Here is a 56,972-nt window from a genome sequence, read left to right on the forward strand (position 1 = left end):
CAAGCTGCAAGACGGCTTCAAGAAAACCCTGAGCGACCCTGGCGTGGTGGCCGCCTTCGCAAAGTACGACCAGCCCGTGATCTACATGGACAGCGAGGCCTACACCCAGTTCATCCTGGCCAGCTATGTGAAGGAAAAGCGGCTGATCGAAAAGCTGGGGCTGGGCATCAAGGGCTGAAGCGGGGTTTGCAGACCCCCGTCGGGGTCCGGGACGGCCGACCTACAACAAGCCTTACCCGTAGGTCGGTACTCGCAGAGTCCGACGTTTTTCAATGCACCGCCCCTGCATCCAAGAGCGCCAGTGATCATGTTGCAAACATCAGGAACTGCGCCCCCCGACCTACAAAAAACGGCAGCCGAGGCTGCCGTTTGTGCTTTTTTTCATCAGCAGATCAATAAGCCTGACCCAACTGCCCCAGGATGTGGGGGTTTTCCAGCGTCGAGGTGTCTTGTGTGATCGCTTCGCCTTTGGCCAGCGAGCGCAGCAGGCGGCGCATGATCTTGCCCGAGCGGGTCTTGGGCAGGTTCTCGCCAAAGCGGATGTCCTTGGGCTTGGCGATCGGGCCGATTTCCTTGGCAATGTGGTCGCGCAACTGCTTGGCAATGGCCTTGCCTTCTTCAGTGTTGGGCAGCGAGCGCTTGAGCACCACGAAGGCGCAAATCGCCTCACCCGTGGTGTCGTCAGGGCGGCCCACCACGGCGGCTTCGGCCACCAGCTCGGTGCAGCTGACCAACGCTGATTCGATTTCCATCGTGCCCATGCGGTGACCGGAGACGTTGAGCACGTCGTCGATGCGGCCGGTGATGGTGAAGTAACCGGTTTTCTCGTCGCGGATCGCGCCGTCGCCGGCCAGATAGTACTTGCCCTTGAAGTCTTCAGGGTAGTAGCTCTTCTTGAAGCGCTCGGGATCACCCCAGATGTTGCGGATCATGGAAGGCCATGGGCGCTTGACAACCAAAATGCCGCCCTGGCCATTGGGCATGTCTTTGCCGGTTTCGTCCACGATGGCTGCCTGTATGCCGGGGAACGGCAGCGTGCAGGAACCGGGCACCATGGGGGTCACGCCAGGCAGCGGGGTGATCATGTGGCCACCGGTTTCGGTTTGCCAGAAGGTGTCCACGATGGGGCAACAGCTGCCGCCCACGTGTTCGTAGTACCACTCCCAGGCGGCTGGGTTGATCGGCTCGCCGACCGAACCCAACAAGCGCAGGCTGCTCAAGTTGTAGCTCTTGGGGTGCACGGCGTCGTTGGCTTCTGCGGCCTTGATCAGCGAGCGGATGGCGGTGGGCGCGGTGTAGAAAATCGAAACTTTGTGGTCCTGGATCATCTTCCAGAATCGGCCTGCGTCTGGGTATGTGGGCACGCCTTCGAACACGATCTCGGTGCCGCCCAAAGCCAAGGGACCATAGGTGATGTACGTGTGGCCCGTGACCCAGCCGATGTCGGCCGTGCACCAGAACACGTCGTCGGCTTTCAAGTCGAAGGTCCACTTGGTGGTCAAGGCTGCGTGCAGCAAATAGCCGCCGGTGCTGTGTTGCACACCTTTGGGCTTGCCGGTGGAGCCGGAGGTGTAGAGCAAAAACAGGGGGTGCTCGGCACCGACCCACTCGGGCTCGCAGGTGGTGGCTTGGCTGTCAGCCAGCTCAGCCATCCACACGTCGCGCCCAGCGGTCATGGCGATATCAGCGCCCGAGCGCTTGACGACCAGCACATTCTTAATGGAGTCGCAGCCGCCCAAATTGATGGCTTCGTCCACGATGGACTTGAGGGGCAGCAGCTTGCCGCCGCGCACTTGGTTGTCGGCAGTGATCACGGCCACAGCGCCCGTGTCTTCGATGCGGTCGCGCAGCGACTGGGCCGAGAAACCACCGAACACCACCGAGTGGGTCGCGCCGATGCGGGCGCAGGCCTGCATGGCCGCCACGCCGTCGATGGACATGGAGATGTAGATGACCACGCGGTCACCTTTTTGGATGCCCAAGCTTTTGAGTGCGTTGGCGTATTGGCAGGTCTTGGCCAGCAGCTGGCTGTAGGTGACTTGGCTCACTTCTCCGCCATCGGCTTCAAAGATGATGGCGGTCTTGTCGCCCAGGCCTTTTTCGACGTTGCGGTCCAGGCAGTTGTAAGAGGCGTTCAGCGTGCCGTCTTCGAACCACTTGAAAAAAGGCGCGTTGGATTCGTCCAGCACCTGAGTGAAGGGCGTCTTCCAGGTGATCAGCTCCTTGGCCAGACGGCCCCAGTAGCCCTGGTAGTCGGCTTCGGCTTCTTGGCACAGCGCTTCGTAGGCGGGCATGCCCGAGATGTGGGCGTTTTTCACAAAATCGGCGCTGGGTTGGTAAACGTTGGAACTCATCAGATTTGTCTCCTCAATGACAGGACGTTGTTTGAAACTGGCACAAATGTCGGCTTTCGCTCTTACAAAGCACTGACTGACAGCAGTCTTGCACGCATGTTGGCAAGATACCGGATTGGACCGCCTAAAATCCAAATGATGTCACGAGAGGCCCTTGCCCTCAAAAAAACCAGGAAAAACATGTCCAAACCCACACCCCCAGCCAAATCCTCCCTGAGCCCCCTGAGCAGCTTCATTTTTGCCAGCCGTTGGCTGCAGTTGCCACTGTATTTGGGACTGATCGCCGCACAAGCCGTATACGTCTTCCATTTCTGGGTAGAGCTGGTGCACTTGCTGGAAGCCGCCTTTGGCAGCCAAACCGCACTGCAAGCCCTGGTCAGCAGCATTGGCTACAAAGCAGATGCACCCCTGACGGCCCTGAATGAAACGGTGATCATGTTGGTCGTGCTGGCCCTGATCGACGTGGTCATGATCTCGAACTTGCTGATCATGGTCATCGTGGGCGGCTACGAAACCTTTGTCTCGCGCCTGAACCTCGAAGGCCACCCCGACCAGCCCGAGTGGCTGAGCCATGTCAATGCCTCGGTGCTCAAAGTCAAGCTGGGTACGGCCATCATCGGCATCAGCTCGATTCACCTGCTCAAAACCTTCATCAACGCCGCCAACTACGACGAAAAAGTGCTGATGTGGCAAACCCTGATCCACATGGCTTTCTTGCTCAGCGCAATTGCGATTGCTTACGCAGATCGCCTGATGTCGCACCACGACAAGGCCCACTGAGCGCATAACAGAATCACTGTTTTTTGATTTTCACGGGATCACACCACCATGACCACACTGATCAAACAAGACGACCTGATCGAATCCGTCGCCGCCGCCCTGCAGTACATCAGCTACTACCACCCTGCCGACTTCATCTCGCACCTGGCCAGCGCCTACGAGCGCGAGCAAAGCCCCGCCGCCAAGGACGCGATTGCGCAGATCCTGACCAACAGCAAGATGAGCGCCTTCGGCCACCGTCCGATTTGCCAGGACACCGGCATCGTCAACGTGTTCCTTGAAGTCGGCATGGACGTGAAGTTTGATGGCTTCACCGGCAGTTTGGAAGACGCCATCAACGAAGGCGTGCGCCGTGGCTACAACCACCCCGACAACACGCTGCGTGCATCCGTTGTGTCTGACCCGCACTTCAACCGTAAAAACACCAAGGACAACACGCCTGCCGTGATCTTCACCAAGATCGTGCCCGGCCACCATGTGCACGTGACCGTAGCTGCCAAAGGCGGCGGCAGCGAAAACAAGTCCAAGATGATCATGCTCAACCCCGGCGACAGCATCGTCGACTGGGTGCTCAAAACCGTGCCCACCATGGGCGCGGGCTGGTGCCCGCCCGGCATGCTGGGCATCGGCATTGGCGGCACGGCCGAAAAAGCAGTGCTCTTGGCCAAGGAAAGCCTGATGGACGACCTGGACATGTACCAGCTGCTCGAAAAATCCAGCAAAGGCGAAAAGCTCGACCCCGTTGAAGAGATGCGTCTGGAGCTGTACCACAAGGTCAACGCTTTGGGCATTGGCGCGCAAGGCTTGGGGGGTCTCACCACCGTGCTGGACATCAAGATCAAGATGTACCCTACCCACGCGGCCAGCAAGCCCGTGGCCATGATCCCCAACTGCGCGGCCACGCGTCACGCGCACTTTGTGCTCGACGGCTCCGGCCCCAGCTACCTCGAAGCGCCTTCGCTCGACCTGTGGCCCAACGTGGGCTGGACGGCCGACACCGAAAAGAGCCAGCGCGTGGACCTGAACACCCTGACACCCGCGCAAGTCGCGGCCTGGAAACCCGGCCAGACCCTGCTGCTCAACGGCAAGATGCTCACCGGCCGCGACGCTGCGCACAAACGCATCCAGGACATGCTGGCCAAGGGCGAACCGCTGCCCGTGGACTTCAAGAACCGCGTGATCTATTACGTGGGCCCGGTGGACCCCGTGGGCGACGAGGCTGTGGGCCCCGCCGGTCCCACCACAGCCACCCGCATGGACGGTTTCACCGAGATGATGCTGGCCAACACCGGCCTGATCGCCATGATCGGCAAGGCTGAACGCGGCCCCGTCGCCATCGAAGCCATCAAAAAGCACAAGAGCGCTTATCTGATGGCCGTGGGCGGTGCCGCTTACCTCGTGTCCAAAGCCATCAAACACGCCCAGGTGGTGGGTTTTGCCGACATGGGCATGGAAGCCATCTACGAATTCGACGTGGTCGACATGCCCGTAACGGTAGCGGTGGACGCGGGCGGCACCAGCGCCCACATCACCGGCCCCGCCGAATGGCAAAAGCGCATCGCCACGGGCGAGTTCAAAGGCATCGGCGTCACAGCGGCCTGACGCCTTGCATGCGCCTGTCCCGTTACTGCGAGCGCAGCGTGGCCGTCCAGATCTGGATCACCACGCGGCGTTCCTGCGGGACACGGCGATGACATCTGAGCCCTCATGAACGAATCCCCCATCGGCGTTTTTGACAGCGGCATTGGTGGCCTGAGCGTGTTGCAGGCCCTCCAATCGGAGCTGCCTGCCGAGCATTTTGTGTATTGGGCCGACAGCGCCCATGCGCCCTATGGTGAAAAGGGCGATGTGTTTGTGCGCCAGCGCAGCCTGGCCATCGCCCGGCACTTGATAGAGAGGCACCGCATCAAAGCCCTGGTGGTGGCCTGCAACACGGCCACCGCAGCGGCCATTCATGAGTTGCGCAACCAGCATCCGCACTTGCCATTGATCGGGGTAGAGCCCGCTCTCAAGCCAGCCATCGCCATGAGCCGAACCCAGCGCATTGGCGTCATCGGCACACAGGGCACGCTGTCCAGCGACAAATTCCACCGGCTGCTGGTCAGCTTGCAAGACCAGGCCGAGTTTGTGGTTCAGCCCTGCCAAGGTTTGGCGCTGGCCATTGAGCAGAGCACACATGCCCCATCTGCACCGCAAGCGCATGAAAAAGTCAGGCAATTGCTGCAGGACTACACCCGTCAGATGGGCCGTTTTGGCACGGCCCCGGGCGACTTGGACACCCTGGTGCTGGGTTGCACGCACTATGTGTTTGCGCACCAGCCCTTGCGCGACTTGCTGGGGCCTGATGTGCAGCTGGTGTCCACCGGAGGGCCGGTTGCCCGCCAAACCCGAAGATTGCTCGAATTCGCAGGCCAATTGCGCAGCGGCCCAGCGCCGCTGTCGGCATCAGCACGCACACAGTTGCTGACCAATGGTGAACTCAGTGCACTGCAAGCGGCCGCACAGCGCTGGCTCCATTTGCCCCATTCGACCTGTCACAAGGCTGAACGGCAAATCTGATCAGGCCTGCCCCATGGCCATGCGACGGCCACGCTCGACGCTCACAGGTATGAGCAAAACCAGGCCCAAGACGAACAGCAAGGAAGTCGAGCCAATCGCCAGACGCTGATTGCCGCCGCTGAGCCAGGTGATGAGGCCGTAGCTCAAAGGCCCCAGGATGCTCGCAAGGCGGATGGCAAACGTCCACAGGCCAAAGAACTCACCCAAGCGCGCAGGCGGCACCATGAGCCCGGCCATGGCACGACCCGATGACTGGCTGGACCCCATGCACACCCCGGCAATCGCCGCTGCCCACCAGAACACCTCTTTGGTGCTCGACAAGGCAGCGATCACACAAGTCAAGATCCAGCCCACCAAGGTCAAGGCCAAGGCCAATTTGTGTCCGATGCGGTCTTGCGCATAGCCAAACACAAAGGCCCCCGCAAAAGCGGCGATGTTGAGCACAAAAATCAGCACCATCGTCTCTTGCGGCTGAAAGCCAATCACCTGTTCAGCATAAATGGCCGCCAGCGAAATGGCCACCGCCACCCCACCCTGGTAAGCCACCGCGCAGGCCATGAGCCGAATGAAATCCTTGTATGGGCGGGCATCACGGAAGGTTTGACGCAATCCCCGCAAGCTGTGCAACATGCCCACCACAGGGGCATGGGGTTGGGGCGGTGAATGCTCACGCATCAAAGCAAACGTGACACAGGATGCTGCCCCATAAACCAGCGCCGTGATCAGCATCGTGACGGGAACAAACTGGCTGCCTGTCTCACCACGCGCTTGCGCAGCCAGCACATAGGCCAGGCACACGCCCAGCGTCAACATGCCGCCGATATAACCCAGCGACCACCCCCAGCCACTGACGCGGCCCATGGCCTCGGGTTTGGCCAGTTCGGGCAAAAAGGAAGCGGTCAATGACTCGCCGTAAGAAAAAAACGTGTTGGACACCACCAAAATCAAAAGCCCCAGTGCCACTTGCCCAGGCCCCACCCAGGCCAGCGCTGCGGTGCTGATGACACAACCCAAGGTCACCCACATGAGCAGTCTTTTTTTGCCTGCGACACGGTCAGCCCAAGCGCCCAGGCCCGGCATGCTCAGCATCACGATCAGATAGGAAACACTCAGGCCAGAGGTCCAGGCCAGTGTGGCCCAAGCTGCCCCATCGGCCACGCCACCCACAAAATAGGCCGCAAACACGGCCGTGATGACCACCGTGGTGTAACCGGAATTGGCGAAGTCATACATGGCCCAGCCAAACACTTCACGAAGACGGACACCTGGGTTCAGTGCATCACGGGAAAACATCAAGGCCATGATTGCACCTTTTCAATGCAAGTGACGGGGACGGCGGCCACCGCCACCATGACCTGAGTTGCCATTGCCGCCCGAGCCTTTGGGCGGTTTGCCCAGTTCCAGCGAACTCACCAGGTTGTCAAAACGCTGGCTGAACAATTTGTCTATTTCAGCCACCACGCCAGACAACTCGGCGCCGTCAAAGTGACGTTCCATCAAGTTCACCACGTCGTGAATCAACAAATCCCGTTGGGCCTGCATGATGGCCCCCGGATCGGGGCCCACAAACAACATCACGAAATCATCGCGGGACTCTGCGCCACGGGCTTCGTCTTCGTCATCAAATTCGATGTCATAAAAAGTGACTTCGATTTGTGTGCCCGCCGAAGACAAATCATTGAGGTTCATGCACAAATCGTCCAACACCATGCGGAAGTCCTCGTCCCCGCGCACCGTCCAGCACATGTGCAGCCGCTGGGTGTTGGCGTCAAAGCGGATGCCTGGCTCTTCCTCATACAAGCTCAGGGCGCCTTCGCTCAAAGTGCGGGCACCTGTGTAATGCCAAAGAGGTTTGAGCGCTTCCTGAATGGACTTGGTGTCGGTGCCTGGCTTGATCGGCACATCACCATGCACGTGGATTTCGAACGGTGCGTTGTCGTGGTTCATGATGGTGCCTTATAACTGACTGCTGGTGCCCCGAGCCGGAATCGAACCGGCACGCCCCTTTTCAGGAAGCAACGGATTTTAAGTCCGGTGTGTCTACCAGTTTCACCACCGGGGCCAAGCCTCTATTGTGCCTTGATAAAGTCGCTTTTCCGGAATCAATCCAGCTGCAAATTCAGCATGGCCAGCACATAGAAGGCGATGACGCTGAAATAACCCACCGCCCAAAAAATCGAACGAAACAGCGCCTTATCGCTCAAATAGCACGCCACATAGGCCACGCGCGCAGCAATGAACGCGGCGGCCAGCATGTCGACCACAAACGGGTCCACGCCCGTGAGCAAAGCCAACACCACGCCGACGGCAAAAAAGGGAAAAGCCTCCAGGCTGTTGGCCTGAGCGGCATTGGCGCGGGCACGGAAACCTGTTTGCTGCGCCAACCATGCTCGGGGGTCGTGGTTGTCATAACTTTTGGCCCCCGCCTTGGCAATGCCTGCACAAATGACAGGCATCAAGCCCGCCACCAAAATCGCAGCATAAGAAATCAGCATTTTTTCACCTCACATCGGTTCGGGCTGCGGCCGTCTGACCATCAAACATTTGGCGACAAACCCCAAAAAAAAGCCACTGATCTTCGTCAGTGGCTTGGCAATCTGTCACAGCGCGCCGCTGCAACAGCCAGGATCAACCGCCCTTTTTGGAGCGCTTGCCGGGGTTTTTCTTGCTGCGAGTCGCCACACCACGCTCCAGACTGACGCGCTGGCCACGGCCAGGTGTGCGCAGGGTCACGCCAGGCAAGGCTGGCAGTGGGGGGGTGAATTTACGATCTGCTTCGGTGACGATTTTGTTGCCCATCGATGGCTCCAGATAAAAATGCAAAAGCGATATTAAGCCACAAGTTGAAGGTGGCACCCGGCACAAGCGCCCTGTCAGACCGAAAACTTCGGCGGGCGCTTTTCGATGAACGCATTCACCGCCTCGTGGTGGTCGTCGGTCATGTGGGCAATGGCTTGGTAACCAGCCGACAACTCCAGCAGCGATTCCAGCGAACTGCGCTCACCCTCGCGCAGCAAGCGCTTGGTCATGCGCAGCACCGCGCCCGGGTTGGCTGCGATCTTGCGGGCCAGAGCCAGCGCCTCGGGCATCAATTGATCGGGTGCCACCACCCGTGAGACCAGTCCGCAGGCCAGCGCCTGCTCGGCCGTCAGGGCCTCGCCCGTGAACGCCATCTCGGCCGCTTTGGACGCACCCACCGCGCGCGGCAGCAGCCAAGCGCCGCCGTCACCCGGAACGATGCCCACTTTCACAAAACTCTCGGCAAAGATGGCCTTGTCGGAGGCGATGCGGATGTCGCACATGCATGTCAAATCCAGCCCCGCGCCAATGGCCGGGCCATTGATGGCAGCGATCACGGGCACATCGAGGTTGTAAAGCGCCTTGGGCAGGCGCTGGATGCCGTTGCGGTATTCCTCGCGGATGACGTCGGGCATGAGTTGTTGCGTTTGGTAGCGCAGCATGTCCTTCACGTTACCGCCCGAGCTGAAGACCGGGCCTTCGGCCGTCAGGATCACCGCACGAATACTGGTGTCTTTGGTGATGTCGGCGCAGGCCTGCACAAACTCCTCGACCGCCGTGTTGCCCGTCAGGGCGTTGCGGGTCTCAGGCTGGCTCATGGTGAGGATGGCGATGCCGCCCTCACGGGTGATGTTGAGAAAAGCGTTCATGGGGTTTCCTGTCGAAAGAAATCAAAGCACCGTATCGGTGAGCGTGCGCACGAGGTCCAGGCTGAGCGGCTCGGGGCTGTCCAGCAAGGCCTGGCCCAGCACATCGTGCCAGTAAGACTCTGACCCGGCCGCTTGCCGCCAGGCATGCAGCCTGCGGGTGTAGAGCTGCAGGTCAAACTCGCGTGTGAACCCGATTGCACCGTGGATGGAGTGGCTCAGCCCCGCCACTTCGAGCGCCGCCTCGCTGGTGCGGGCCTTGGCCATCGCCACACGCAAACGGTCGGGCACTTGGCCCGCAGCCGACAGCCCCAACTGTGCGGCCATGCGCGCAGCAAACGCATGCTCGGACATGACGCTCAGCTGGTGCTGGATCGCCTGGAATTTACCAATCGGTTTGCCGAACTGCTGGCGGTCGTTGGCGTACTGCAGGGTGCGGCTGAAGACCGCCATCAGCGCCCCGGCCAGTTGGGCGGCATACAGGGCCGCTTGCAGTGTCACCAGGTCGTGCTTGCCGGGCACCGCCTGTGCGGCGTCCCAGGCCGCCTGGGGCCAGCTCATCTGCGCGTCCAGGCAAAACCCGGCCACTTGCATTTGGCTATCGGCCGCAGGCAAGAGACGGCAAGCACCGCCAAACGACACCAGCACCCAATCGGCTTGTGTGCCGCAACGCACCTGGGGGCAATGCAAACGGCCATCGCTGGCCGGTTGGCCGGTGCCAAACACCACCGAGCCCTTGGGTGCGGACACGCCCGCATGCGCCAGCAGGCCCCGCGCCAGCAAGGTCTCCCCCAAGGGCACGGGCACGGCAAAGCTGCCGCACAGCTCCAGCATTGCGTACACATCGGCCAAGGCCAGCCCTGCGCCCCCGGCAGATTCGGGCACCAGCGCATCAACAAAGCCCGAGTCTTCGAGCTGTTGCCACAAAGGGGCGGAGGCTTGCCCCGCTTCGATGGCGCGCACCACTGCAGGGGTGCAGTGGTCGGTGAGCAGGGCCTTGACGGCATCTGCAAAAAGATCGTCCATGGTGTTTCCTTTTCAGCGCAAGCCCAGGCCGCGCGCGATCATGCCGCGCAGTATGTCGCGTGTGCCGCCGCGCAGCGAGTAGCTGGGCGCGACCTGCGTGATGTAGTTAAGCGTGTTGAGCAACTCGGCGGGCACATCGGTGTCGGTGCGCGAGAACAGGTCGTCGGCAATCGCCGCCGGGATCAGCTGCTCCACGCCTGTGCCCAGGTCTTTGACCAGAGCAGCTTCCACCACCGGGCTTTCACCCCGCGTGAGTTTTTCGGTGATGGCCACCGACATGGCGCGCAGCGGTGCCAACTGGCTCAAGATCTTGCCCGCCAGGCGCTGGGCCTGCGGTGTGCGGCCTTGTGGCGTGCGCACATAGGCCAGCCACTCGTCAAACAAGGCGATGCTGGAGTACAGCCGCTCGGGCCCGCTGCGCTCAAAAGCCAGCTCGGCCGTGACCTGCTCCCAGCCGCCGCCTTCGTCGCCCACCAAGGCGTCGGGCCCCAGCTGAACATTCTCGAAAAAGACTTCGCAAAAATGGCTGTCGCCCGACTGGTCCACGATGGGCCGCACCGTGACGCCCGGCAAGGACAAGTCCACAATCATCTGCGACAAGCCCTTGTGGCGGTCGCTCGCCTCGCCAATGGTGCGCACCAGCGCGATCATGAAGTGGCAGTTGTGGGCGTTGGTGGTCCAAATTTTCTGGCCGTTCAGCAACCAGCCTGCTTCATGAGGCACGGCACGGGTGCGCACACTGGCCAGGTCCGAGCCCGAACCGGGCTCGCTCATGCCGATGCAAAAGAACGCCTCGCCACGGCAAATGGCGGGCAGGTAGCGCTGCTTTTGCGCTTCGGTGCCGTACTTGAGCAGCAAGGGGCCGCTTTGGCGGTCGGCGATCCAGTGCGAGCCCACGGGCGCGCCAAAGTTCAAGAATTCCTCGACCAGCACATAGCGCGCAAACGCGCTGCGTCCAGCGCCGCCATAGGCTGTGGGGAACGTGATGCCCAGCCAGCCCCTGCGGCCCAGCTCACGGCTGAACGCCGGGTCATAGCCCGACCAGGAGCGGGCGCGGACATGTGCGGGCACGCCACGCATGGCCTCCACAAGAAAGGCCCGCACCTCCTGGCGCAGCGCTTCGTCTTGCGCAGGAATGGCCGACGGGTTCAACGAATCAAGCTGGCTCATGCCAACACCCCTTTTTCAAACAAACTTGTCAGGGTCTCTTCGTCCAGCGCCAGCATATCGCCCAGCACCTCGCGGGTGTGCTGCCCCAAGAGCGGCGGCGCGAGGCGGTACTGCACAGGCGTGTCCGACATGCGGATCGGGCTGGCCACCAAGGCCACGTCGTCACGCGCAGCGTGGTCCATGTGGATCTGCATGCCGCGGGCCTGGACCTGCGGGTCTTCAAACACATCGGCCAAGGTGTTGATGGGGCCGCAGGGCACGCCTGCCGATTCGAGCAAGGCCACCCACTCGCGCGTGCTGCGGGTGACGGTGAGCGCACGCATCAGCTCGATCAGGGCCACGCGGTTTTGCACGCGTGCGGCGTTGGTCACAAAGCGCGCATCGCCTGCCCATTCGGGTCGGCCAGCGGTTTTGCAAAAGCGGGCAAACTGCCCATCGTTGCCCATGGCCAAAATCATGTGGCCGTCGGCCGTCGGAAAGTCCTGGTAGGGCACCGTGTTCGGGTGGGCGTTGCCCATGCGCCGGGGAGCCACGCCGCTGTGCAGGTAGTTCATCGACTGGTTGGCGAGACACGCCACACCCACGTCGAGCAATGCCAAGTCAATGTGCTGACCGCGGCCGGTCACCTCGCGGGCCTGCAAGGCCGCCAGGATGCTGGTGCTGGCGTACAGACCCGTCAGGATGTCGGTGAGCGCCACACCCACCTTCATGGGGCCAGCGCCCGCCGTGCCGTCGGGCTGGCCCGTGATGCTCATGAGCCCACCCATGCCCTGGATCAAAAAGTCATAGCCTGCGCGCTGGGCATAAGGCCCCGTCTGGCCAAAGCCCGTGACCGAGCAGTACACCAGCCGGGGGTGGATGGCGTGCAGCGTGTCGTAATCCAAGCCGTACTGCTGCAGGCTGCCCACTTTGAAGTTCTCGATCAGCACATCGCATTGCAGTGCCAAGTCACGCACCAGCTGCTGGCCTTCGGCACTGCTCAAGTCGACGGCAATCGACTTCTTGTTGCGGTTGGTGCACAGGTAGTAAGCCGCATCGCGCGTGGGTTCACCCTGTGCGTCTTTCAGGTACGGCGGGCCCCAAGTGCGGGTGTCGTCACCCGTTTCGGGGCGCTCGACCTTGATGATCTCCGCACCCAAGTCGCCCAAGGTTTGCGCGGCCCACGGACCCGCCAGTACACGCGAGAGGTCGAGCACGCGGATGTGCGAGAGCGCGCCGCGTGGAGGGGTGTCTGCGCTGGCAGCCGTCATTGCTGCTCCACCTTGGCGCTGGTGGCAATGCGTTTCCAGAGCTTGATCTCGGCCGCCTGGAAGGCGCGCATTTCTTCGGGGCCACCGCTCATCACCTCAGCACCCAAGCGCTCATAAAACTCACGGGTTTCGGGCAGCCGCTCGATGGCGGTGAGCAAGCTCGCGAGTTTGTCGGTTTCGGCCTTGGGCGTCTTGACCGACACCATGGCCCCTACCCAGGTGTAAGCCGTGAAGCCCGGCAAACCTGCTTCTGTGGCTGTGGGCACGGCGGGCAGTGTGGACGAGCGCTGCTCTGACGCAAAAGCCAGTGCGCGCAGCTTGCCCGCCTTGACCATCTCTTGCGCGCTCGTCATCTCGGCAAAGGCAAACTGCACCGTGCCTGCGGTCACCGCCGACACCACTTCGCTGGCGCCCTTGAAAGGCACATGCATCGCCTGGATGCGGGTCGCATCGTTGAAGGCCTCGGCCATCAACTGGTAACCGGCCGAGCCCGCCCCGTAATTGAGTTGGCCGGGTTTGGCCTTGGCGGCTGCAACCAGATCGGCGACGGTCTTGTACTCCGACTGACCGGGCACGATCAACAAAGCGGCCGCGCGCATCATCATGGTCAGCGGCGCGAAGTCGGCCACCGGGTCATAGGGCAAAGACTTGAAGAGCGCGGCGTTCACCGCCAGCGTGGAATTGCTGCCCACAAAGACGGTGTAGCCGTCGGCCGGTGCGCTTTGCACTGCACGCACAGCGATGAAGCCGTTGGCACCTGGCTTGTTGTCCACCACCACGGTTTGGCCCGTCATCTCGGTCAGCTTTTTGGCGAAGTAACGCGCCGAGGTGTCGGTGCCGCTGCCCGGCGGGAACGGCACCACAAAGCGCAAAGGCTTCGATGGGAAAGCCGCCGCTTGTGGTGCAGGTGCAGCGGTCTGGGCTTGCACCGAAGTTGCGCCCAGGGTTGCGGCCAGCAGGGCGGTGGTGGTGAGTATTTGAATGATTTGTCGGCGTTCGGTCATGGCTTGTCTCCTGTCGTTTGGCTTTATCGGGTGTTATTCGAGCGTCACGCCCGTGGCCTTGACGACCGCAGCCCAGCGGGCAAGCTCTTTCTTCACGTAAGCGCCGTATTCTTCCGGGGTCGAGCCCAGCGGCTCGGCGCCTTGAAGCGCCAGCTTTTCCTTGACCTCGGCGCTCTGCAAAGCTTTGTTGATTTCGGCGTTCAGCCGTTGCACCACCGTTTTGGGTGTGTTGGCGGGCACCATGATGCCCTGCCATGCGCCAGCCTCAAAACCGGGCATCACGGTCTCGGACAGTGTGGGCACTTCAGGAAAAAGCGACATGCGCTGGCTGGTGGTGACCGCCAGCAACTTCAGGCGCTTATCCTTCACGAAAGGCATGACCGAGTTGATGGTGTCGGTCATGAACTGGATCTGACCTGCCACCAGGTCCACGTCAGCCGGGGCGCTGCCACGGTAGGGCACATGCGTGGCGTCGATGTCGTGGTGCCGCACCAGTTGAAAAGCCGCCAAGTGCGTCACGTTGCCATTGCCTGCCGAACCATAAGACAGCTTGCCGGGGTTGGCTTTGGCGTAAGCGATGAACTCGCGCACGTTGTTGGCAGGCACGGCGGGGTTGACCACCAAGGCCAGGGGCACCACGGCCGTGAGCGCCACGGGCGCGAGGTCTCGCTGTACGTCGTAGGTCAGGCTTTTGTAGAGCGCCGGGCTCAAGGTGATGGACGAGGTGTTGTACAGCACGGTGTAACCGTCCGCCGGAGCCTTGGCTGCGGCCACGGCGGCAATGTTGCCATTGGCACCGGGCTTGTTGTCGATCACGATGGACTGGCCCATCTGCTCCGACATTTTCTTGGCCAGCACACGCGCAACAAGATCGGTGGGGCCGCCCGGCGGGAAGGGCACGAGCAGGGTGATGGGCTTGCTCGGGTAAGCCTGCGCCCAGGCGGCAAGCGGCAGCAAAGCCGCAGCGGCCAGGCCCAGCAGGGTTCTGCGCAAAGTGTGGGTGATGTTCATGGTGGTGTCTCCTTTGATGAATCGGATATTTTGAAAATGCTCAACCGGCTTGGCGTCCTGCCAACAAGCGTGTGGCGGTGTAAGTCATGACCGGGATGTCATGCTGATTGAACACATCGATGCGCGACGTGACCACGGCGCGACCGCTGCGCGAGGTAGGGCGGATGTCGGTCACCTCGATCACGGCCTCAATGGTGTCGCCCACCACCACAGGTGCCAAAATTTTCTGGTGCAGTTCCAGCATGGCCAGACCCGTGCCCTGGATCATGGTCTGCAAGATGAAGCCTTCGATCAAGGTGTAGGTCAGTGCGCCCGGCACAGGACGCCCGGCCATCGCGCCGCCTTCGTAGCCTTCTTCGATGAAGATGGCTTCGAGCATGCCCGTGACCGAAATGAAGTTGACCAAATCGGTCTCGGTGATGGTGCGCCGGAAGGTGCGCATGCGCTGACCGACCGTGAGGTCTTGCCAGACAAAACCGCGCCCCAGCTGAGGCAAAGTGCGGTCCACCGCCGCTGTCGAAAACGCTGCGCTGCTCATGGGTGTGAAACTCCGGAATCGCTGGAAAGGGTGGGGGCCACGGCCGCGCCGCTGTCCAGCATGGCGTCGATCTGCGCGGCAGACAAGCCCGCAGCGGACAGCAGGGCTCGCGTGTGTTCGCCCAAGCGCGGCGGCAGCGCCACGGGCGGGCGCTGGCCGTTGAAGCGCACAGGCACCCCCGGAAAGCGCACCTCGCCCATGGCAGGGTCTTGCACCGACTCGAAAAACCCGGTGGCCAACAAATGCGGGTCTTGCGGCAAATCGTCAAGCCGCCCCACGGGCGCTGCTGGGATTTCGAGCCGCTCGCAGGTGGCGATCCAGTAGGCCGTGTTGTGCTTTTCCACAAAACCGGACGCGAGTTCGAGCAACTCGGCAATGTGCTTTGTGCGCTGCGCGATGTCGGCAAAGCGCGGGTCCGCCGCCAAGTCAGGGCGACCGACCTGGGCAAAGAGCCGCTGCCAGTGGGTGGTGGTGTAAGGCATCATGGCCACATGGCCATCGGCCGTGCGGTAAGGCCTGCGCCAAGGCGCCAGCACACGCGGGTAACCCGCAGCCGACAGCGGCGGCACAAAGTGTTGACCATAAAAGTGCTCCACCAGATTGAAGCCCACCATGGACTCGAACATCGGGATCTCCACCAGTGCCCCCTGGCCCGTGCGTTCGCGCTGCATCAAGGCCGCCAAAATGGCGTGCGCGGCCACATGGCCACAGGTTTTGTCGGCAGCAATGGTGGGCAAGTAACGCGCCTCGCCCGTCTGGCGTTCCATCAGGTCTGCCAGGCCCGACATGCCCTGGATCACGTCGTCGTACGCTGGCCTGCCTGCATAAGGCCCCGGCAAAAAGCCCAGCAAACTGGCGTAGACCAGTCGGGGGTTTCGTTGACGCAGCGTCTCAGGGTCAATGCCCAATGCCGCCAGTTTTTGAGGCCGCATGCTGTGCATGAACACGTCCGCAGAATCCACCAACGCCTGCAAGGCCTGCTGGGCTGCGGGCTGCTTGAGGTCGAGCACCAGGCTCTTTTTGCTGCGGTTGGAGCCCATGAACATGGCGGCCATGCCCGGCTCCCGGCCCGGGCCCGTGTGGCGCGTCGAGTCTCCCTCGGGCGGCTCGACCTTGATGACTTCGGCGCCGTAATCGGCCAGTACCTGGCTTGCCAAGGGTCCAAAGATCACGCTCGACAGGTCCAGGACCCGAATTCCTTGAAGTGGCTGCATACCTGAGACGGATGGGAGTATTGCAGCCCATTATTTCTACCGCAGGTGTTTTCGTCTAATATTTGTTTTCACCTCTGTGATTGCTATTGGATATCAATGGACACCCGCCAGCTGCGCCACTTTGTGGCCCTTGCCGAAACCCTGAACTACCACCGCGCGGCCGAGCGACTGCACATCTCGCAGCCGCCGCTGTCGGCATCGATCCGCAAACTTGAAGAAGACTTGGGTGTGCGCTTGTTCGAGCGCACGCGTCGCGGCACCCACCTCACGCCTGCGGGCGAGGCGGCGCTGGCCGACGCACGCCGCGCGCTGTTTCACACCGAGCAGTTCGGCCGCACGGCCACCGCCACAGCCCGGGGCGAAGCTGGCACGCTGCGCATCGGCTTCATCGGCTCGGCCACCTATTCGCTCATGCCCCGTCTAATGCCGCTGTTTCGTGCGCGCTACCCGGAAGTCGAACTGGTGCTGAGCGAGTCCACCACGCGACGACTGATCGAGCAGGTGGAGCAAGGCGATCTGGATGCGGGGCTGCTGCGCTTTCCGATGGTGCAAGCCACCCAGGCCCGCATGACGCCCATCGAACGGGATGTGTTTGTGGCAGCGCTCCCCGATAGCCACCCGCTGCTGGCAAAGACCAAGCTCAAACTATCGGACCTCGCAGCCCAGCCCTTTGTCATGTACAGCGCCCAGGCGGTGCCGGGCCTGCACGCGATGGCCTTGCTCGCGTGCCAACAAGCGGGTTTTGTGCCCCAGGTACAGCAAGAGGCTGTGCAGGTACAAACCGTGGTCAGTTTGGTCGAGAGCGGCCTGGGCGTGGCCCTGGTGCCCTCTGTGGCCACCCGCCACGCCATGCCGGGCGTGGTGTTCCGCAAGGTACACGGACCAGGCGCAGCCACCGAAATTGGCATTGCACTGCTGTGGCGGCCCGACACCGAAACGCCTGCAGCGCGCAGGTTCAGGGAGACGCTCGCGGGTCTGGACAACAAACAGATTGCACAAAAGTCAGACGACACTTGCAACCATCCAGCACAAGATTGATCTGGCCCTGTGAAGTATTCGTTAGCAAAAGTCTTGTAGGTTGGTATCTTCAGCGCCGACAAGTGCCCGCGCCGTAGCCAACAACGTCGTAGCTAAAGCTACCGACCTGCGAGGTGACGGTGCAAAAAATTCAAGCTTCAGCGTGCCGGATCAACAGATGAGAAGCCTGATTCTTGTCAGTCGCCGTTCTCCAGTGCGAAATTACGGACACAAAAAAGCCCGCACGAAGCGGGCTGGTTTGTTGATTTCAGTCTTGAAATCATGGAGGCTCGGGCCGGAGTCGAACCGACCTACACGGATTTGCAATCCGGTGCATAACCGCTTTGCTACCGAGCCATGTTCAGAAAAAAGTTCTGACAAAAAAGGGAAGCTTTGGCTTCCCTTTTTGCTGAAAGATGTTGGCACTTCTTTCATTGTTTGGAGCGGGAAACGAGGCTCGAACTCGCGACCTCAACCTTGGCAAGGTTGCGCTCTACCAACTGAGCTATTCCCGCATTGTCTAGCTTTGAATTATACAACGGATCCGAACAACATCCGCTCTATGTGACAACAAATTCAAACATGCACATTCTCAAGACTGGAGGCGCGGGCCGGAGTCGAACCGACCTACACGGATTTGCAATCCGGTGCATAACCGCTTTGCTACCGCGCCCTGTTCCTTCAAAAGGAATCTCGAAAACCGCACAAAAAAGGGAAGCTTTGGCTTCCCTATTTGCTGAAAGATGTTGGCACTTCTTTCAATATTTGGAGCGGGAAACGAGGCTCGAACTCGCGACCTCAACCTTGGCAAGGTTGCGCTCTACCAACTGAGCTATTCCCGCATTTCAGATAACTTAGCATTATATGATTTGTTATCTGCAATGGTGTAAATTATAGCGAGATTTTCGGGTCAAACGAAGTCGACCCTGAAATTTTCATCAATGTTTGATGGTCTCGGGTTGCGCTACAGCGGGCACCGTTGTCACCACTGCAGCCACCTCTTCTTCGCTCAACGGCAAAGGCTTGGCTTCCAGGGCGACTTCCAACACCTGATCTATCCACTTCACAGGCACAATTTCCAAGCCGTTTTTGACGTTCTCGGGAATGTCCTGCAAATCCTTGACGTTGTCCGCAGGAATCATCACGGTCTTGATACCTCCGCGCAAAGCCGCCAGCAACTTTTCCTTCAAGCCGCCAATGGCCGTGACTTCACCTCGCAGGGTGATTTCACCGGTCATGGCCACATCGGCACGAACCGGAATACCTGTCATGGCCGACACCATGGCCGTGGTCATGGCTGCCCCGGCACTGGGACCATCTTTGGGTGTTGCACCATCGGGCACATGGATGTGCAGGTCTTTCTTTTCAAAGACATCATCCTTGATGCCCAATAGACGTGAACGGCTGCGCACCACGGTGCGGGCAGCCTCCACGGACTCTTTCATCACATCACCCAGCGAACCGGTGCGGGTGATCACCCCTTTACCGGGCATGAGGGCCGCTTCAATGGTCAACAAATCGCCACCCACCTCGGTCCAGGCCAGACCGACAACCTGCCCGATCTGGTTCTTCTGCTCAGCGCGGCCATAGGTGTACTTGCGCACGCCGACAAAGTCGTTGAGGTTGTCCGCATTGACCACTACTTGGGGCTTCATTTGCTTGAGCAGCAAAGCCTTGACCACTTTGCGGCAAATCTTGCCCAGTTCGCGTTCGAGCGAACGCACACCGGCTTCGCGGGTGTAATAACGAACCACGTCACGAACAGCGTCTTCTGTCACGTTCAGCTCAGACTCTTTCACGCCATTGTTGGTCATTTGCTTGGGCAGCAAATACTTCATGGCGATGCTGGTTTTCTCGTCTTCGGTGTACCCCGACAGGCGGATGACTTCCATACGGTCCAACAGGGCAGAAGGAATGTTCATGGAGTTCGAAGTCGCCACGAACATCACATCGCTCAGATCAAAATCAACTTCAACGTAGTGATCGCCAAAGGTGTGGTTTTGCTCAGGATCGAGCACCTCCAGCAAGGCGCTCGAAGGATCGCCCCTGAAATCGGTGCCCAGTTTGTCGATCTCGTCGAGCAGGAAGAGCGGATTCTTGGTGCCGACCTTGTTCAGGTTTTGCAACACCTTGCCTGGCAAAGCACCAATGTAAGTACGGCGGTGCCCACGGATTTCTGCTTCGTCACGCATGCCGCCCAATGCCATGCGCACATACTTGCGGCCTGTGGCTTTGGCAATCGATTGCCCGAGCGAAGTCTTGCCCACGCCGGGTGGCCCGACCAAACACAGAATGGGTGCCTTGACCTTGTCCACGCGCTGCTGTACTGCGAGGTACTCCAGGATGCGGTCTTTGACTTTATCAAGACCAAAGTGATCCTGGTTCAGCACATCTTCTGCATTGCCCAGATCGTGTTTGAGTTTGGTTTTTTTGCTCCAGGGCAAACCAGTCAGCACGTCGAGGTAATTGCGCACCACCGAGGCTTCCGCCGACATGGGCGACATGAGCTTGAGTTTTTTCAGTTCGCCATCGGCCTTTTTGCGAGCCTCAGCAGACATCTTGGCTGCCTTGATCTTCTTTTCAATTTCCTCAATGTCTGCGCCCTCTTCACCATCCCCCAACTCTTTCTGGATGGCTTTGACCTGTTCGTTCAGGTAGAAGTCGCGCTGATTTTTTTCCATCTGACGCTTGACGCGGCCACGGATGCGCTTGTCCACATTGAGGATATCGACCTCATGCTCCAGTTGGGCAAACAGGTTCTCTAGCCGTGCCTTGATGTTGGCCAGATCCAAAACCTGCTGCTTGTTTTCCAGCTTGAGCGGCAGATGTGCAGCAATCGTGTCGGCCAGTCTTCCGGCATCGTCGATGCTGGAAATCGAGGTCAGGATTTCAGGCGGAATTTTCTTGTTGAGCTTGACGTATTGGTCAAACTGCTGCATCACGGCGCGGCGCAGGGCTTCAATTTCGGTCCCAGGCTCAGACTGCTCCATGACGGGGTCCACGGGTGACACCGTGGCCACAAAGTGAGCCTCGCCATCCACAATGCGCTGAACCAAGGCACGCTGCTGGCCTTCGACCAGCACCTTCACTGTGCCGTCGGGCAACTTGAGCATTTGCAAAATGGTTGAGACGCAACCTACATCAAACATGTCTGAGGCATCGGGCTCGTCTTTGGCGGCCGTCTTCTGGGCCACCAGCATGATGCGGCGCTCAGTGGCCATGGCCGATTCGAGCGCCTTGATGCTCTTTGGGCGTCCCACAAACAGCGGAATCACCATGTGAGGGAACACCACCACATCGCGCAGCGGCAACATGGGCAGTTCAATCGGGGTGGTCGGTAAAGGTGTGTGTCCAGACATGGTGTGTCCCTCAGGTCAATTCAGCTGCACATGGATGCTGCACCGGCGAATTCAACCCAGCATACAGCAGGGTCATAGCGAGCGGTGTGGCATTCATGGGGGTCAGGCCTGTTTGGCCGACTCGCGGTAAACCAGCAGCGGTGCCTTGTTGTCGTCAATGGTGGACTCGTCCACCACGACTTTTTCAACATTGGCCGCATTGGGCAATTCAAACATGGTATCGATCAGCGCTTGCTCCATGATGGAGCGCAGACCACGGGCACCGGTCTTGCGGGCCAAGGCCTTGCGGGCAATGGCCGTCAGCGCACTGGGTCGCACCTCCAGCTCAACGCCTTCCATGGACAGCAATTTGGTGAACTGCTTGACCACGGCATTTTTGGGCTCGGTCAGGATTTGCACCAGCGCGTCTTCGGTCAGCTCGGCCAAAGTGGCGACCACCGGCAAGCGGCCTACCAGCTCGGGAATCAGGCCAAACTTGATGAGGTCTTCTGGTTCAACTTCGTTGAACACATCGGTCAGCGAACGCTGCTTCTTGCTCTTGACGGTGGCACCAAAACCGATGCCGCCCGCTTCCGTCCGGTTTTCAATGACTTTTTCAAGGCCGGCAAACGCGCCACCGCAGATGAACAGGATGTTGGTCGTGTCAATTTGCAGGAAATCCTGGTTCGGGTGCTTGCGCCCGCCTTGCGGAGGCACACTGGCCATGGTGCCCTCTACCAGCTTGAGCAAAGCCTGTTGGACACCCTCGCCCGAGACGTCGCGCGTGATGGAGGGGTTGTCAGATTTGCGGGTGATCTTGTCGATTTCGTCGATATAGACGATGCCGCGCTGGGCGCGTTCGACATCGTAATTGCAGGTCTGCAACAGCTTGGCAACAATATTTTCGACGTCTTCACCCACATAACCGGCTTCGGTCAGGGTGGTGGCGTCTGCCATCACAAAGGGGACATCCAGCATGCGCGCCATGGTCTGCGCCAGCAGGGTTTTGCCCGAGCCTGTAGGGCCGATCAGCAAGATGTTGCTCTTGGCCAACTCAACATCGTCTTTCTTGGCACTCTCTTTGTGCTTGAGCCGCTTGTAATGGTTGTAAACCGCCACCGCCAGGCTGCGCTTGGCCTTTTCCTGACCAATCACGTAGTTATCGAGGTTGGTTTTGATGTCCAGCGGGGTCGGCAAACCGTCCTTGGCGCCTTCACCCACCAAGGTGGTGGCCAATTCATCGCGCACGATGTCATTGCACAAATCAATGCATTCATCGCAAATGAAGACCGACGGGCCTGCAATCAGCTTTTTGACCTCGTGCTGGCTTTTGCCGCAAAAGGAGCAGTACAGGTTTTTTTCAGAAGTGGAGCCTTTTTTGTCGGCCATAAAAAGTCGCCTTGGTATCCGGAATTCGTCAATGATAACGAAAGAAAAACGGCGCTCACCTGCACAGGTAAACGCCGTCCAAAAGAGGCAGGGTCAACCGGCTTGCATCAAGTCCGCTTGGCGATCACCTGATCGATCAAACCATAGTCTTTGGCTTCGTCCGCCGACAGGTAGTAATCCCGCTCGGTGTCGATCTCAATTTTGCTCAGCGGCTGGCCCGTGTTTTCGGCCAGGATGCGGTTCAAATGTGCGCGTGTCTTGACGATTTCGCGGGCAGCAATTTCGATTTCGGTGGCCTGACCACGCGCACCGCCCAGAGGCTGGTGGATCATGATCTTGGAGTTGGGCAGTGAAAAACGCTTGCCTTTGGCACCCGAGGACAGCAAGAATGCGCCCATGCTGGCGGCCATGCCGTTGCACAACGTGGACACATCGGGTTTGATGAAGTTCATGGTGTCGTAAATCGCCATGCCAGCGCTCACCGAGCCGCCAGGCGAATTGATGTACAGCGAGATGTCCTTTTCAGGGTTTTCACTCTCCAGGAACAGCAGTTGCGCAACGATCAGGTTGGCCATGTGGTCATTGACCTCGCCCACCAGAAAGATCACGCGCTCTTTGAGCAGACGCGAATAGATGTCGTAAGCACGTTCGCCGCGGCCCGATTGCTCGATGACCATGGGGACCATGCCCAAACTTGTGATGTCCAGTGCGCTCATCATTTCTCCAAAAATTTCACAGGTGACTTTAACCCGAGTTTTCAACCCACCAAAGAGATGGGGCTTGTCTGCCGAACTGCAAGCCCGGCACAAGCCCCATTCTTCAAGGATTCAAAGGCCGCATCAGGCCTGCTGACCCATCAGCTCTTCAAAAGTAATGGCTTTTTCAGTGACCTTGGCCTGGCCCAGCACGAAATCAGACACATTGCTCTCAATGACCACGGCTTCGACTTCGGCCATGCGCTGGTTATCGCTGTTGTACCAGCGCACCACGTCATCGGGATGCTCATAGCTGGATGCCAACTCTTGGATGTGGGCTTGGATCTGCTCGGCCTTGGCGTGCAGGGTGTTGCCACGCACAACTTCTGCCACCACAAGCCCCAAGCGCACGCGCTGCTCGGCTTGAGGGCGGAAGATGTCGTCAGGGATCGGGGCCTTGTCAGCGTCCTTGATGCCGCGTTGCTTCAGGTCTGCACGAGCGCCCTCTTTCAGGCGTTCGATTTCGTTTTGCACGATGGCTTGGGGCAGGTCCAGCTCGGCCTTGGCCACCAAGGCGTCCATGGCAGCTTGCTTGTTGCGGGCCAGCAAGCGGAATTTGACTTCACGCTCGAGGTTTTTGCGGATGTCAGCGCGCAGACCTTCGACAGTCGCGTCGGCGATGCCCAAAGACTTGGCCAGGGCTTCATTGACTTCAGGCAGGTTGGCCGCTTCAAGTTTCTTGACGGTGACCAGGAAGTCAGCGGTTTTGCCAGCCACGTCCTGACCATGGTAGTCAGCAGGGAAAGCCAGGGGGAAAGTTTTGCTTTCGCCGGTTTTCATGCCGCGCACGGCGTCTTCAAACTCTTTGAGCATCTGGCCGTCGCCCAGGATGAACTGGAAATCTTCGGCTTTGCCGCCAGCGAACACTTCACCGTCGATCTTGCCTTCGAAGTCGATGGTGGCACGGTCGCCGTCTTGTGCAGCGGCGTCTTGGGCGCGTTGCGCGAAGGTGCGGCGCTGCTTGCGCAGGATGTCCAAAGTCTTGTCGATGGCGGCGTCAGACACTTCAGCGGTCAATTTTTCGACTTCGGTGTCGGCCAGGTTGCCCAGCTTGACTTCGGGATAGACCTCGAAGATGGCTTCGAAGTTCAGTTCACCTTCGGGCGCGCCTTCTTTTTCAGAAATGCGGGGTTGACCTGCCACGCGCACTTGCGCTTCATTGGCGGCCACGGCAAAGGCCTCACCCACTTTGTCGTTCAGCACTTCGTACTGAACCGAGTAGCCATAGCGCTGAGCCACGACGTTCATGGGCACTTTACCGGGACGGAAACCGTCCATCTTGACCGTGCGGGCCATTTTCTTCAGGCGTGCATCGACCTCGGACTGGATGGCCGTCACGGGCACAGTCAGGGTGATCTTGCGTTCCAGTTTTTCAAGGGTTTCAACAGTCACTGTCATCGTCGTTCTCGGTTAAATGAATTTCTCTCATGCCGCCAGGTTGCCCCTTTGGCCAAAAGTCAGCTGGTGCGCGGGGCGGGACTCGAACCCGCACAGTGTTGCCACCGTCAGGACCTAAACCTGGTGCGTCTACCAATTTCGCCACCCGCGCGGGTCCAAACAAAAAGGGCGAACAGGCCGGGATGGGTGCCATCCACAGACCTGACCGCCCACTTGAAATCGGTCAATTTTCTATTTTAGCCGCTCCGGACCCCGTTTTCGGGTCCGGGCGGTGCTGGTTTTCCCCGCTGCGACGCTGTTTTTCAAGCCGCCCGGGCAGCGTCCGTCGGGCGTGGCACGCGGAACCAGGCCGCGTACATGGCCGGCAGCGCCAGCAAAGTCAGGGCGGTCGCCACGATCAAACCGCCCATGATGGCCACGGCCATCGGCCCCCAAAACACGCTGCGCGAAAGCGGGATCATGGCCAGCACGGCGGCGGCGGCTGTCAGCACGATGGGGCGCAAGCGTCGCACGGCAGACTCGACAATCGCCCGCCAGGGCTCCACACCTGCCGCACGGTCCTGCTCGATCTGGTCAATCAGGATCACCGAGTTGCGCTGGATCATGCCCATGAGCGCAATCACCCCCAGCAAAGCCACAAAACCGAACGGCCGGTTCAGTGCCAGCAGGGCCGCCGCCACCCCCGCCATGCCCAAGGGGCCTGTCAGGAACACGAGCACCGAGCGGCTGAAGCTTTGCAACTGCAGCATCAGCAGCGTGAAGGTGATGAACAGCATGATGGGCACACCCGCCGCAATCGAGGCCGAGCCTTTGGAGCTTTGTTCCACGGCGCCTGCCACCTGGATGCGGTAATCGGTCTGACCATTGGCCGCCCATTGGGCCTGCAACTTGTCCAGCTCGGGCTGTAACTGCGCCGTCACCGTGGCACCTTGCACGCCTTCTGCGAGGTCGGACTGCACGGTGATCGCGTACTGGCGGCCTTCGCGCCACATCACCCCAGGCTCCCAGGCGAAGACGGGACGCACGATTTGCAAGAGCGGAATCGACTTGCCCGACGCCGTGGGCACATAGGCCTGGCCCAGATCGGACAACGCATCGCGCTCGCTCAAAGGCTGACGCAGCACGATGTCGATCAGCTTGTCACCTTCGCGGAACTGGCCCACAGGTGCCCCCGACAAGAGCGTGCGTGAGGACTGCGCAATGGACTGACTGGTCACGCCCAAGGCGCGGGCCTTGGCCTGATCCACCTCTAGGCGCACGGTCTTGACCGATTCGTTCCAGTTGTCGTTCACCCCACGGGTGCTGGCGTTGAGCCGCATCGCAGCCTTGACCTCTTCGGCCTTCTGGCGCAGGGCCACAGGCTCGGTGCCCACCACGCGGAACTGCACCGGGTACGGCACAGGCGGGCCATTGGGCAGCAGCTTGACGCGGCCACGGACCTCGGGAAACTCCTGCGCCAGCAAGGCAGGGAGCTTGACGCGCAGGCTTTCACGCACCTTCAAGTCACGCGGCAACACGATGAGCTGCGACACATTGCTCTGCGGGAACACCTGATCGAGCGGCAGGTAAAAACGCGGCACGCCCGAGCCCACCCAGGTGGTCACCGAGCTCACGCCATCTTCCTGCGCCAGGCGTTTTTCGACCCGTTTGGCAACCTCTTCGCTGGCACTGTAGGGCGCGCCCTCGGGCAGCCACAGGTCCACCAGGATTTCAGGGCGGCTGGAATCGGGGAAGAACTGCTGCTGCACCTTGCCCATGCCCACAATACCCAGCACAAACAGGGCAATGGTGATGCCGATGGTCTTCCAGCGGTGCGTCACGCACCAAGTCACCCAGCGGCGGAACTGGCGGTAAAACGGCGTATCAAACATCTCTGCGCTGTCATGACCGTGGCCGCCCCCTTCGCCCACCACCGCGTGCGCCGGTGGCTTGAGCAGCCACGCACCCAGGTACGGCACGAAGTAGACCGAGGCCACCCAGCTCACGATCAGTGCAATCACCGTGACCGCGAAGATGGCGAAGGTGTATTCACCCGTGACCGACTTGGCGATGCCGATGGGTAAAAAGCCCGCCGCCGTGATCAGCGTGCCCGTGAGCATGGGCATGGCCGTCAGCTCATAGGCAAAGGTGGCCGCGCGGAACTTGTCGTAGCCCTCTTCCATCTTGCGCACCATCATCTCGACCGCGATGATGGCGTCGTCCACCAGCAGGCCCAGCGCAATGATCAGCGAGCCCAGCGAAATTTTGTGCAGGCCAATGCCAAAGTAATTCATGGCCAAAAAGGTCACCGCCAACACCAGCGGAATGGTGATGCCCACCACCAGACCGGGTCGGATGTCCAGCGTCCAGCGCTTCCACAGGGGGTTGTTTCCGGGCCGCTTGTGCAAACCCAGCGCCAAAAAGCTCACCGCCAACACAATCACCACTGCCTCGATCAGCACCTTGATGAACTCGTTGACCGATTTGGACACGGCTGCGGGCTGGTCCTGCACCTGCTTGAGCGCCAAGCCCACGGGCAAACTGGCCTCGATTTGCTTGACTGTGGCATTGAGCGCCTTCCCCAGAGCGATGATGTCGCCGCCCTTGGCCATGCTCACACCCAGGGCAATGACTTCTTCGCCGTCATGGCGCACCTTGACGGACGGCGGGTCCACATACCCACGGCTGACCGTGGCGATGTCGCCCAGTCGCACCTGCGCGCCTGAGCCGCCACGTATGGGCATGGCCCGCAGTTCATCCAGATTCTGGAACTGGCCGCCCACGCGCACTTGCACCACGTCGTTGGGCGACTGCATCGTGCCTGCCGACTCGACCGCGTTTTGCTGGCCCAGCTGCGCCAGCACGGCACCCATGTCCAGACCCATCTGGACGATCTTCTTTTGCGAGACGTCGATGAAGACCTTTTCGTCCTGCACGCCAAAAAGCTCGACCTTGGCCACATCGGGCACGCGCAGCAGCGTCTGGCGCACGCGGTCGGCGTGCGTCTTGACCTCGGCGGCGCTGAAGCCGTCGCCGCTCAGGGCGTAGATCACGCCATACACATCACCAAACTCATCGTTGAAAAACGGCCCCACCACGCCCTGCGGCAAGCTGGCGCGCATGTCGCCGATCTTTTTGCGCACGGTGTACCAGACCTGCGGCACCTCACCGGGCTTGGAGTAATCCTTGAGCTCCAGAATGATCTGCGACTCGCCCGGCTTGGAGTAGCTGCGGATCTTGTCCGCGTAAGGCACTTCTTGCAGCGTGCGCTCAAGCTTGTCGGTCACCTGCTCGGCCACCTGCTGCGCCGTGGCGCCGGGCCAATAGGTGCGCACCACCATGGCCCGGAAGGTGAACGGCGGGTCTTCGTCCTGCCCCAGCTGAAAGTAAGACGCCATGCCGAGCACCATGAGCGCCACCATCAGGTAGCGCGTCAGGGCCGGGTGCTCCAGCGCCCAGCGCGAGAGGTTGAAACTCTTTTTTTCGGTGTCACGCATGGGCATCACCGCTGGGTTGCTGAAGAAGCCGCTGTAACGGGTGCTGGTGCCGGAACTGGTGCTGGTGCGCTGTAAACCGAGACCTTCTGCCCCGGCGACAAGACATGCACCCCGGCACTCACCACCTTTTGGCCCACGCTCAGGCCCGACGCGATCACCACCTCATTGCCATCGACCGTGCTCACTTGCACGGGCTGCAAACGCACCGTCATGGTCGCTTCGTCCAGCACCCAAACCGCACTGCCTGCCCCTTCTTGGCGAAGCGCGCTGGTGGGCAGCTTGATGACTTGGGCTGTGCGGGGTGCCTCTTCAGCCGCCAGCACCGTCAACGTGGCCCCCAAAGGCAGGCGATCCGCCGCATCCAGCGCCAGCTTGACCGTGTAAGTGCGGGTCACCGGATCGGCCCCAGCCCCTACTTCGCGCACCCGGCCTTTGAACACCTGGCCCGTCCCCGGCCAGACCGCCTGCATGGCTTGTCCGGGCTTGATCGCCAAAATGGCCTGCTCCGACACGGCAAACACCGCATCGCGCGGGCCGTCATGCGCCAGACGCACCACCGGCTGCCCTGCCGACACCACTTGGCCGACTTCAACCTCCACAGCGGTGATCACCCCCGCAGCCGTGGCTTGCAACTTTGCATAGCCCGCCTGATTGCTTTGGGCCTGGGCCTGCGCCTTGACCTGCGCCAAGGTGGCTTCGGCCGCTTTCAGACTGGCTTCGCGGCGCTCCAACTCCACGCCGCTGATGAAGTTTTGCGCCTTCAAGGCCTCGAAACGCTTGAACTCGGCGGCCGCCAAGTCGCGCTGGGTCTGGGCGGCTGTCACACCGGCCATGGCCGCTTGCGCCCCCAATTGGTAATCCTGCGCATCTATTTGGGCCAGCACCTGACCTGCGCCAACACGCTGCCCCGCCTCAGCCTGGCGCTGCACCAGCTTGCCGGCTACCCGAAAACCCAGACGCGACTCGACCCGGGCACGCACTTCGGCGGCGTATTCACCCTGTGCATGGAGCACCGAGCTCCCCACCGTGAGCAGTTTGACCGAACGAACCGGCTCCTGAACCGCCTCCTGTCGCGAACAGGCTGACAACAAAGCCACCGCCGTGAACGCCGAAACCACACTCAAGCGAAGCGCCCAACGCCCGGCCCCTTGAGGCAAAGAGAAATGAAACATGAAAAAACCACCCAAAAATTAATGACTGACTGGTTAGTAATTTAAGCAAAGCCCTGCATTTTGTCAAGCGACAATATGCCTACACATGCCAGCCTCCACTCTTTTGACCCGCAAGCAACTGCCTCTTTTACGCGGCGTATCGCGTTCGTTTTACCTGACGATTCGTCTGTTGCCACCCGCCCTGCAAGGCCCCATTGCAGTGGGCTATCTGCTGGCCCGGGCCACCGACACCGTGGCCGACACCACGGCCCAGCCTGCCGCCGAACGCCTGGCTTTGCTGTCTGGCCTGGCCCAAGAGATTCAATCACCCGCAGGGTCCCTGCAAGCACTCCAGAGCCTGCTCAACCAGTTTGCCCGCCACCAGACCGACCCGCATGAGCGGGCGCTGATGCAGGCCCTGCCCGACTGCCTGCCCCTGCTGCACGCCCTGGCCCCCGACGACCAGGCCAGCGTGCGCTGGGTGCTGGGGCACATCACACGCGGGCAGGTGCTGGACGTTCAGCGCTTTGGCCAAGGGCCTGCAGCCCTGGCGACCGAATTTGAACTGGACGACTACACCTGGCTCGTGGCCGGTTGCGTGGGCGAGTTCTGGACCGAGCTGTGCGAGCGTCACCTGCCCGGCTTTGCCACCCAAAGCGCAGACGCCATGCGTCTGGCGGGCCGAGCCTATGGCATGGGCCTGCAAAGGCTCAACATCCTGCGCGACGCCGGGGCCGACCTGGCCGCGGGCCGCTGCTACTTGCCTGCGGCGCGCCTGACCCCACTGGGCCTGAGCCCCGAGCAGCTCAGGCAAGCCACTCACTCGTGTGATGCCGCTGCGCTGCAACTTTTGGCCCCCTTGTGGGGTGAGTACCTGCAGCAAACCCACACCCAGCTGAGCGAAGGCCTGCATTACAGCCAGTGCCTGAACAGCCGCCGCCTGCGCCTGGCCAGCGCTTTGCCCGCCCTGATCGGCGCCCGCACCGTGGCCCTGCTGCGCCAGACAGGCCCACAAGCCCTGACCCAGCGCGTGAAAATGCCGCGCCACGAAATGCGCGCCTTGCTCTGGCGACTGCTGTGGCGGCTGGCCTCACCCCATGCCCTGGACCGAGAATTTCAGCGCCTTTCCCAGTGAGACAATCCCAGCCCATGAGCCCGCAAGACTACGTCCAGCAAAAAGCCGCCGCCTCGGGCAGCAGCTTCTATTACGCCTTTTTGTTTTTGCCCCCCGAGCGGCGTGCGGCCATCACCGCCTTTTATGCGTTTTGCCGCGAAGTGGACGACGTGGTCGATGAAATCAAAGACCCCAGCGTGGCCGCCACCAAACTCGCCTGGTGGCAAAAAGAAGTGCATCAAGCCTACGCAGGCCAGCCCAGCCACCCCGTCATGCACGCCCTCATGCCCCTGGCCCCTGCCTTCTGCATCGAAAGCCGCCACCTGATGGCCGTGATCGACGGCTGCCAGATGGACCTGAACCAAACCCGTTATCTGGACTTTGCGGGCCTCACGACCTACTGCCACCTGGTGGCCGGTGTGGTGGGCGAAGTCGCCGCCCGCATCTTTGGCCAGACGGACGAGGCAACCACCCTGTACGCGCACAAGCTGGGCCTGGCCTTTCAGATGACCAACATCATCCGCGACGTGGGCGAAGACGCCATGCGCGGGCGCATCTACCTGCCGCTGGACGAACAGCAACGCTTTGGCGTCAAAGCGCAAGACCTGATGCAGCGCACGTATTCAGACAACTTCACTGCACTGATGAAGTTCCAGACCGACCGCGCCCACGCCCTGTACGACGAAGCCCTGGCCCTGCTGCCTGCGGCCGACCGCCGCGCCCAAAAACCCGGCCTCATGATGGCCAGCATCTACCGCACCTTGCTGCGCGAAATCGAAGCCTCGGGCTTTCAGGTGCTGCACCAGCGCATTGCGCTGACGCCGCTGCGCAAGTTGTGGCTGGCTTGGAAGATGCAGGCGCTGGGGCGGTTTTGAACCCTCAACGCAAAGGGCATGCACCTTAGACGTCTCAGCAAGAACGTCAGACGCCAGCCTCTGGCAGGCCATGGATACGGATTTCGCCACCCAGCGCTTGAATGACGCGCAGCACTTGTGCCAGTCGCACCGTAGGTTTGCCAGCCTCCAGCTCCACAATAAAGCGCACGTCCACCCCTGCCGCCATGGCCGACTGCGGCCTCGTTAGCGCCAACTGCTTGCGGGCCGTTCGAATGGCCGCGCCCAATTACTGGGATGAATGAATGCTGGTCATGACTTGAAAAATTTCCCGTTCAGGTAATTTGTTGCCTGAATTCACGTGAAAGCAAGATGTATTTACCGAACGGAAAATTTTTTGTAATTCAAACGGATATGGCTGATTAATTTCCCGTTCAGGAAATCAATCCATCAATCGACTATGCCACCCGAGTTCGACAACGGTTCAGGTGTTGCACTTCGCTTTTGAATCAGACTTCTATTGAAGTTCACCAGTAATGCCAAAATGCATACGCAGTCAAAATAAAAGACCAGCCAATGATGGCAATTCGTACAATATGTCCGGGTAGATTCCGCACTATTTTGGCGGTGCAATAACCCCCTATCACTGCGCCCGCCATCATGGTCAGGGCTGGTTCCCAGCGTACTAGACCAGAGCGACTGAATACCAGAACGCCAATAACTGTCATGATGGCAATACTGGTGTTTCTAAGTGCGTTTGCTTGGTGAATATTCATGGGACTAAAAATAGCATAGATAGCCATCAATATGATACCCATTCCCAAGCCAAAATATCCACCATAAATAAACACCGAAAGCTCCAGCAGCAAAGAAACCCCCAGCCATTTTCGAGGATCAAATGATGGAATAGTTACTAATTTTTTCTTGAGGCGCGGGCCGAACGTAAAGCACAGTGTTGCAAAAAGCAGCAGCCATGGAATAGCGCTTAAAAAAGAAGCGGCTCCCAACTTTACGAACAATAGCGAACCGACAACCCCGCCCACTGCGGCCAAGGTTAAGCGCGGGACCAAACCCGGGTGCAATTGCCATAACTCTTTGCGATAAACCAGGGCTCCGACGATATTGGCGGGAAGAAGTGCCACAAAATTGCAAGCGTTGGCCTCCATTTCTGTCAGACCTGTAGCGACCAGCAGCGGGAAAGTCATAAAACCGGCACCGCCAGCTACAACATTAATCACGCCAGCCAGCAACCCGCCTGCAAATAAAATGATTTGATGGTAATCTGTCATAATATTAATTAATTATTTTTTATATCATAAAATTCAGCCATGCCTTGGTATCTATTTTGTAAATTCATTTTTATTCCAGTTGTATTTAATTGTGACGATAACATTCATGTAATTTAATTTTTTAAAAATATCAATGGATAACTCCTTCTGGTTCAATGCAATTACGAGGGCCCCTCGTTGTTTCGTGCGGCATACAACAGTCAAAATCTTCCATCGTGATCGATCCTTGAGGGGATTTGGGTGTGCGGGTATCTGGGCAGTCTGCAGTTACACGGGAAAAGTCCAAACACAAAACAATTATTGCATACTTTTATATTAATTTTAATTTATAAAAATTCACATTATGTTCTGCTTGGATGATTGCATTGGGCCAGTTGACCGAGGTTTTTCGGTAAGACTTGCTTTGAGTGTGCTGCCAGGACGAATAGCAAATCCGACCGCGTGAGTACAACTGTTCAAGACGTTTTGGGCATTACAAGCCTGCGAACTGGGGTCTAGTCCAAGCCTTCGAGAAGCACCAGCTATGCGGCATCTTCGCCTGTGGTTTTGTGCGTGCGTGCCCGCTGCAACGACTGCGGGTACGACTTCTCGGTGGCCTTCTCCTGCAAAGGCCGGGGTGTGTCCCCTTCATGCAGCACAAGGCGCATGGCAGAGACTGCGGCGCACCTCACCTACCACGTCTTCCCCCGCCTACTGAGCTAACCAAGCAGGGGCATACCGAAAGTTCAGTCGACCCTCTATCAAGCTCAGAGTGCCCACATGATCGGCAAAGAGCCAAACCTCCAGTTCATGCGCCATCGGCATGTCCTTCGCGTTGCGCTCCAGCCATGACACCGGGCAAACCATTCAAGGCCATTTCGCCGCCCAATGCGTCGATGACGCGCAGCACCAGTGCCAGTCGCACCGAGGGCTTGCCTGCCTCCAGCTCCACGACAAAGCGCACGCCCACCCCTGCCGCCAGGGCCAACTGCGGCTGCGTGAGCGCGAGCTGCTTGCGGGCAGTGCGGATGGCATCGCCCAATTGCTGGGGTGAATGAATACTGGTCATGGCTTGTTGAATTTACCGTTCAGGAAATTTTTTACCAGAAATCACTTCAGGGCAAGGTGTATTTCCTGATCGGGAAATTTTTTTAATTTCAAACAAACATGGCTCAATAATTACCCGTACGGGAAATAAATCTATCACTCAAGGACGCCAAGCACCGCGCTCACGCCGCTGCGCAAGCTGTGGCAGTGGCGTGGAAGATGCAGGCGTTGGGGCGGTTTTGCACCTCGTCTATTGATCTATATTTCGATAAAAACTTAATGCAATACAATAATTTTTTATTGTCTAAATTTCATTTTTAAGTTCCAATGCACACTTTTCACAAGGAAGCATGGCATGAACTTACCCCCATCACTCACCTCGGCCCACCACGCCGATCTGCGGCGTAAAGTCATCACAGTCATTTGGTCCTTGCGGATCGTGGCTTGCATCTACACCGCGTGGGTGTTCTGGTTGATCATTCGGCCGCTGCGGGACAGCGCAGGATTTCTAAACCAGCTTGGCCACTACTGGCACCGCGACTTAAATACCGCAGCCCCCTGGCAAGTCTGGAGCGTGGTCAGCTTAAACCTGATCATTTGGTTGCTGCTGTTTGTGGCGGTCATCTGCATTTGGCGAGCCAGCCGACAGCTCTTGCAAGACATGGGCATCGGTCCAGTCACTAGTTCTTGGTTTCAACGTGGCGCATGGGCAGGACTTTGTAGCGCCTTACTAGGCATGGCAATTCGTCCATTCATGAGTTACCTCTACACCCTGCACTTGTCCCCTGAGTTGCAACTTTGGCAATGGGAAGTCCACCCCAATGATTTGATGGATTTACTGATTTGCGGCGTCCTGCTCATGCTGTCCTACCTCATGGCCTGGATGTCGGAAATAGCTGAAGAAAACAAGGCGTTTGTCTGATGCCCATCGTCGTCCACCTCGACCTGATGCTGGCCCGCCGCAAGATGCGCTCACGCGATCTGGCCGCCGCCGTCGGTATCTCCGAAGTCAACATTTCCCTGCTCAAGTCCGGCAAGGTCAAAGGCGTGCGATTTGACACGCTCGAGCGCATCTGCGAGGTCTTGCAATGCCAACCGGGGGATTTGTTGGTTCATGAACCTGAAGCACCAGTGAAATCAAGCACCCCATGAACCACCATCAGACTCCTCCCATTTGGAACAACCATGACGACATGCGCTACCGGCGCAAGCTCATGCTTTTGTGCGGTTTATCGCCCTTGCTCAGCTCATGTGCGACAGACTTTTCCCAACACAAAAACACATCGCCCACCGATCTGGCCAGGCAGCTTGGCATCTGTTCAACCAGTTATGCGACGCTCAAAAACGGTCAAATGGATCAAATCCAAACGGTTTCGGGGTGTTCCAACAAACACCCGCTGACTGCGGATGCCATTTTCCAGGCGGCATCTCTGACCAAGCCTGTCACGGCCTATGCGGCACTGCAATGGGTACTTGCGGGCAAGCTGGATTTGACAAAACCTGTCTCGCACTACCTGCCCAAGGGTTACATACATTTCCATAAAGTTCTGGCAAGGACCGTCAACGATCCTCACGATGTAATGCCGCCCCGCGCTCTTTCCAATATTCCGCTCGGAACCCTGCTCAACCACACTTCGGGCCTACCCAATTGGTCGGCCCAAGCCATGAACCCAAGCCCTGCCCCCGGCCAACTTTGGCAATATTCCGGTGAGGGCTACATGCTTTTGCAAGGTGTCCTGGAAGCCGTCAGCGGACAAAGTTTCAGCGACTTCATGGATTCGCAAGTTTTCACACCCTTGGACATGAATCACTCCAGCTTGGTCTGGCATGAACAACACCACAGCGAAGTCCACTCAGACGCAATCCCAGGCCTATGGGCACCACGCCCAGGCAAGTTCAAGCACGCACTGGCCGCCGCATCGCTGTACACCACGGCCCCGGATTACGGCAAGTTTCTTTGTGCGGTCTTGCGACAGGAAAAACTCCTCGCGCTGACTTTGTCATCACCGGTCAAGGTTGACCGATCACTCGGCCTCGAATGGGGATATGGCTGGGGCATCGAGCGCAGCAACAACGGGCCTCACCTTTGGCACTGGGGCAACAACCCAGGATTTCGTTCATTCGCCATGTTCTCACCGGTGTCTGGCAATGGTTTGGTTGCATTCACCAACCACCACCAAGGGATCGCCATGGCGTCCCGCATCGCACAAGACGTGCTGCCCGGCGAACACCAAGCATTCAACTTCCACATGGTTTCTTGAGCTTTGGAAAAGACGACATCATGATCCGACTGCGCACCCTCACACTCCTTTTGACCTTGGCACTCTTGAGTGGTTGCGGCATGCTGCACAGCGTGGCGCAAAGCGGCAAATTGCTCGCCCCTGAAAGTTTTGGCCTGATCCCCATTGCGCCCCATCTGTATGTCGAGGCCGGGACCGATGAAGCCACACAGGACCGACTGCGCGCAGACATGGACCGCGCCGAAGCGGCCATCCGCAGGGCCTACGGCAGCGTCAGCGCACGCCCCACCGTGCATGCCTGCGTCACCGAAAAATGCTATGCCGCCTTCGGCGGGCGAGGTTCCGTCGCCAGGGTCTTTGGCCAACGCATCTTGCTGTCGCCGCGTGGCTTGAACTGGCACTTTCTGGCGCACGAATGGTCACATGCAGAAATGAGCACACGTTTGACCCTGTTTGCGTGGAAACGCATGCCATCGTGGTTTGACGAAGGTCTGGCCGTGACCATCAGCGAAGCACCCGAGCATTCAGAAAATCACTGGCAATTTCTGATCAACACCCACATTCCCCGGCCCACACGCGATGAGTTGCTGACCTATCAATCTTTGCAGCAATGGCTGGCTGGCGTTCACCGCTTTGGTGACGACAAGAACTTTGAACGCGTGGCCCAAGGCCAGCCCACCCTCAGCCCCGTGTATGCCGCCGCCGGGCACGAAGTGCGCCCCTGGCTGGCCCAAGCGGGCAGCCAGGGCTTGCTGCACTTGATTCAGCGGATGAACGAAGGCGCGGACTTTGATTCCGCATATCAACCCAATCCCAAACAACCGTAGCGCATGGCCATTGAATTGCCAAGCCCAGCAAATTTTCCCAACGCAACACCGCTACAGACCTCCATGAGCCCAAAACGCCATGCCCATCTCATTCAACTGCCAATCGCTATCGGCATCGCTTGCACGCTGCCCGCTTGCAGTATCAAGACCCAACAGGGTTTGCAAGCCGTAGGGGGCATGTTGGTTCACGAAAACTACAAAGAGCAAAGCAAACGACTTTGCGCACAACAAACCGACAGTGCCTTGCGCTTCCAATGCGATCAGAAGGCGCAAAAAGATTTTGAAAAATTTCAAAAACAAACAGGGGAAAAACCATGATCAGGAACACGAGAAAGACCGCCTTTTACCGCTTCACACGCTGGGGCCTGACCGCCTTGATCGCCACACTGGCCGGTTGCGCCAGCATGCCCTCACCCTCCACCGACGCCGCACCAGCCTTGATCCCCGTGCGTCATCTCGTGGCCGATTGGAACGGCTCCGGGGCTTATCAAATTTCGCCCGATGGACAGCGCCTGATGTGGCTGGCCCGCTTGGGTCTGGGGCCAGGGCTATTTGTCAAATACCTGAAAACAGGTGAGGTCAACAGCTACAACGTCCCATGGGGCGGTGTCTGGGCACGCGACAGCCGTCACATCCTGGTGCACTTGTCCACCCACGGGGACGAAAACACCCACATCTGGATGCTCGACACCGACCAACCCAAGCAAGCTGCCCGAGACCTGACCCCGTTTGCCGGGGCCCGCTCTTACATTCTGCGCACCTTGCCGCAGAGCAACGACCTGATCATTGCCAGCAACCGGCGTGACCCCAAGTTCAACGACGTGTACCGCTACAACATGGCTACAGGCAAACTCAATTTGCTGGCCACCAACCCGGGCCATGTGGGCTCATGGCTGGTCAATGATGACGGCGAGGTGATGGGCCGCGCCCGGCTTGAAGGCGAAGAATGGGTTATCGAAACCCCGGGACCCAACCCTGAACAAGCCTGGACAAGCAACTTTCGCGTCAGCTACTTCGACACTGTTAGCCCTGTGGCCCCCAGCGCCACACCCGGCCACTGGTGGGCCTTGTCCAACCGGGGGCGCGACAAACTGGCGCTGGTCGAGATCAAGCTGAGCGATGGTGTCGAGCGCGTCGAACACGCCGATGCCCGGGTGGACTTGGCGGGTGTCCGGTGGAGTCGCCTGCAAAACCGCCCCGTGGCAGTGGTGTCCGAGCCCGACACCCAGCACTGGCAGGCCTTTGACCCCGCACTTGCACAAGCCCTGCAAAAGCTCAAGGGCGCAAGCGATGCCCGCATCAGCATCAACAACCTGAGCGACGACGAGCGCTGGATGAGCGCCACCGTGTCCCGCCACAACGGCGGAGAACATGTGCTGTACGACCTGCAAACGCAGACTTTTGAGGTGCTGGCCCAACTGGGCAGCAGCCGCATGAACGCCACTGCGCGCCTTGCACCGCAACAGCCCGTCACCTTCAAAAGCCGTGATGGCCTTGATTTGCATGGCTACCTGAGCTTGCCGCCGGGTGTGGCCAAACCTTACCCCACGGTGGTCTATGTGCATGGCGGGCCATGGGCTCGTGATCTGCACCAAAGCAACGACCCGATGCTGCCCTTTTTGACCAACAGGGGTTATGCCGTGCTGCAAGTCAACTACCGAGGCTCCAGCGGTTATGGCAAAGCCTTCATGAACGCGGCTCAAGGTGAGTTTGCGGGCAAGATGCACAGCGACCTGACCGACGCCGTCGATGCACTGGTGGCCCAAGGCGTGGTGGACCCGCAGCGCGTAGCCATCAGCGGCGGGAGTTATGGCGGCTACGCCAGCCTGGTGGGCATGACACACACGCCGGGCAAGTTCAAATGCAGCATCAGCCTGGTGGGCATGTCCGATATTGCCGCCCTGCTGAACGATGCGCCACCCTATTGGGAATTGGGCAAACCCCACTGGATTCGCTACGTGGGCAACCCTGCCGACCCCGCCCAACGCGCCGCCATGCAAGAGCGTTCGCCACTGTTCAAAGCCGACCGCGTGCAAGGACCTATTTTGCTGATGCACGGCGTGCACGACCCTCGCGTCAAAGTCAGCCAGTCACTTCAAATGGCCGAGGCCCTGCGGGCGAACGGCAAGCCGGTTGAACTGGCTTTGTTCGACAAAGCCGGACATGGCTTTCAGCGCTGGCAGGACAACATGGTCGCCTACCGCAAAACAGAAGATTTTCTGGCCAGTTGCCTGGGTGGTCGCACGGGGGGGTTTGATTTTTTTGAGCTGGGGGCGAAGTTGTTTTGACAAGCCTGTCACCTGCCCTTCGCCATCACACGCATACGCTCACCAGATGCGGGTGAATTGCGGCACCTCGGGGCGCGGCTTGAAGGGTTTGCGTGAGCTGACTGTGCCCACGCTCAGGCAACAAATGGCGTGCTCTGAAGCACCCAGCCCCAGACCGGCTCTGAATGAATCTGCCTTGAGCGCCTTGCCACTCGTCAAGCCCGAGCCATAGTCCATGGCATGCGCCAGCAGCATGAGGTTTTGCACGGCGCAACCCGCGCTCAGCACACGCTCGTGCAGGTCGATGTCGGCAGAGCCTTTGGCTTCGTCCACGATCAGGAGCATCAGCAAAGGTGCCCGCAGGGCCTTGTCGCGTGCCTGCTCCAGCTGATCGTTGGAGGCGCTGGCATCGCGCTCCAGCAAGGCCGCAGCAAACAGCTCGCCCAGATGGGCCCTTTTGTGCGCGGGAATGATCAAAAACCGCCAGGGGTTGATGAGGTCGTGGTCGGGTGCGGCAGCGGCAGCTTGGAACAACTGTTCAATTTCGGCCGCATCCGGCCCCGGAGCGACCAGCCGCTTGGGCAGCACGGTCTGGCGCGAAGCGATCCATTGACTGGCCAGCCGTGTGGCGCTTTGTTTTTCGGTTTCACTCATGGGGCATCCCAACTTGCGGCTTGTGCCAGGTCCATCGTTTCATAAGGTATTTTCGATACACCCGCACATCGCCCTTCACTTCAGCGCACGGGCTTGCTTGTGGGCGGGGCGCTCCACACAGGCATGCAGCCAGGCGGAAACGGCCGGGTACTGCGCCAGCAAGTCACCGGCTGGACGCACCCAGCTGGCCACACTGGCCACGCACAAGTCGGCCACGGTGAAACGATTGGCGGCAAGAAAGGCTTCGCCTTTGGCGTTTTGGGCCTGAAGGTGTTTTTCCAGCACGGTCAACGGCACTTTCAGTCGGCTTTCCGCGCGATCGGCCAACTCGGGTTTGCGCTGATCGGCGGGCATGGCCATGCGGTGCATGAGCACGGTGAGGGCGTCACTTTCCAGCTCAGACACAGCCCAAAAGCTCCAGCGCAGAGCTTCGGCTTCTTCGCGGGGCGTGGCGGGCGTGATCGTTTGGCCGTCAGCCTTGCCGTGCACACGGGCGATGTACAGGGCGCAGGCCATGCTTTCCCACACGGTGACAGCGCCTTCGGGGCGCTCATCCACCACAGCCGGAATGTGCCCGTTCGGGTTGATGGCCAAAAACTCGAGCGTGCGCGTGGCACCGCCCTGGTAAGGCGTAGCGATGTGCTCAAACGGCACACCCAGTTCCAGAGCGGCCCACAGCGGGCGTGCGGCGCGGGATGCGCCAATGCCGTAAATCTTCAATGTCATCTCGGTCTCCTGATCGTCATATCTTGCCAATTCCATGTCGGGGCTGAAGCCCCCGACCCACAACAGGCCTTCCCTCGTAGGTCGGTACTCGAAGAGTCCGACGCTGGCAAGCTTGCCCCTATGCCTCGTTCAGGCCCTGCCGGTATGCGCACATCCGTCGGAGTCTTCGACCACCGACCTACAACACACATTCCCTCATCGGTCGACTTTGACCACCGACAACAGGCCTTTCCTCATCGGTCGCCCTCGACCGCCGACAACGGGCTTTCCCTCGTAGGTCGGTACTCGAAGAGTCCGACGCTGGCATGCTCACCCACATGCCTCATTCAGGCCCTGCCGGTATGCGCACATCCGTCGGAGTCTTCGACCACCGACCTACAACACACATTCCCTCATCGGTCGTCTTTGACCACCGACAACAGGCCTTCCCTCATCGGTCGTCTTCGACCACCGACCTACAGTACATATTCGGGCCAGCAGGCACACAAGGTGTGCAAGTCTCGCACTTCCAGATGCGGGCGAGTGTCGCTGCCGAGCCATTCGTGGCCTTCGCGGTTGAGCCAGGCGACCTGCATGCCAGCGGCCAATGCGCCCACGCAGTCGGCGTGCGCGTCGTCGCCAATGTGCAGCACCTCGTGCGGCGCAACGCCTGCGGCCTCTGCGCCGGCCAGAAAAATGCGCAAGTCCGGCTTGGCCACGCCCAGAGATTTGGCGCTCACGCTGGCGTGAAAATGTTGGCCAATGCCCACGCGGTGCACATCGGCGTTGCCATTGGTCAGCGCCACCACCGGGTAACGCTGGCTCCAAAATCGCAAAGCAGGCAGCGCATCGTCAAACAAATCCACCCGCTGCCGCTCGGCAAAAAAGGCCTCAAAAGCAGGCTCGGCCAGGTGCACCGGGTCACCGGCTTGCTGCAACAAGGCGCGAATCGACTGCAAACGCAAAAACGACAAGTCATGCGCCCGGTCGGCATGACGGGCGTTGATCTCGGCGCGCACGGCTTTTTTGAGTTCGGCATCGGCCGACAGAGCCGCCGTGCTGGGCGCATGCACGGTCAGCCATGCGGTCAACACGGCCTCAGCCCGGTGAATGGTGGGCCAGACGGGCCATAAAGTGTCGTCCAGATCGAGGGAAATGGCTTTGATTTGGGAAATGTCAATCATGGTGGTGGGAGAATACCGCATGGCATTTCAACAAGAACCCTCCTTCCAGCATGGTCAGGCTGCCCGCACGGCCATCCTGTATTGCAACCTGGGCACGCCCAGTTCGCCCACGGCCCCCGCCCTGCGCAAATACTTGGCCGAGTTTTTGGGCGACAGCCGTGTGGTCGAAATTCCAAAACCCATCTGGTGGCTGATCTTGCACGGCATCATCTTGCGCGTGCGCCCAGCCAAATCTGCCGCCAAATACGCCAGCATCTGGACCGAGGGCGGATCGCCTCTCAAAGTCTTCACCCAACAACAAGCCCAGTCGCTGGGCACCGCCTTGCAAGAACGCGGCCATAAGGTCAGCGTGCGCTACGCCATGCGCTATGGTCAGCCGTCGATCCCCGAGCAGCTGAACGCCCTCAAAGCCGAAGGCGTGCAGCGCGTGCTGATCGTGCCCGCCTACCCGCAATACAGCGGCACCACCACGGCAAGCGTGTTCGACGCGGTCTACCGATGGGGCCTCAAAACGCGGCTCATCCCAGAGATGCGCTTTGTCAACCGCTACCACGACGACCCGCGCTACATCGCCGCGCTGGCGCAGACGGTGCGTGAACACTGGGCGGCCAAGGGCCAGGCCGAGCAACTGGTCATGAGCTTTCACGGGGTGCCCGAGCGCACCTTGCAGCTGGGCGACCCCTACCACTGCGAATGCATGAAAACCGGCCGCCTGCTGGCCGAAGCGCTGGGCCTGTCCAAAGACCAATACAAACTCACCTTTCAGTCGCGCTTTGGAAAAGCCAAATGGCTGGAGCCCTACACCGAACCCACGCTGATCGCCATGGCGCAGCAAGGCGTGAAAAAGGTGGACGTGATCTGCCCTGGCTTTACCAGCGACTGCCTGGAAACGCTGGAAGAAATCCAGCAAGAAGCGCAAGAGGCTTTCTTACACGCAGGCGGCGAAAGCTTCAGCTACATCCCCTGCCTGAACAACCATGCGCAGTGGATCGAGGCGCTGGCCGACATCAGCCTGGGGCATATGCAGGGGTGGGACTTGTCAGCGCCGGATGCAAAGGCGCTGGCGTCGAGTCGGGAAAGGGCTATGGCCCATGGGGCGAAAATCTGACTCTGAATTGACCATCAGCGTATGAGCAAGCACTCGCTGCCGGATTGCCGCGTTTAGCTCTCAATGACAACTCTACGTCACTGCGAGAAGCCTGCGACGCGGCAGTCCAGCTTTGTTGTTGGATTGACCGTTAGAGGCTGCGCCGACCTACGCTGCTGGATTGCCGCGCTTGCCTCGCAATGACACATTCTCAGCATGTCGGGGCTCAAGCCGCTGACCTGCGAGCCATCAAGCGCCCAAATAACCCCGCCCCCTTAGCGCCTTTCTCACCTGATCAGGCGTTTCAAAGCGGATGCCTTGCCAGCCGTGTTGCTCAGCGGCATCGATGTTGTGCTGCACATCGTCGATAAACACCGGTTTGCCGCGCACGGGCCAACGGGCTTGGGCGGTGGCAAAGATGTCGGGCAGCGGTTTGATTTGATGCACATGCGCTGAAAAGATGCCTTCTTCAAACTGGCTGAAAAAGGCGTTTTTACGCATCAGATGGTCGGCATAGCCTGCTGGCATGTTGGACAGGTAATACAGCCGGTGGCCTTGCGCCTTCAGCTCGTGGATCAGATCCACCGTGCCGGGGATGGGCTGCAGGTGCGCCGGAATGCCGTCTATCAAACGCAACAAATCGGCCTCGGCCAAGCCGGTGCGCGCCGCGATGCGCAGGGCCAGCGCTTCGGGCTCGATGCGGCCCAAATCAAACAGCGCCCAATCGGCCTCAGGGTGAAAGGTTTCGAAAATCTGGCTGACCCATTCATGGGCGATGTCCTCACTGCGCACCTGCTCTGGGAAAAGCTCTTGCAGCAGCACCAGCGGCTGCCAGCGGAACACCACACCGCCCAAATCGAACACAACGTCTTTGCTCATCATTTCTCTTTCAAGGTTCAAGCCATTGATCCGCTACCGCTCAAGCAGCCAACGTCGGGGTCTTCGACCACCGACCTACAAACAAGGCAGCGCTTTCGCAGGTCGGCACTCGCAGAGTCCGACGTTTTTCGGTCTACTTCAGCAGCATCCATCAGCCCTATCGCTCAAACCACCAACGTCGGGGTCTTCGACCACCGACCTACAAACACAGCAGCGCTTTCGTAGGTCGGCACTCGCAGAGTCCGACGTTTTTCGGTCTACCTGCGCAGCCTCCATCAACCCTATCGCTCAAACCACCAACGTCGGGGTCTTCGACCGCCGACCTACAAACACGGCAGCGCTCTCGCAGGTCGGCACTCGCAGAGTCCGACGTTTTTCGATACACCACCTCGCCCCCATCGGCCCTATCGCTCAAATTGCGAACGTCGGGGTCTTCGACCGTCGACCTACAAAACAGCCTAATCGGTTGTTCAAACCGCCACCACCGAGACACCCCGCCCCGGCAAGCTCAGGGCCAGCACTTGGCCGATGCGCCAGTCGCGCTCAACCTCGGGCGAGACCACAAACACCTGTCCCAGTTCGGTGTCAAAGGTCAGCTCCACAAAGCTGCCCAAGTAGGACCATTGCTTGAGCTCTGCAGACAAGCTGCCCGGCAGGCTTTCGCCACCCGACAATTCGCGCCCGACCACCCAGGCCTCGGGCCGCACCGCCGCACGCGCCGCCCCCGGGGTCACCGCGTGGCGCGGAACCAAGCGCAGCGGACCCAGCTGCACAGACCCATCGTGGAGCGATTGACCATCAAACAGCACCGCTTCGCCCATGAACCCGGCCACAAAAGCCGAGGTCGGGCGTTCGTACAGGTCTTGCGGCGTGCCCGCTTGCGCAATGCGCCCGGCCTCCATGACGATGATCTGGTCGCTCACGGCCAGGGCCTCGCTTTGGTCGTGCGTGACATAGGCCACCGTCAAGCCCAGGCGCTGCTGCAAGTGGCGGATTTCGTCTCGCATGGACCGGCGCAGGCGGGCGTCCAAGTTGGACAGAGGCTCATCAAACAACAAAACCGAGGGTTCCAACACCAGCGCACGGGCCAGCGCCACGCGCTGCTGCTGACCGCCCGACAGTTCACTGGGCAGGCGCTCTTCGTAGCCCGCCAGCCCCACCAGAGCCAGGCTTTTTTGGGCACGCTCCTGGGCTTCGGCTTTGTGCACACCGCTCACGTCCAGCCCGTAGCGCACATTGCCGATCACGTTCATGTGCGGAAACAGCGCATAACTTTGAAACACCATGCTCACATTGCGCTCGGACGGGCCCAGGTGAGTGACATCCACGCCATCGATCAGGATCTGCCCGCCAGAGGGCGCTTCCAGCCCCGCGATCATGCGCAAGGTGGTGGTTTTGCCGCAGCCTGAAGGCCCCAGAATCGTGGTCAAGCTGCCTTTGGGCACGACAAAGTCGATGCCTTGCACCACCAGTGGCGAGTTGGCCCCGCCATAGCGTTTGCTGACTTGTTTGAATTGAATACCCATGCTTTTGAATCCTTGAATCAAGACACTGAGGTGGCTGTGGCCCGCCGCCCCAGCTGCCGCTCTCCCACCAGCTTCTGAATGCCCCAGGTGATGACCGACAGGAGCACCATGAGCACCGTGCAGTAAGCCAGCGCCACGCCATAGTCGCCATTGCCCACGCGGCCAATGATGTAGGTCGTGGCCAGTTCGTACTGCGCCGTGACCAGAAAAATCACCGCCGACACCGTCGTCATGGAGCGCACAAAGCTGTACACCAACGCCGCCACCAGCGCGGGCTTGAGCAGCGGCAGCACCACCCGGCGCAGTGTGGTCAGCGTGCTGGCCCGCAGCATTTGCGAGGCTTCGTCGAGCGACCGATCTAATTGCTTGAAAGCCGCAGTGCCCGCCCGCACGCCCACCGGCAAATTGCGGAACACAAAGCACAGCACAATGACCAAACCGGTGCCGGTCAGCTCCACCGGCGGCACGTTGAAGGCCAGGATGTAGCTCACGCCCAGCACCGTGCCCGGAATGGCAAAGGTCAAAAGCGCCGAGAACTCGAACGCCGCTTTGCCCCGAAATTCGGTGCGCGCCAGCAACCAAGCCATCAGCAAACCCACAACCGCACAAATGGGCGCGGCCATGGCCGACAAGCTGAGCGTGGTGAAGAGCGACTTCCAGGCCGTGCCCGCAAACACCCAGCCAAACTCGCCCTGCTGCACGTCAAACGCGGTCTTGAAATGGACCAGCGTGAATGTGAAGTCGCGCCCCCAGGTCTGCACAAAGCCGCCTGCAAACGCAAACAGGTACACCACCAGGGTGAAAAACAACCAAGGCCCCGCCACGCTGCGGCACACACGCAGCACCGCAGGCGGCAACGCCATGGCCACGCCCGCATCGCCCTTGCCCGAGACGGTGGTGAAACTGCTGCCCGAGAGTACCCGGCGCTGCACCAAAAACACCGTCAGCGCAAAACTGGTGAGCACCAGGGCCAGCGCTGCCGCCATGCCAGGGTCGAGCGCTGCGCCCACAATGGCAAAAAAGATCTCCGTGGACAGCACCGCGTACTGCCCGCCCAAAATGATCGGGTTGCCGAAATCGGCCATGCTTTCAATGAAACCCACCAAGAAAGCATTCGCCAGACCGGGCTTAAGCAGGGGCAGCGTCACCGTCCAGAAGGTTTTCATGCGGCTGGCGCGCAGGGTTTGTGCGGCCTCTTCCATGCTGGGGCTCACGCCCTGCACCACGCCACGCATGATCATGAAAGCAATGGGCGTGAAGGCAAACATCTGCGCCAGCCAGATGCCAAACACGCCATAAAACCAGCGCCCGGGCTCGATGCCGAAGGCCCACTCCAAGCCTTGGTTGAACAGGCCGGCACGGCCAAACAAAAGGATGAGCCCCAGGCCCACCACAAAGGGGGGCGTGATGATGGGCAGCATGGCCAGGATGTTCAAGGGTTTGGCCAGACGGGTGGCACCCCGCTCGGCCCACAAGGCCAGCAAAGTGCCCATGACGGTGGTCCCGGTGGCCGTGAAGAAAGCCAGCCACAGGGTGTTCCAGGCCACGCCGCAGCGGCCTTCGCCTGACACACAGCCCAAGCCCCAAACCCGCTCGGTGGCCACGCGCTCAAACAGATGCGTCCAGGCATAAGCGCCCGCATCGTCCACCCAGGCCGCCACCAAGGAACGCAGGACCGGGTACACCACAAACAGCACGAGCAGCGCCGTGCAGCCGACCACCGCTGCGGCCACAAACACATCGCCCCGAAAACCGCCCAAACGCGCCAGCGCAGCGCCCAAAAGCACCAACAAGCTGAGCAGGACCAACGCGGCCCCCCAGCCCATGCCGTACTGGCCAACCGGCAAAGCGCCCCACACCGATTCCAGCGATGCAAAAGCCCAGCCCGTGGCCCCAATGGCAAAACCACTGCCCAACAGGCACAGCAAGCCCGTCATGCTGCCCAGCAACAACAGAGCACCTTGCTGGCGGGCAGGCCAGGGCCGCATGACGGCCAAGGCGCAGCCGCCCAAGCCCAGCGCAGCCGACCACAGCCAAGGCCGCCCATGTTGCAAGGCCTGCGCCCAGCCGCTGGCCGTTTCGGCCCCAGCCCAGACGCCGGGCAAGGCCGCCATGAGGGACGTTTGCTGCAAAAAATACCAAGGCAGCAGCGCAAAGCTGAGCAAGCCCAAAAGGACCCACCCTTGCAAAGCGCGCTGCAAACGCAACGCTGGATTCATCTCAGACTTTCACTCAGCGCGGCAGCGAATTGACTTCTTTTTCCCAGCGCTGGATCAGGCGGCGGCGCTCGGCCGTCTGGCCGTATTTGGCATAGTCGTAATTGATCATCTTGATCTTGCGGAAGTCCGGCACACGCGGGTCCACCTTGGCCTCTTTGTGCGAAGGCAGCTGGAACTGCAAAGTGGCCGCAGCCAGCTCTTGCGCAGCGGGGGTCAAGGCCCACTCATAAAACTTCTTGGCAGCCTCCAGATTGCGGCTGCCGCGCACGATGGACATGGAACCAATTTCAGCCCCTGTGCCATCGGACGGGGTGATGGTCTCGATGGGAAAGCCTTGGGCCTTTTCACCGGGGCCGTCGTGAACAAAGCTGATGGACACCGCCGTCTCGCCCCGCGCTACCGCCTTGATGGGGCCGGTACCCGAGCGGGTGTAAGTGCCGATGTTTTTGTGCAGGCCCTTGAGGTACTCAAAAGCTTTCTCTTCGCCCATGAGCTGCACCAAGGTGGCGATCATGGTGTAAGCCGTGCCACTCGACGCTGGGTTGGCCGACTGGATTTCGCCTTTGTATTCGGGCTTGAGCAGGTCACCCCAGGTTTTGGGCACGGGCAGCTTTTTCTTGGCCAGCAGCTCGGTGTTGTAGCCAAAGCCCAGCGGGCCAGAGTAAATGCCCACGGTTTTGAAACCGGCTTGGGCCGCTTGCTTTTGCGCCCAGTCGTGCAACTTGGGCAGCGTGGGCGATTTGTATTCGAGGCTCAGGTTTTGCTCGGCCGCCTGCAGGTGCGGGTCTCCCGTGCCGCCAAACCAGATGTCGGTCTTGGGGTTGGCTTTTTCTGCGGCCAGCTGGGCAATCGCTTCGCCCGAGCCCTTGGCTGTCATGTTGACCTTGATGCCCTGGCTTTTCTCGAACGTGACCGCAATCATGCTGCACCAAGCGGCTTGGGCCGAGCAGATGATGTTGACTTCGCGGTTTTGGGCTTGGGCGCCTGAGGCCAGCAAGGCCAGCACAAGTAGCAATTTCGGGGTGCGCATGTTTTATCTCCTCTGGTGATCCGACCCATTTTCCCTCTAAACCCAGGTCTCAACCAGCGTGGAAACACCCATGATCAAACTGCTTCGATGAACTCGGTCACCCACTCTAACTGCTGCAACACATTCAGGGCAGGCGCATGACCGCACCCGGGCACTTCAATGAGTTGGAGCAAGCCCAATGCACCCGGTCCACGGCGGCGCATATCGATGACGGTTTCAGGCAGGACCAAATCAGATTCGGCTCCGCGCAGCAGCAAGACGGGTAATTTCAAAGCGTCGTAGTGCGGCCAGATCAGGTAGTCATTGGGGTGCGCGGTGAACTGCGTCACCATGGCCGGGTCGTAATGCGGCGTGACGCGACCATCGGGCAGCCGCCGGGTAGACGTTTCGGCGAGGCGTCGCCACTGCGCGTCGCTCAGCCACCCAAAGGGCTTGTAGACCTGCCTGAAAAAAGCTTCAAGCTCGGTCACCGTGGCAAAGGCCGGGGGCGTGCCCGCATAGGCCTTGATGCGCTCAATGGCCGCTTGAGCGAGTTCGGGCGCATTGTCGTTGAGCGTGAGGCTCAGGATGCGGTGCTTCAAAGTGGGCTCAACCAGGCCTGCCGCGCACAGCGTGCCAATCGCGCCGCCCATGGAGGTACCTACCCAGTGCACGGCACGCAGCTGCAGGCCGTCCATCAGTTCGCGGGCGATGCGGGCGTAAAAGGCCAGGCAATACTCCTGTTCGGGCAAAGCGCTCCACTGCGACAGGCCACGGCCCACCGTGTCGGGGCAAATAACCCTGAAACCCCGCTCGCTCAGGTGAGCGGCCAGCTCGTCCATGTCACGTCCGGTGCGGGCCAGGCCGTGCCAAGCGATCACCGTACCTTTGTCGGCCTGGCCCCAGTCGGTGTAATGGATTTCCAGCCCGGCGCAGGTGATGTAATTGGATGTGAAAGTCATGTCAGCCTCAAGCCCGTTTCCAGCCTCAACCCTGTTTCGAGGTTGCCAATGCCCTGAGTGCGGCTCGGGCGCGCAAGCGCCCCACCACCCCGGTCGGGAAGTAATAGACCGACAGCACAAACAGCAGGCCCAGCCAGAGCAGCCAACGGTCGGGCGAAAGCAGCGACGACAGCAAAGGCACAGCAACTGAGGCCTCACTGGCCAGGCGCAGCAAATCCTGCAAATAGCTTTGCGCCAGCAAGAACAGCACAGCCCCAATGGCCGCGCCATAAATGGTGCCCATGCCGCCGATCACCACGATCAAGAGCACGTCCATCATGATTTCAAAACTCAGTGAGGTGTCCGGCCCGTTGTAGCGCAGCCAAAGCGCCAGCATGGCCCCGGCCACACAGGCGTACAGCGCCGACAGCACGCTCGACAGGGTGCGGTACACCACCACGCGGTAGCCAATGGCTTCGGCCCGGAATTCGTTTTCTCGGATGGCTTGCAGCACCCGACCAAACGGCGAGTTGACGATGCGCAGGAGCGACAGCAGCATGCCCACAGCCAGCACGAACAACAGGTAGTAGCAGAGCAATCGCCCGTCCAGCGACACGCCCAGAAACGGCTCATCGCTGAATTCGGTGCTGGGCAGCAGCAGCTCGGGCAGCTTGAAACTCAAGCCATCTTCACCGCCCGTGAAGTCGGACAACTGCGAAGCCAGCGTCTGAAATGCGGCGGCCACGGCCAGCGTGATCATGGCGAAAAAGATCGCCCGCACGCGCAGCGAAAACAGACCAATGGCCAGCGAGAGAACCAGCGTGAGCGCCAGAGACAACGCAAAGCCCAGCCCGATTGCGCCCCAGGTCGGCCCCCAGGTGTTGGACGAGATGGCGATGCCATAGGCCCCTATGCCGAAAAACATGGTGTGCGCAAAGCTCACGATGCCGGTGTAGCCCAGCAGCAAATCAAAGCCCGCCACCAGCACCACAAAAATCAGCACCTTGGCCGCGACCGACAAGGCCTTGACGCCCGGGAAGAAAAACGGTGCAAAGGCCAGGCCCAGCAAGATCACAATCAGCACGGCGGCCAGCAAACGGCTGCGGGGCTGGTCATTCGAAATCAAACGGTTGAACATTGAATTTTCCTTAGCGGTTGGCCACCGGGTACACGCCCTGAGGACGCCACAGCAGGATGCCCGCCATCAGCGCGATGTTGGAAAACAGCGCCAGCTTGGGAGCCAAAAAGCCGGTGTAGTTGGCCATCAGGCCCACCAGCAAAGCCCCGATCAGCGCACCCCCCGTAGAGCCCAGCCCGCCGATGATGATGACGATGAAGATCAGCACATTCACCTGCGCCCCCATCTGCGGCACCACGTTTTGCTGGTAAAGGCCCCACATGACGCCCCCCAACCCGGCCAGCGCACTTCCCACCACAAACACGCCCACAAACAGGCGGCGAATTCGGTAGCCCAGCGACTCGACCATCTCGCGGTCCTGCACGCCAGCACGAATCAAGAGGCCGATCTTGGTGCGACCCAGCACCCACATCTGCGCCGCAAACACGGCCAGGCCAACCGCCACGGCCAGCAGGCGGTATTTTTCAATCGCTGCATCTCCCACCAGCACTGCCCCGCGCATGGCCTCGGGCAAAGGCAAGGCGATCTGCTGCGGGCCCCAGATGACCTTGATGAGTTCTTCGCCAATGATCATGCCGCCCATGGTGATCAGGATCTGCTTGAGGTGCTGGCCATAAACGGGCCGCACGATGAAGCGTTCAAACGCCAGGCCCACGGCAGCGGCCACGGCCATGGCTACAACCATGGCAGGCAGCACCGCTACCATGTTGCGCCACCACTCCCCCGAGCCGGTCCAATCGCCCATGGCACCCAGCACGCTGGTGGCCACAAATGCACCCAGCGCAATGAACAGGCCGTGGCCAAAGTTCAGCACGTCCATCAGGCCAAACACCAGCGTCAAGCCCGAGGCCATGATGAAGATGATCATGCCCATGGCCAGACCCGCCACGGTGAGTGTGAGCCAGGTCGAACCAGAGCCGATCAAAGGCCAGGCCAGCAGGGCCAATACAGGCACCAAGAGCAAGGGGCGTGTATCGATGTCTTCGAAAAATTTCATAAAGCCAGTCCCAACAAGGATTGCTGCAATGCCGTGTCTTCAGCCAGCGTCTGCATGCTGCCCGCATGCACCACGCGGCCGTTGTCCATCACGGCCACGGTGTCGCCCAGTTGCTGGGCGAAGTGGATGTTTTGCTCCACCAGCAAAATCGTCACGCCGCTGGCCTTGAGCTGCTCAAACGCCTCGATCATGTTCTGGATGATGGCCGGGGCCAGACCCTTGCTGGGCTCGTCGATGATCAGCAGATCACGCGGCTCCACAATCGCCCGCGACACGGCCAGCATCTGCTTTTGCCCGCCCGACAGCTTGCCCGCCGGGTGGTTCCAGAACTTTTCCACGGGTGGAAAAAGTTTGAAAATCCACTGAAGCCGTGCTTCGTCCATCTGCACAGCATGCTTGGCGTTGCGGGCGGCCAGCAGCATGTTTTCCTTCACGGTCAGGTCCGAGAAGATGCCCATGTTTTCAGGCACATAGGCGATGTTTTTTTGAGCAATGGCGGGCGTGTTGAGCCGCGTGATGTCTTCACCAGCAAACGTGATGCGCCCTTGAGAGGCTTGCCACAGGCCCATGATGGTGCGCAGCGTGGTGGTTTTGCCTGCCCCGTTGCGGCCCAGCAGCAAAGTCAGCTCGCCACGCGGCACGACCAGATCCACCCCGTGCAGGATGTGGTACGCACCGATGTGCGTGTGCACGCCTTCGAGGGTCAGTAAATTGGTGCTCATGCAGCCTCCCGAGCTTTGCCCAGATAGGCCTCTTGCACGATAGGCGATGCGATCACTTCACCCGGCTCGCCATCGGCCACCAGATTGCCGTTGTGCAGCACGATGATGCGGTCGGCCAGCTCGCGCACCACGTCCATCTTGTGCTCCACCAACAAGATGGTTTTGGTTTTGTCTTTTTTCAGTTGGCGGATCAAATTCAGGATCACTGGCGCTTCATCATGGCTCATGCCCGCCGTGGGTTCGTCGAACATGTAAACAGAGGGCTCGAGCGCCATCAAGAGCGCCACTTCGAGCTTGCGCTGGTCGCCGTGTGGCAGGCTGGCCACGGGGGAGTCTTGCTGCGCAGTCATCGACACGGACTGCAAAATTTCCAAAGCGCGGTTCGTAAGCTGCGCGTGATCGCTCCAGATGCTCCACAGGTTCAGGCCTCGGCGGTGCGCACCGTCTTTTGTGGCCTGCACGGCCAAGCGAACGTTTTCCAGCACCGACAAGTTCGGAAACAGATTGGTCAGCTGAAACGCCCGACCCAGGCCTGCACGGGTCCGTGCGGAGGCGGGCAAGCCGGTCAGCTCACGACCGTTCAGTTGGACCGAACCTGCCGTGGCAGGCAGCTGCCCCGAGATCAGGTTGAAGTAAGTGGTCTTGCCCGCCCCGTTGGGCCCGACGATGGCCGTGAGCGTGCCAGGTTCAAAGCAGCACGAGACCGCATTCACGGCCACATGACCGCCAAATCGCACCGTGAGGTTTTGGGTTTCAAGCATGAGATCAGTTCAAAAAATGGGCGAACCCGTCAAAGCAAAAGAACGTGATTTTTGTAGGTCGGCGGCTTCAGCCCCGACAAGTGCCTTCGCTTCACCACCATGTCGGGGCTAAAGCCACCGACCTACGCGCCCAAACGACAAGCACCGTCATCGCGACCGCGAGCCTGCGTGGCGGGTGACGATCCAGAAAATCGCCACGCCCACGAAACGAACCCGATCAACGTTTGTTGCGGATCGGCACGTTCATTTCTTCGGGCTTGATCTCGCGGATCAGTTCGGGCACACCCCAAGCGAAAGCCGGATCGATCTTGATCTTGAAGTGGTACATGCTTTGCATGGCTTGGTGGTCTTCCTTGCGGAAGGTCATCTTGCCCTTGGGCGTATCAAAGCTCATGCCTTCCATGGCGCTGATGAGCTTGTTGGCGCTGGTGTCGCCATTGGTCTTTTTCAGCGCTGTCACCAAGGCCATGGCCGATGAGAAGCCGCCTGCGGTGAAGAAGTCAGGCGGCGACTTGAACTGGGTGTAGTGCATGGACACCATCGCGTCGTTCACAGGGTTCTTGGGCATGCCGAAATAGTAGTAAGCCGCGCCTTCCATGCCGGGGAATTGTTTGTAAGCCACCATCGCAGGCAGGATGTTGCCGCCCGTAGCGATTTCGATGCCGTAGCGCTTCAAGTCCATGTCGGCGATCTTGAAGGGGTTGCCACCGGCCCAGATGATGAAGATGATCTTGCGCCCAGGCTGCCCTTTGAGCTTGTCGATCATGCGCTGTGCACCGGCGGTGAAGTCGGTGGTGGCGGGCGGCAAGTACTCTTCGTGCACCAGTTTGGATTTTTTCAGCGCTTCCTTGAAGGCCTTGACGCCGTCACGACCAAAAGCCGAGTCCTGCGCCATGGTGACAATGCTCACGCCGTCCTTGTCCACCGCCACGGCGTTGGCAATCGCATCTTGGCTGCTGTTACGGCCGGTGCGGAAGATGTATTTGTTCCACTTATCACCGGTGATGGAGTCGGCCACAGCAGGCTCGACCAGCAAAATCTTTTTGTACTCTTCGGCCACGGGCAACATGGCCAGCGCCACGGGTGAGGCGGTCGGACCCACGGCCAGGTCCACCTTGTCGTCGCCGTAAGCAGCAGCCAACAGGTTTTTGCCCAGGTCAGGCTTGCCCTGGTCGTCTTTTTCGATCACCACAATCTTGCGCCCCCCCACGGTCATGGTGCCGCCGGTGGCATAGTCCAGGCCCATCATCAAACCGGTTTGCGTTTGTTTGCCATAGGCCTCCAAGGGGCCTGTTTTGCTGTAAATGTGGGCAATCTTGATGTCTTTGCCCTGGGCCATGGCGGCGGGTGCCAGCGCCGTGGTCAAAGACAAGGCTGCCAACGAAATGAGGTGTCGACGGAACATGTGAGGATCTCCTGAATGAATGGTCGTGTGCTGCATCTGCGCATGGACTGTGTTGCACAAGCCGTGCCAAGCAAACGCAGTCACCACGCCATCCTAAACCCTTGTCGCGTCAAAGATTTTTTCTCAATTCCATGGCTTGTGGCATGAAGTACCTTGAATTGTCTTTTTTTTAGACAGTCAAACTGTCCAAATAAAATACAACTGCATGATTTAAATACACATCAGGAAAGACGTTGGTACAACTTGGCCCTGGAAAGCCCCAGCAGTTTCGCAGCGGCCAGTTTGTTGCCTTGCGTGGCTTTCAAGGCCGCAGCCACAGCCTGGCGCTCCAAGGCCTGAACCTGCTGAGACAAGGGCAGAAGTAGCCGATCTGTGGCCTGAACCCCATCCGCACTTGTTGGCGTGGGTACCGGACTCGGTGCCGGTGCGATCTGGCTGATGCCCGACTCCCGAAGGACTTGCTCCACCTCACCCACATCCAGCCAAGCGCTGTCGTTGCGCAGAAGCAACTGTTCGATCACATTGCGCAACTCGCGCACATTGCCTCGCCATTGCTGAGCGGACAACAAGGCGATGGCTTGCGCACTGAACTCGGGCTGGGGCAAAGCACTGCGCAAGGCCAAGGCTTCGGTCAGCACCTCGAGCAGAGCCGGGATGTCGCTGGCCCGATCACGCAATGGCGGCACCCGCAAGGGCAGCACATTCAATCGGTAAAACAAGTCTTCGCGAAAGCGCCCTTCCTGAACCAGTTTGACCAAATCTCGCGATGTGGCCGCGATGATCCTGGCATCAAAGGGCAGCAAGCGGTTGGAGCCCAGCGGCTCGATTTCGCCTTCCTGCAAGGCGCGCAACAACTTGGCCTGCAAGCCCAAGGGCATGTCCCCGATTTCGTCCAGAAACAAGGTGCCGCCATCGGCCAGTCGGAACTTGCCATCACGCCCTTTGCGGTCTGCGCCTGTGTAAGCCCCCGGTGCCACACCAAAAAACTCCGCCTCCAGCAAGGTCTCCGGCACCGCGGCAATGTTCACACTGATCAGCGGCCCCTTCGCCCGGGGCGACGAAGCATGGATGGCATGGGCCAGCAATTCTTTGCCCGTACCGGTTTCACCCAAAAGCAGCACCGGACTGCTCGACTGTGCTGCCCTGCGCGCTTGGCGCTTGAGGTCCACCACGGGCGCACTGGCCCCAATGAAACTCGCAAAACTGTGACGCGCCTGACGAGACCCTGCGCCTGCTCTGCGCTGCACCGCCAGGGCATCGCGGGCTTCGTCGAGTTCACGCTGCAACAAGGAAAATTTGGCTAAAAAGGGTTGCAAATTGGATTGGGGCTGATCAAACAGCACCACACCCAAAGCACCAATCACTTGGCCGGCATCGTCACGCAAAGGAAAACGACTGACCACAAAGGTCCCCGCCTTGTTGGTCAGCAGGTCAATCAGGATGGGTTTTCCCGTTTCCAGCACTTTTTCCATCTGGGTGTTTTGAACCACCGCAGACACCGGCTGCCCTACAAATTCCTGCTCACTGGCAAAACCCAAAGCGGGTAAAAAACGGCGGTACTGATCATTGATCCACACCACGCGTCCTGTACGGTCGACCAACAACATGCCCTCGCTGGCATGGGCGAACACATCAAAAAGTGATCTTGCAGCCAAAGTCAAAATGCTTGGCGCATCTTTGGGCAAATTCGCCACTGGGCTCTCCGTCGGTTCTGTCTTGATGGCCCCAAGCATATAGATTCGGCCCTATGAAGTCTGAGCCATGTGTTGCCGTTGGGAGGATTTTTTAGGTGCTTGCCAGCCAAGCGAAAAGCCTGTGGTCCACAAGCGTCTGATCGCCAGCAGGGCTAGCGCCCACAAGGTGCAAGATTGAAGTCACCCTGCAGACTTCAAAGGGCCGGATCAATATCAAGGCAGCCGCTTGTGACACCACCGAAATGCGCCTGACATACCCAACCTGAGCGCGCCCGTCGCAAGCGACCAGGACATCAGTTGTTTTGCTGGTGGCTGACCCGCGGACGGCTCACGTCGTAACCGAACCATTTTTCCGAGATCTTGCGAAATGACCCATCCTTGAGCATGGCCTGAATCGCCGCAGAAAGCCGGCCTTGCAATTCGCGGTTGCCTTTGCGCACCGCCAGACCCGCCGAGATAGGCGCAGCAAACGGTGCGGCTACACGCAACGGCAGGCGGTCCCGCTCGATGAAGTAATCGGCAATCAGACTCTCTTCGAGCACCGCATCGAGCTTTTTGCGCGCCAGATCGGCCAAGGCGTCTTCAATGCGGGGATAAGCCACCACAGCCTTGCCAATGGCCTGACGGGACTGCTCTTCGACGCCCGTATTGGCCAAAACGCCCAGTTTTTTGCCCACCAGATCGTCCAGGCTCAAGAAGTCCCGGTCATCGTCTTCTTGCTGAATGCAAACAAGTTGAATGGACGCATATGAAGGCCTGACCACATCGAATTCACGCCGGTTTTCCGGCGTGACCAGCAGTTGATGGCCGATCCATGAAATTTGGCCCGACTGGATTTTTTGCCGCAAAGACGCCATGCCATCGGCCTCAGGCACAAACGCCACGCCCATGATCTGGCACAAACGTGCCATCACCTCCAGGTCAAAGCCTTTGTGCACACCATCCTTATCCTTGAAACTGAAGGGTGGGTAGTGGTTGAGGAAACCTATTTTCAAAGCCTCAGCGTTTTGTGCATGGCCCCAGGTCGGCGCGGCTAAAGCCCCGAGCCCAGCCAACAGATGGAACAGCCAGTCGCGGCGCGTGCAATGATGATCGGGCATGACGTTCACTTCATCAATCATGAAACGCCCCCTCAAAACAGTGGCGCAACTCATGCCCCAGATAGTTGTAGCCCGTGGACATGGGGGTCACGATCGTGCATTCTTGACGGCGCACATTCCAGAACGCACAAGCCATGGGACGCGAGGTCGGCGTGATGGGCACCCCGGTGATGCGCGAGCAATATTCGAAGCCATCATGGCGAGGTAAATATTTGACCTTGGGCTCTGCAATCGTGCGTGCCGCCACGGGCATGGGTGAA

52 protein-coding genes, 6 tRNA genes and 1 pseudogene (2 of these 59 only partly in view) are annotated in these 56,972 nt (G+C 59.9%); 15 read left to right on the top strand and 44 right to left on the bottom strand.

The genetic code is table 11. The annotated features are described in order from the left end of the window. Window positions 1-178, top strand: partial view of a Bug family tripartite tricarboxylate transporter substrate binding protein gene (locus H663_RS25955; RefSeq protein WP_053169963.1) — the final stretch only. 806 nt of this gene lie to the left of the window's left edge; the window shows 178 of its 984 coding nt (coding positions 807-984); its start codon lies off the left edge, out of view; its stop codon occupies window positions 176-178. Between the two features lie 214 nt (window positions 179-392). Here H663_RS25955 and acs read toward each other — a convergent pair whose 3' ends face one another. Beyond that, window positions 393-2,354, bottom strand: coding sequence for an acetate--CoA ligase (gene acs / locus H663_RS25960; protein ID WP_053169965.1), 1,962 nt, complete (start codon window positions 2,352-2,354; stop codon window positions 393-395). 180 nt (window positions 2,355-2,534) lie between these two features. Between acs and H663_RS25965 the strand changes: the two genes are divergently transcribed. From H663_RS25965 to murI, 3 genes are all read left to right on the top strand, one after another. Next, the gene (locus H663_RS25965) at window positions 2,535-3,134 is read left to right on the top strand and encodes a TIGR00645 family protein (protein ID WP_053171465.1); all 600 of its coding nucleotides are present in this window, start codon (window positions 2,535-2,537) and stop codon (window positions 3,132-3,134) included. A gap of 48 nt (window positions 3,135-3,182) precedes the next feature. Further along, window positions 3,183-4,736 (top strand): fumarate hydratase, encoded by a 1,554-nt coding sequence (locus H663_RS25970; protein ID WP_053169967.1) that lies wholly within the window; start codon window positions 3,183-3,185, stop codon window positions 4,734-4,736. Window positions 4,737-4,841: 105 nt separating this feature from the next. Then, window positions 4,842-5,693, top strand: a complete 852-nt coding sequence (murI, locus tag H663_RS25975; RefSeq protein ID WP_053169970.1) for a glutamate racemase — start codon at window positions 4,842-4,844, stop codon at window positions 5,691-5,693. Here the strand turns inward: murI and H663_RS25980 are convergent, their stop codons facing one another. The 13 genes from H663_RS25980 to H663_RS26035 form a co-directional block, all read right to left on the bottom strand. Next, window positions 5,694-6,995, bottom strand: coding sequence for an MFS transporter (locus H663_RS25980; RefSeq protein WP_053169971.1), 1,302 nt, complete (start codon window positions 6,993-6,995; stop codon window positions 5,694-5,696). Window positions 6,996-7,007: 12 nt separating this feature from the next. After that, window positions 7,008-7,640, bottom strand: a complete 633-nt coding sequence (locus H663_RS25985) for a DUF6806 family protein (RefSeq protein WP_053169973.1) — start codon at window positions 7,638-7,640, stop codon at window positions 7,008-7,010. A 23-nt stretch (window positions 7,641-7,663) separates the two neighbouring features. Then, window positions 7,664-7,755: transfer RNA gene (locus H663_RS25990), tRNA-Leu, on the bottom strand. Window positions 7,756-7,795: 40 nt separating this feature from the next. Then, on the bottom strand, window positions 7,796-8,188 hold the full coding sequence (locus H663_RS25995) for an MAPEG family protein (RefSeq protein WP_053169976.1): 393 nt from the start codon (window positions 8,186-8,188) through the stop codon (window positions 7,796-7,798). A gap of 133 nt (window positions 8,189-8,321) precedes the next feature. Next, window positions 8,322-8,492 (bottom strand): hypothetical protein, encoded by a 171-nt coding sequence (locus H663_RS41540; protein WP_165803866.1) that lies wholly within the window; start codon window positions 8,490-8,492, stop codon window positions 8,322-8,324. A gap of 74 nt (window positions 8,493-8,566) precedes the next feature. Next, window positions 8,567-9,361 carry a crotonase/enoyl-CoA hydratase family protein gene (locus H663_RS26000; RefSeq protein ID WP_053169978.1) on the bottom strand — a complete coding sequence of 265 codons (795 nt, stop codon included), beginning with the start codon at window positions 9,359-9,361 and terminating at the stop codon, window positions 8,567-8,569. 21 nt (window positions 9,362-9,382) lie between these two features. Further along, window positions 9,383-10,384 (bottom strand): acyl-CoA dehydrogenase family protein, encoded by a 1,002-nt coding sequence (locus H663_RS26005; protein ID WP_053169979.1) that lies wholly within the window; start codon window positions 10,382-10,384, stop codon window positions 9,383-9,385. A 12-nt stretch (window positions 10,385-10,396) separates the two neighbouring features. After that, window positions 10,397-11,554: an acyl-CoA dehydrogenase family protein gene (locus tag H663_RS26010; RefSeq protein WP_053169981.1), complete on the bottom strand. Its 1,158-nt coding sequence runs from the start codon at window positions 11,552-11,554 to the stop codon at window positions 10,397-10,399. Next, entirely contained in the window at window positions 11,551-12,804 is a 1,254-nt protein-coding gene (locus H663_RS26015; RefSeq protein WP_053169983.1) for a CaiB/BaiF CoA transferase family protein, read from the bottom strand. Before H663_RS26015 ends, H663_RS26010 begins: the two co-directional genes overlap by 4 nt. After that, a complete protein-coding gene (locus H663_RS26020) occupies window positions 12,801-13,808 on the bottom strand; it encodes a Bug family tripartite tricarboxylate transporter substrate binding protein (RefSeq protein WP_053169985.1) in 1,008 nt (335 codons plus the stop codon). The genes H663_RS26015 and H663_RS26020 overlap by 4 nt, the downstream gene beginning before the upstream one ends. Before the next feature lie 33 nt (window positions 13,809-13,841). Further along, a complete protein-coding gene (locus H663_RS26025; protein WP_053169987.1) occupies window positions 13,842-14,819 on the bottom strand; it encodes a tripartite tricarboxylate transporter substrate binding protein in 978 nt (325 codons plus the stop codon). Window positions 14,820-14,859: 40 nt separating this feature from the next. Then, entirely contained in the window at window positions 14,860-15,357 is a 498-nt protein-coding gene (locus H663_RS26030; RefSeq protein WP_053169989.1) for a MaoC family dehydratase, read from the bottom strand. Next, a complete protein-coding gene (locus H663_RS26035; protein ID WP_053169991.1) occupies window positions 15,354-16,571 on the bottom strand; it encodes a CaiB/BaiF CoA transferase family protein in 1,218 nt (405 codons plus the stop codon). The genes H663_RS26030 and H663_RS26035 overlap by 4 nt, the downstream gene beginning before the upstream one ends. Window positions 16,572-16,667: 96 nt before the next feature. On the opposite strand from H663_RS26035, the gene H663_RS26040 reads away from it, so the two are divergent. Continuing rightward, window positions 16,668-17,609: a LysR family transcriptional regulator gene (locus tag H663_RS26040; RefSeq protein WP_053169993.1), complete on the top strand. Its 942-nt coding sequence runs from the start codon at window positions 16,668-16,670 to the stop codon at window positions 17,607-17,609. A gap of 262 nt (window positions 17,610-17,871) precedes the next feature. On the opposite strand, the gene H663_RS26045 is transcribed toward H663_RS26040, so the two are convergent. The 11 genes from H663_RS26045 to H663_RS26095 form a co-directional block, all read right to left on the bottom strand. After that, window positions 17,872-17,945: transfer RNA gene (locus H663_RS26045), tRNA-Cys, on the bottom strand. An 82-nt stretch (window positions 17,946-18,027) separates the two neighbouring features. Further along, window positions 18,028-18,103: transfer RNA gene (locus H663_RS26050), tRNA-Gly, on the bottom strand. Window positions 18,104-18,187: 84 nt separating this feature from the next. Beyond that, window positions 18,188-18,261 (bottom strand) — tRNA-Cys (locus H663_RS26055). A gap of 93 nt (window positions 18,262-18,354) precedes the next feature. Continuing rightward, window positions 18,355-18,430 (bottom strand) — tRNA-Gly (locus tag H663_RS26060). Window positions 18,431-18,526: 96 nt separating this feature from the next. Then, window positions 18,527-20,947: an endopeptidase La gene (gene lon / locus H663_RS26065; RefSeq protein ID WP_053169995.1), complete on the bottom strand. Its 2,421-nt coding sequence runs from the start codon at window positions 20,945-20,947 to the stop codon at window positions 18,527-18,529. A 102-nt stretch (window positions 20,948-21,049) separates the two neighbouring features. Then, window positions 21,050-22,315 carry an ATP-dependent Clp protease ATP-binding subunit ClpX gene (clpX, locus tag H663_RS26070; RefSeq protein ID WP_053169997.1) on the bottom strand — a complete coding sequence of 422 codons (1,266 nt, stop codon included), beginning with the start codon at window positions 22,313-22,315 and terminating at the stop codon, window positions 21,050-21,052. 107 nt (window positions 22,316-22,422) lie between these two features. Then, window positions 22,423-23,031: an ATP-dependent Clp endopeptidase proteolytic subunit ClpP gene (clpP, locus tag H663_RS26075; protein ID WP_053171468.1), complete on the bottom strand. Its 609-nt coding sequence runs from the start codon at window positions 23,029-23,031 to the stop codon at window positions 22,423-22,425. Window positions 23,032-23,154: 123 nt separating this feature from the next. Next, a complete protein-coding gene (gene tig, locus H663_RS26080) occupies window positions 23,155-24,468 on the bottom strand; it encodes a trigger factor (RefSeq protein ID WP_053169999.1) in 1,314 nt (437 codons plus the stop codon). 64 nt (window positions 24,469-24,532) lie between these two features. Beyond that, window positions 24,533-24,619: transfer RNA gene (locus H663_RS26085), tRNA-Leu, on the bottom strand. Between the two features lie 151 nt (window positions 24,620-24,770). After that, complete coding sequence (locus H663_RS26090; protein ID WP_053171471.1) at window positions 24,771-27,944, bottom strand: efflux RND transporter permease subunit; 3,174 nt, start codon at window positions 27,942-27,944, stop codon at window positions 24,771-24,773. Window positions 27,945-27,949: 5 nt separating this feature from the next. Next, entirely contained in the window at window positions 27,950-29,116 is a 1,167-nt protein-coding gene (locus tag H663_RS26095; RefSeq protein WP_053171474.1) for an efflux RND transporter periplasmic adaptor subunit, read from the bottom strand. Between the two features lie 85 nt (window positions 29,117-29,201). Here H663_RS26095 and H663_RS26100 point away from each other — a divergent pair, with 85 nt between their 5' ends. Further along, the gene (locus H663_RS26100) at window positions 29,202-30,230 is read left to right on the top strand and encodes a squalene/phytoene synthase family protein (protein WP_053170001.1); all 1,029 of its coding nucleotides are present in this window, start codon (window positions 29,202-29,204) and stop codon (window positions 30,228-30,230) included. 14 nt (window positions 30,231-30,244) lie between these two features. Further along, complete coding sequence (hpnD, locus tag H663_RS26105; RefSeq protein WP_053170003.1) at window positions 30,245-31,084, top strand: presqualene diphosphate synthase HpnD; 840 nt, start codon at window positions 30,245-30,247, stop codon at window positions 31,082-31,084. A 46-nt stretch (window positions 31,085-31,130) separates the two neighbouring features. On the opposite strand, the gene H663_RS26110 is transcribed toward hpnD, so the two are convergent. Further along, window positions 31,131-31,331 carry a helix-turn-helix domain-containing protein gene (locus H663_RS26110; RefSeq protein ID WP_240620395.1) on the bottom strand — a complete coding sequence of 67 codons (201 nt, stop codon included), beginning with the start codon at window positions 31,329-31,331 and terminating at the stop codon, window positions 31,131-31,133. Window positions 31,332-31,569: 238 nt separating this feature from the next. Beyond that, a complete protein-coding gene (locus H663_RS26115; protein WP_053170005.1) occupies window positions 31,570-32,331 on the bottom strand; it encodes a sulfite exporter TauE/SafE family protein in 762 nt (253 codons plus the stop codon). A gap of 500 nt (window positions 32,332-32,831) precedes the next feature. Here H663_RS26115 and H663_RS26120 point away from each other — a divergent pair. Then, window positions 32,832-33,024 (top strand): annotated as a pseudogene (locus tag H663_RS26120) (transposase zinc-binding domain-containing protein); the annotation flags it as partial. A 94-nt stretch (window positions 33,025-33,118) separates the two neighbouring features. Here the strand turns inward: H663_RS26120 and H663_RS26125 are convergent. After that, window positions 33,119-33,379, bottom strand: a complete 261-nt coding sequence (locus H663_RS26125) for a helix-turn-helix transcriptional regulator (RefSeq protein WP_053170007.1) — start codon at window positions 33,377-33,379, stop codon at window positions 33,119-33,121. Window positions 33,380-33,712: 333 nt separating this feature from the next. Here H663_RS26125 and H663_RS26130 point away from each other — a divergent pair, with 333 nt between their 5' ends. From H663_RS26130 to H663_RS26155, 6 genes are all read left to right on the top strand, one after another. Then, on the top strand, window positions 33,713-34,279 hold the full coding sequence (locus tag H663_RS26130; protein WP_053170009.1) for a hypothetical protein: 567 nt from the start codon (window positions 33,713-33,715) through the stop codon (window positions 34,277-34,279). Beyond that, on the top strand, window positions 34,279-34,509 hold the full coding sequence (locus tag H663_RS26135; RefSeq protein ID WP_053170011.1) for a helix-turn-helix domain-containing protein: 231 nt from the start codon (window positions 34,279-34,281) through the stop codon (window positions 34,507-34,509). Before H663_RS26130 ends, H663_RS26135 begins: the two co-directional genes overlap by 1 nt. A gap of 200 nt (window positions 34,510-34,709) precedes the next feature. Beyond that, window positions 34,710-35,618, top strand: a complete 909-nt coding sequence (locus H663_RS26140; protein ID WP_240620422.1) for a serine hydrolase domain-containing protein — start codon at window positions 34,710-34,712, stop codon at window positions 35,616-35,618. 20 nt (window positions 35,619-35,638) lie between these two features. Then, complete coding sequence (locus H663_RS26145; RefSeq protein WP_133239970.1) at window positions 35,639-36,424, top strand: hypothetical protein; 786 nt, start codon at window positions 35,639-35,641, stop codon at window positions 36,422-36,424. Window positions 36,425-36,427: 3 nt separating this feature from the next. Next, complete coding sequence (locus tag H663_RS26150; RefSeq protein ID WP_133239971.1) at window positions 36,428-36,742, top strand: hypothetical protein; 315 nt, start codon at window positions 36,428-36,430, stop codon at window positions 36,740-36,742. Further along, the gene (locus H663_RS26155; protein ID WP_053170019.1) at window positions 36,739-38,712 is read left to right on the top strand and encodes a S9 family peptidase; all 1,974 of its coding nucleotides are present in this window, start codon (window positions 36,739-36,741) and stop codon (window positions 38,710-38,712) included. The genes H663_RS26150 and H663_RS26155 overlap by 4 nt, the downstream gene beginning before the upstream one ends. 39 nt (window positions 38,713-38,751) lie before the next feature. On the opposite strand, the gene H663_RS26160 is transcribed toward H663_RS26155, so the two are convergent. From H663_RS26160 to H663_RS26170, 3 genes are all read right to left on the bottom strand, one after another. Then, entirely contained in the window at window positions 38,752-39,345 is a 594-nt protein-coding gene (locus H663_RS26160; RefSeq protein WP_053170021.1) for a nitroreductase family protein, read from the bottom strand. A gap of 75 nt (window positions 39,346-39,420) precedes the next feature. After that, entirely contained in the window at window positions 39,421-40,071 is a 651-nt protein-coding gene (locus H663_RS26165) for a glutathione S-transferase family protein (protein ID WP_053170023.1), read from the bottom strand. Between the two features lie 455 nt (window positions 40,072-40,526). Then, complete coding sequence (locus tag H663_RS26170; protein WP_053170025.1) at window positions 40,527-41,234, bottom strand: HAD family hydrolase; 708 nt, start codon at window positions 41,232-41,234, stop codon at window positions 40,527-40,529. A gap of 19 nt (window positions 41,235-41,253) precedes the next feature. Between H663_RS26170 and hemH the strand changes: the two genes are divergently transcribed. Further along, complete coding sequence (gene hemH, locus H663_RS26175) at window positions 41,254-42,342, top strand: ferrochelatase (protein ID WP_053171477.1); 1,089 nt, start codon at window positions 41,254-41,256, stop codon at window positions 42,340-42,342. A 228-nt stretch (window positions 42,343-42,570) separates the two neighbouring features. On the opposite strand, the gene H663_RS26180 is transcribed toward hemH, so the two are convergent. The 13 genes from H663_RS26180 to H663_RS26240 all read right to left on the bottom strand — a co-directional run. Beyond that, window positions 42,571-43,200 carry an HAD family hydrolase gene (locus H663_RS26180; RefSeq protein WP_165803867.1) on the bottom strand — a complete coding sequence of 210 codons (630 nt, stop codon included), beginning with the start codon at window positions 43,198-43,200 and terminating at the stop codon, window positions 42,571-42,573. A gap of 470 nt (window positions 43,201-43,670) precedes the next feature. Continuing rightward, window positions 43,671-44,726, bottom strand: a complete 1,056-nt coding sequence (locus tag H663_RS26185) for an ABC transporter ATP-binding protein (protein WP_053170029.1) — start codon at window positions 44,724-44,726, stop codon at window positions 43,671-43,673. Between the two features lie 17 nt (window positions 44,727-44,743). Then, entirely contained in the window at window positions 44,744-46,945 is a 2,202-nt protein-coding gene (locus tag H663_RS26190) for an ABC transporter permease (RefSeq protein WP_053170031.1), read from the bottom strand. 13 nt (window positions 46,946-46,958) lie between these two features. Further along, complete coding sequence (locus tag H663_RS26195) at window positions 46,959-47,975, bottom strand: ABC transporter substrate-binding protein (RefSeq protein WP_053170033.1); 1,017 nt, start codon at window positions 47,973-47,975, stop codon at window positions 46,959-46,961. 74 nt (window positions 47,976-48,049) lie between these two features. Further along, window positions 48,050-48,916, bottom strand: coding sequence for an alpha/beta fold hydrolase (locus H663_RS26200; protein WP_053170034.1), 867 nt, complete (start codon window positions 48,914-48,916; stop codon window positions 48,050-48,052). Between the two features lie 25 nt (window positions 48,917-48,941). Next, window positions 48,942-50,033: a branched-chain amino acid ABC transporter permease gene (locus H663_RS26205; RefSeq protein WP_053170036.1), complete on the bottom strand. Its 1,092-nt coding sequence runs from the start codon at window positions 50,031-50,033 to the stop codon at window positions 48,942-48,944. A 10-nt stretch (window positions 50,034-50,043) separates the two neighbouring features. Next, complete coding sequence (locus H663_RS26210; protein WP_053170038.1) at window positions 50,044-51,030, bottom strand: branched-chain amino acid ABC transporter permease; 987 nt, start codon at window positions 51,028-51,030, stop codon at window positions 50,044-50,046. Beyond that, entirely contained in the window at window positions 51,027-51,752 is a 726-nt protein-coding gene (locus H663_RS26215; protein WP_053170040.1) for an ABC transporter ATP-binding protein, read from the bottom strand. The genes H663_RS26210 and H663_RS26215 overlap by 4 nt, the downstream gene beginning before the upstream one ends. Then, a complete protein-coding gene (locus H663_RS26220) occupies window positions 51,749-52,513 on the bottom strand; it encodes an ABC transporter ATP-binding protein (protein WP_053170042.1) in 765 nt (254 codons plus the stop codon). The genes H663_RS26215 and H663_RS26220 overlap by 4 nt, the downstream gene beginning before the upstream one ends. 217 nt (window positions 52,514-52,730) lie before the next feature. Continuing rightward, window positions 52,731-53,918: a substrate-binding domain-containing protein gene (locus tag H663_RS26225; RefSeq protein ID WP_053170043.1), complete on the bottom strand. Its 1,188-nt coding sequence runs from the start codon at window positions 53,916-53,918 to the stop codon at window positions 52,731-52,733. 221 nt (window positions 53,919-54,139) lie between these two features. Further along, complete coding sequence (locus tag H663_RS26230) at window positions 54,140-55,651, bottom strand: sigma-54 interaction domain-containing protein (RefSeq protein ID WP_053170045.1); 1,512 nt, start codon at window positions 55,649-55,651, stop codon at window positions 54,140-54,142. Window positions 55,652-55,905: 254 nt separating this feature from the next. Further along, entirely contained in the window at window positions 55,906-56,712 is an 807-nt protein-coding gene (locus H663_RS26235; RefSeq protein ID WP_165803868.1) for a transporter substrate-binding domain-containing protein, read from the bottom strand. 13 nt (window positions 56,713-56,725) lie between these two features. Then, on the bottom strand, window positions 56,726-56,972 hold the 3' portion of the coding sequence (locus H663_RS26240; RefSeq protein WP_053170049.1) for a hypothetical protein. 137 nt of this gene lie beyond the right edge of the window; only the last 247 of its 384 coding nucleotides appear in the window; its start codon lies off the right edge, out of view — the gene reads right to left on this strand; it ends in the stop codon at window positions 56,726-56,728.

This window comes from Limnohabitans planktonicus II-D5 (assembly GCF_001270065.2).
GTDB lineage: Bacteria > Pseudomonadota > Gammaproteobacteria > Burkholderiales > Burkholderiaceae_C > Limnohabitans_A > Limnohabitans_A planktonicus.

Excerpts from the sequence above, each read along its gene's own strand:
- acs (WP_053169965.1), bottom strand. The coding sequence starts at position 2,354 with ATGAGTTCCAACGTTTACCAACCCAGCGCCGATTTTGTGAAAAACGCC.
- H663_RS25965 (WP_053171465.1), top strand. The coding sequence starts at position 2,535 with ATGTCCAAACCCACACCCCCAGCCAAATCCTCCCTGAGCCCCCTGAGC.
- H663_RS25970 (WP_053169967.1), top strand. The coding sequence starts at position 3,183 with ATGACCACACTGATCAAACAAGACGACCTGATCGAATCCGTCGCCGCC.
- murI (WP_053169970.1), top strand. The coding sequence starts at position 4,842 with ATGAACGAATCCCCCATCGGCGTTTTTGACAGCGGCATTGGTGGCCTG.
- H663_RS25980 (WP_053169971.1), bottom strand. The coding sequence starts at position 6,995 with ATGGCCTTGATGTTTTCCCGTGATGCACTGAACCCAGGTGTCCGTCTT.
- H663_RS25985 (WP_053169973.1), bottom strand. The coding sequence starts at position 7,640 with ATGAACCACGACAACGCACCGTTCGAAATCCACGTGCATGGTGATGTG.
- H663_RS25995 (WP_053169976.1), bottom strand. The coding sequence starts at position 8,188 with ATGCTGATTTCTTATGCTGCGATTTTGGTGGCGGGCTTGATGCCTGTC.
- H663_RS41540 (WP_165803866.1), bottom strand. The coding sequence starts at position 8,492 with ATGGGCAACAAAATCGTCACCGAAGCAGATCGTAAATTCACCCCCCCA.
- H663_RS26000 (WP_053169978.1), bottom strand. The coding sequence starts at position 9,361 with ATGAACGCTTTTCTCAACATCACCCGTGAGGGCGGCATCGCCATCCTC.
- H663_RS26005 (WP_053169979.1), bottom strand. The coding sequence starts at position 10,384 with ATGGACGATCTTTTTGCAGATGCCGTCAAGGCCCTGCTCACCGACCAC.
- H663_RS26010 (WP_053169981.1), bottom strand. The coding sequence starts at position 11,554 with ATGAGCCAGCTTGATTCGTTGAACCCGTCGGCCATTCCTGCGCAAGAC.
- H663_RS26015 (WP_053169983.1), bottom strand. The coding sequence starts at position 12,804 with ATGACGGCTGCCAGCGCAGACACCCCTCCACGCGGCGCGCTCTCGCAC.
- H663_RS26020 (WP_053169985.1), bottom strand. The coding sequence starts at position 13,808 with ATGACCGAACGCCGACAAATCATTCAAATACTCACCACCACCGCCCTG.
- H663_RS26025 (WP_053169987.1), bottom strand. The coding sequence starts at position 14,819 with ATGAACATCACCCACACTTTGCGCAGAACCCTGCTGGGCCTGGCCGCT.
- H663_RS26030 (WP_053169989.1), bottom strand. The coding sequence starts at position 15,357 with ATGAGCAGCGCAGCGTTTTCGACAGCGGCGGTGGACCGCACTTTGCCT.
- H663_RS26035 (WP_053169991.1), bottom strand. The coding sequence starts at position 16,571 with ATGCAGCCACTTCAAGGAATTCGGGTCCTGGACCTGTCGAGCGTGATC.
- H663_RS26040 (WP_053169993.1), top strand. The coding sequence starts at position 16,668 with ATGGACACCCGCCAGCTGCGCCACTTTGTGGCCCTTGCCGAAACCCTG.
- lon (WP_053169995.1), bottom strand. The coding sequence starts at position 20,947 with ATGTCTGGACACACACCTTTACCGACCACCCCGATTGAACTGCCCATG.
- clpX (WP_053169997.1), bottom strand. The coding sequence starts at position 22,315 with ATGGCCGACAAAAAAGGCTCCACTTCTGAAAAAAACCTGTACTGCTCC.
- clpP (WP_053171468.1), bottom strand. The coding sequence starts at position 23,031 with ATGAGCGCACTGGACATCACAAGTTTGGGCATGGTCCCCATGGTCATC.
- tig (WP_053169999.1), bottom strand. The coding sequence starts at position 24,468 with ATGACAGTGACTGTTGAAACCCTTGAAAAACTGGAACGCAAGATCACC.
- H663_RS26090 (WP_053171471.1), bottom strand. The coding sequence starts at position 27,944 with ATGCGTGACACCGAAAAAAAGAGTTTCAACCTCTCGCGCTGGGCGCTG.
- H663_RS26095 (WP_053171474.1), bottom strand. The coding sequence starts at position 29,116 with ATGTTTCATTTCTCTTTGCCTCAAGGGGCCGGGCGTTGGGCGCTTCGC.
- H663_RS26100 (WP_053170001.1), top strand. The coding sequence starts at position 29,202 with ATGCCAGCCTCCACTCTTTTGACCCGCAAGCAACTGCCTCTTTTACGC.
- hpnD (WP_053170003.1), top strand. The coding sequence starts at position 30,245 with ATGAGCCCGCAAGACTACGTCCAGCAAAAAGCCGCCGCCTCGGGCAGC.
- H663_RS26115 (WP_053170005.1), bottom strand. The coding sequence starts at position 32,331 with ATGACAGATTACCATCAAATCATTTTATTTGCAGGCGGGTTGCTGGCT.
- H663_RS26125 (WP_053170007.1), bottom strand. The coding sequence starts at position 33,379 with ATGACCAGTATTCATTCACCCCAGCAATTGGGCGATGCCATCCGCACT.
- H663_RS26130 (WP_053170009.1), top strand. The coding sequence starts at position 33,713 with ATGAACTTACCCCCATCACTCACCTCGGCCCACCACGCCGATCTGCGG.
- H663_RS26135 (WP_053170011.1), top strand. The coding sequence starts at position 34,279 with ATGCCCATCGTCGTCCACCTCGACCTGATGCTGGCCCGCCGCAAGATG.
- H663_RS26140 (WP_240620422.1), top strand. The coding sequence starts at position 34,710 with ATGGATCAAATCCAAACGGTTTCGGGGTGTTCCAACAAACACCCGCTG.
- H663_RS26145 (WP_133239970.1), top strand. The coding sequence starts at position 35,639 with ATGATCCGACTGCGCACCCTCACACTCCTTTTGACCTTGGCACTCTTG.
- H663_RS26150 (WP_133239971.1), top strand. The coding sequence starts at position 36,428 with ATGGCCATTGAATTGCCAAGCCCAGCAAATTTTCCCAACGCAACACCG.
- H663_RS26155 (WP_053170019.1), top strand. The coding sequence starts at position 36,739 with ATGATCAGGAACACGAGAAAGACCGCCTTTTACCGCTTCACACGCTGG.
- H663_RS26160 (WP_053170021.1), bottom strand. The coding sequence starts at position 39,345 with ATGAGTGAAACCGAAAAACAAAGCGCCACACGGCTGGCCAGTCAATGG.
- H663_RS26165 (WP_053170023.1), bottom strand. The coding sequence starts at position 40,071 with ATGACATTGAAGATTTACGGCATTGGCGCATCCCGCGCCGCACGCCCG.
- H663_RS26170 (WP_053170025.1), bottom strand. The coding sequence starts at position 41,234 with ATGATTGACATTTCCCAAATCAAAGCCATTTCCCTCGATCTGGACGAC.
- hemH (WP_053171477.1), top strand. The coding sequence starts at position 41,254 with ATGGCATTTCAACAAGAACCCTCCTTCCAGCATGGTCAGGCTGCCCGC.
- H663_RS26180 (WP_165803867.1), bottom strand. The coding sequence starts at position 43,200 with ATGAGCAAAGACGTTGTGTTCGATTTGGGCGGTGTGGTGTTCCGCTGG.
- H663_RS26185 (WP_053170029.1), bottom strand. The coding sequence starts at position 44,726 with ATGGGTATTCAATTCAAACAAGTCAGCAAACGCTATGGCGGGGCCAAC.
- H663_RS26190 (WP_053170031.1), bottom strand. The coding sequence starts at position 46,945 with ATGAATCCAGCGTTGCGTTTGCAGCGCGCTTTGCAAGGGTGGGTCCTT.
- H663_RS26195 (WP_053170033.1), bottom strand. The coding sequence starts at position 47,975 with ATGCGCACCCCGAAATTGCTACTTGTGCTGGCCTTGCTGGCCTCAGGC.
- H663_RS26200 (WP_053170034.1), bottom strand. The coding sequence starts at position 48,916 with ATGACTTTCACATCCAATTACATCACCTGCGCCGGGCTGGAAATCCAT.
- H663_RS26205 (WP_053170036.1), bottom strand. The coding sequence starts at position 50,033 with ATGTTCAACCGTTTGATTTCGAATGACCAGCCCCGCAGCCGTTTGCTG.
- H663_RS26210 (WP_053170038.1), bottom strand. The coding sequence starts at position 51,030 with ATGAAATTTTTCGAAGACATCGATACACGCCCCTTGCTCTTGGTGCCT.
- H663_RS26215 (WP_053170040.1), bottom strand. The coding sequence starts at position 51,752 with ATGAGCACCAATTTACTGACCCTCGAAGGCGTGCACACGCACATCGGT.
- H663_RS26220 (WP_053170042.1), bottom strand. The coding sequence starts at position 52,513 with ATGCTTGAAACCCAAAACCTCACGGTGCGATTTGGCGGTCATGTGGCC.
- H663_RS26225 (WP_053170043.1), bottom strand. The coding sequence starts at position 53,918 with ATGTTCCGTCGACACCTCATTTCGTTGGCAGCCTTGTCTTTGACCACG.
- H663_RS26230 (WP_053170045.1), bottom strand. The coding sequence starts at position 55,651 with ATGCTTGGGGCCATCAAGACAGAACCGACGGAGAGCCCAGTGGCGAAT.
- H663_RS26235 (WP_165803868.1), bottom strand. The coding sequence starts at position 56,712 with ATGCCCGATCATCATTGCACGCGCCGCGACTGGCTGTTCCATCTGTTG.